Genomic DNA, 56,332 nt, shown 5'->3' with positions numbered 1-56,332 from the left:
GTTTCCCGAACGTGTTCGACGGCTTGTCCCCGACGCGGGTCAAGGAGGTCTCCCCGCCTGACCCCGCGCTCGCCGGCTCCGAGCTCGTCAAGAACTCCAAGAAGTCGGTCGTCAAGATCCTGGGCCAGGCGCCGAGCTGTTCGCGGCGCATCGAGGGCTCCGGGTTCGTCTACGCACCGAACCGCGTGATGACCAACGCCCACGTGGTCGCCGGCACCAAGACCGTCAACGTCCTCGTCGACGGCTCCTCGCGCCAGCTGCCCGCGACCGTCGTCGCCTACGACCCGGAGCGCGACCTCGCGGTGCTGTACGTCAAGAACCTCAACGCCCCGAGCATGCGGTTCGCCGCGACGAAGTCCGAGTCCAACGCCGACGCGATCGTGCTCGGTTATCCGCTCGACGGCCCGTACGACGCACAGTCGGCCCGCATCCGCGACCACCGCAACATCACCGGTCCGAACATCTACGAGAACGGCAAGGTCACCCGGGAGATCTACACCATCCGCGCGCTGGTCCGCTCCGGAAACTCGGGCGGCCCGCTGCTCTCCCCGGACGGCACGGTCCTGGGCGTCATCTTCGCCGCGGCTGCCGACGACCCGCAGACGGGCTTCGCGGTGACGGCGGACGAGGCGTCGGTCGTCGCGGAGGCGGGCAAGGCGCACACGGACGCGACGAGCACCGGCAAGTGCGCATAGCGGTTCCATACCGTCCCGTTCACAGCGTCTTTAGAGCGTGGCTGGCGCTGGCCCGTTGACTCTTACAGTGTCGGTGCCCGCTGACCTGTTGGCTCTTATGGTGTCGGTGCCCGCGCGCCCTGGCGGCGACGGTGCAGTAATACGCCGGTCGCGCCGCCGACCGTGATCATGAGCATGACAACCAGCCTGGCGACCGCGCCGGTCCCGTTCCGTCCGTCGTTCTCCGCCAGCAAGGTGGACGGCATCGGCATCGGCATCGGCGCCGCCGCCCCGCCCGGGTGCATCGGCGAAGACACGTCGGCCTGCGCGCTCCCGCTCACCGCCGGCTGCGGCAGCGCCTGGGTCAGCGGGTTCGTTGCCACCTCGCGCACGCTGTTGCGCAGCGCCGCGACGGGGTCCACCTCGCCGTACCCGAACCGGTCGTCCCGCCCCACGGGCCCCAGATCCTTCGCGGTCTCGATCAGCCGGTTGATCACGTTGGCCACGTTCATCCGCGGGTACCGCGCCCGCACCAGCGAGGCCACCCCCGCCACCAGCGGTGCGGCGAAGCTGGTGCCATGCACCTGCCAGTAACCGCCGCCGGGCCTCGCTCCGGTGAGGTTCACGGCCGGCGCCGTCAGCACCGTCTCGGGCCCGGTGAGCGATCCCGACCACAGCGTCCGCCCGCCGTTGCCGGCCGGGTTCGCCCCGCCGGTCCGCGCCGTCTCCAGCCCGGCGACGGCTACGACCCCGGGCTCCCGCGCCGGGTACCACACCTGGCGAATCGACGGATCGGTGGCGATGTTGCCGGTGCACGCGACGACGACGACGTCGTGCGCCGCCGCGTACCGCAGCGCAGCCGCGATCGCCTCATCGCGCAGCGCGCCGCCGAGTGACAGGTTGATCACGGTCGCCCCGTGGTCCACGGCCCACCGCACGGCCTGCGCCACGACATCCGGATCGTCGTACTTGTTCTCCTTGTTCAGGACCCGGATCGGCAGGATCTTGGCCCCCGGCGCGATCCCCTCGACCCCGGAGCTGTTCTTGCTGTTCCCCGCGATCAGCGCCGCCACGGTCGTCCCGTGCCCGACGGGATCGACCTTCCCGGCGTTGTTCGCCTCCGGGTCCACGAGATCGATCCCGGGCAGCACCTGCCCCGCAAGATCCGGATGCCCCGCGTCGACTCCGCTGTCGATGACCGCGACGATCACACCCTTGCCGACGGAAACCTTCCAGGCCTCGCGTACATCGAGCGCCGCCAACTGCCACTGCCGACCCCGGACCTGATCGGCCGCCGCGACACCGGGCGCCGCCTCAACCGCCACCGCACAGCCGAGCGCCGCCGACAGCCCTATGGCAAGGACACGGCCGGCGGCGCGGACTATGGCGGTAAGCGCGATGGACCCATTTTGGACGGCGATGCCCAGATCTGTCAGCCCGGTACGCTCACTCGCCGAAAGGCGGCAACAAGCAACCCACCGCCGCCCTCGCCGGTGGTAGGTCTCAGCGCCCGTGTGGGTCTCTGCCTGCGGGGAGGCTGGCCGATTGGGGCCTTGCTACGCCGCGGGGAGGTCGGCGACCTGGATCAGGATGCCGTTCTCCCTTCTCGTCACGAGGCGGCCGCGGCCCGGCGGGAGCGGCCCGAACTTGACGTCGCCCAGCACCACGCCGTCTTCGCGGTCGCCGGACATGATGAGGCCGGGCGACGCCAGCTCCTTGAGGCGCTGGATGACCGGCTCGTATAGGGCGCGGCCCGCACCGCCGCTGCGGCGGGTCAGGATCAGGTGCAGGCCGATGTCGCGGGCCTGGGCCAGGTAGGGCAGCAGAGGCGACAGCGGATTGCCGGCGCCGGTCGGGATCAGGTCGTAGTCGTCGACGAGGACGAAGCACTGCGGCCCGGTCCACCAGCCGCGGCTTCGCAGCTGCTCCTCGGTCACGTCGGGGCCCGGCAACCGCCGCTCCATGTAGTCGGCGACCGAGGTGATCAGGTCCTCGGTCTGCTGCGTGCCAGTGCCGTAGCCGATCAGGTGCTTTGTGCGCACCGCGCCGAGCAGGCTCCGGCGGTGATCGATCAGCACGATCCGCGCCTCCTCCGGCGTGAAACGCGTGCTGATCATGGTCGCGATCACCCGCAGCAGGGTCGACTTGCCCGACTCGGCCTCGCCGAACACCATGAAGTGCGGCTCGCTCGCGAAGTCGACCCGCACCGGACGCAGGTCGGACTCCGCGACGCCGATGGGCAGCGCGAAGCGGTTCGCCGGGTCCGCGTCGTCGGCGACGGCCGAGTACGGCACGACGGCGGGCAGCAGGCGCACCGGCTGCGCCGGCGCCCCGCTCCAGGACGACGCGATCGCCTGCACCAGCTCGCCCGGCTCGCCGTTGGTGAGCTGCGGCTGGACCACCAGCAGGTGCAGACCCTCCGTCGTGATGCCCCGCCCAGGCGCGTCGGCCGGTACGCCGGCGGCCGCCTTACGCGTGGCCAGTGACTCGGTCGCGTCGCCGAGCCGCAGCTCGATCCGCGCCCCGAACAGGTCGCGGAAGTTGGCGCGAAGGTCCATCCAACGGGACGCGGAGACGACCATGTGGATGCCGTACGACAGGCCGCGGGCCGCGATGTCGAACAGGACGGCCTCGAGCTCCTCGTAGTCCTTGCGCACGCTCTGCCAGCCGTCGACGACCAGGAACACGTCGCCCCAGCCGTCGTCGGGGCTGCCGGCACCACCGGCCGCCCGGCGCCGCCGGTAGGCGGCCATACTGTCGATCCCGCCCGCGGCGAAGTGCTGCTCGCGAGCGGCGAGCAGTGATGCGACCTCGCCGACGGTACGCCGGACGAGGGCGGCGTCGAGCCGGCCCGCGACCCCGCCGACGTGCGGCATCCCGCGCAGCCCGGCCAGCTGACCACCGCCGAAGTCCAGGCAGTACACCTGGACCTCCACCGGCGTGTGCGTCAGCGCCAAGGCGGTGATCAGTGTGCGCAGTGCCACGGACTTGCCGCTGCGCGGGCCGCCGACGACCGCCACGTGCCCCTGCGCGCCGTCGAGCCGGAACCACAGCGCGTCTCGGCGCTGTTCCAGCGGATTGTCGATGAGCGCGACCGGCACGTGGAGCGCGCCGTGCAGCTGAGGGCCGGTGACGGTCAGCCCCCGGTCCTGGTCGACCGTCATCGGCCCGAGCAGGTCGTCGAGCGGGGCCGAGCTCGCCAGCGGCGGTAGCCACACCTGGTGCGCCGGAACGCCTCGACCGGCGAGCCGTTCGACGACGATGTCCAGCAGGCTCTCACCCTCGGGCGCCTCCGCCGGCTCGGCCTCGGGCCTGGGTGCTGGCGGGACCGGCACGTGCCGCGTACCGTACCGCATCACTCGCGGCCGCCCGCCAACGCCGGACACGGCCGCGGCCCGCCCGGTGCGCCGCCAGAGCCCGCCGACGTAGGCACCCTTGAACCTGGTCAGCGGCTCGGTGCCGGACTTCAGGATGCCGTGGCCGCCGGGCTTCTTCGGCAGTTCGTACGCGTCGGGCACGCCCAGCACCGTCCGCGACTCGAGCGAGGTGAACGTGCGCAGGCCGATGCGGTACGACAGGTGTGTGTCCAGGCCGCGCAGCCGGCCCTCCTCCAGCCGCTGCGAGGCGAGCAGCAGGTGCATCCCCAGCGACCGGCCGACCCGCCCGATCTGCACGAACAGGTCGATGAAGTCGGGCTTGGCCTCCAGCAGCTCGCTGAACTCGTCGCAGACGATCAGCAGACTGGGCAGCGGCGCCAGCGGCGCGCCACCGGCCCGGGCGCGCTCGTAGTCGCGGACCGAGTCGTAGTCGCCGGAGCGGCGCAACACCTCCTGGCGGCGGATCACCTCGCCGGTGATCGCGTCGGTCATCCGGTCGACCAAGAGTAGTTCCGAGCGCAGGTTGGAGATGAAGGCGGCCACGTGCGGCAGCCGGTCCATCCGGGCGAACGTCGCGCCGCCCTTGTAGTCGATGAGCACGAAGTTGAGCGTCTCGGACGAGTGTGTGGCGGCCAGGCCGAGCACCAGTGTGCGCAGCAGCTCGGACTTGCCGGAGCCGGTCGCGCCGATGAGCAGGCCGTGCGGCCCCATTCCGTCCTCGGCGGACTCCTTCAGGTCGAGGTCGACCGGCTGGCCCTGCTGCCCGACGCCGATCGCGATCCGCAGCCGGTCGCGGTGCGGGCGGGGCACCCAGGTTTTGCCGATGTCGAGCGTCTCCGGGTCGCCGATACCGAGCAGCGTGGGAAAGTCCAGGTCGGCGCCGGGCTCGCGGGCGTCTCCCGCCTGTTGCTCGCTGCCGGCGGCGACCGCCAGCCGCAGCGGGGCCAGGCGCCGGGCGACGGCCTCGGCCTCGGCCGGGTCGAGCGCGTCGGCGATCCCGATCGGCGGCTGCGGCTCGGCGAGGTCGCTGTCGGCCGAGATGGTGGTGAGTTGGCCGCTCGACGCGTCGAGCACGATCGCGGAGCGGTCGAGCAGCCGCGGCGGTTCCCGGTCGAGGTCGATCAGGGTCACGCCGTCGACGCCGCCGTCGGTGCCCAGGTGGACGCTGCCGGACAGGTCGCCGCCGTCGAGGACCACGACCAGGTGTGGCGCCGACGAGTTGCCCCGGCCCTGGCCGGCGTCGAACCGGCTGCGGCTGCGCAGCAGGTCGTCGAGGCGTCCCTCAAGCTCCTTCGCGGTGTCGGCGAACAGCCGGACGGGCCCGATGGCGTCGGTTTGAGTGGGGTGAAGGGCGTGCGGCAGCCACTTCGTCCACTCCCACCACTCCCGCCGCTCGGGCGCCACGCACACCGCGATCAGCAGGTCATCGGGGGCGTGGAACACGGCCAGCTGGGCGAGCACGGCCCGGGCCAACGCCCGGGCCGGGTCGTGCACGCCGGTCAGGCCGGCGCTCGGCCCCCCGCGCGAGCCGTGCCCGTGGCCCGCCCGCAGGTGAATCCGCGCGAAGCTACGCATCGAGATCGCCACGGGAAGGTCGGGCACCACCGAGTACGCGTCGAGGAACCGGCGCAGCGCTGCCGCGGCCATCGGCTCAAGATCCTCCAGCGGCCGGGTCGTCGGCGGTATGAGCGGGGTGGCGAGCGTCTGCGGGCCGACCGCGACCCGCACGATGGCGAAGTCGCCGTCGGCCGGCCGCCGCTCCCATAGCCGGAAGCTGTCCACCGCGGACCACAGCGAGTGCGGGTCCGGATGACGGTAGTGCAGGCCGGTGCGCTGCTTGGCGGCCGTGTCGCGCACGTGGCGGCGCAACGTCGCCAGGTGCCGCAGATACTCGCGGCGGGCCGTCGTCATCTCCGCTTTCTTCGGCGCGTCGCCGCCGGCGGAGCTGAACAGCATGCCCAGCGTGGAGAAGCCGAAGATCGCACCGATGACATAGGAATACGTGCCGCCGTCGCGCCCCGCGAACAGCAGTGCGGTCGCGATGGTGCCGGTCAGCATCGGTACCACCTGGATCATCTGCTGCCAGCGCGATGCGGGCGCCCGCGGGACCTCCGGGGGTGCCTCCACGATCAGCTCCCCGCTCGGGATCTCCGGAGCGGGGCGTCGAGGTGATCTTTTGACGACTACCGATGTCACGCCGTGGACTTTAGGGCGCGGGTGCGACGGTTTGTGGACCCGGTCGATTTTCCGTGAACAGTTCGTCACCGAGTGAAGTCGTCGGCCGTTGGGGGACAACGCGACGCGGGACAGCGTGGTACGTCTATCTCCATGTCCACCGCCTCGGCCGGTCTGGCCCGCATCACGATCAACGCACCCCAGCGGCGCGTCGATGTCGCGGTGCCAGATGCGGTACCGCTGGCTGAACTCCTGCCCGAGCTCCTGCAGCACGCGGGGACGGGACTCGCCGACGACGGCGAGCGGCACGGCGGCTGGCTGCTGCGCCGCGCCGACGGCACAACGCTCTCGGCTGCCGCCGGGCTGGCCGGGCAGGGCGTCCACGACGGCGCGGTCCTGCACCTGGTGCCGGCCCGGACGGGTTGGCCCGAGCTCGAGTACGACGATGTGGTCGAGGCGATCGCCGCGGGCGCCCGGCGACACGGCATGCCGTGGAGTCCGGCCGCGACCCGGGCGACCTCACTGGCGGTCGCCGGCGCGGGCCTCGCGGTCGCACTGGTGTCGATGGTCCGGGCCGGCCTGCCGCTAGCCGCTGCGGCCGTCGCCGTCGGGCTCGTCCTCATCGGGATCACGGCCTCGCGGGCGTATGGTGACGCGCTGGTCGGCGCAGGGCTGGCCGCCTTCGCGCTGCCGTTCGCGGCGGCCGGTGGGTGGCTGGCCGCGCCCGAGCCGGCGACACCGGCGGGGCGCGTGATGCTCGGCGCCGTCGCGCTCCTGCTGGCCGCGCTGCTCGCCGCAGTCGGCGTCGCGCACCTGCTACGCGTCTTCGTGGCCGGGGTGACCGCCGGGCTGCTCGGCGCGCTGGGCGGGCTGCTCGCCACCGTCACCCGTCCGGCCGCCGCGGCCGCGGTCATGCTCGCCGTTCTGGTCGCGGGCGTCGCCGGCATGCCACTGCTGGCGATCCGGCTCGGGAGGCTGCCCATGCCCATCGTGACGCTGCCCGGCGATCTCGCGTCGAGCGGGCGTGGGCTCACCTCTGCGGCGGACCGGTCGCGGATCTTCGCGGCCGTGGCGCGCACCGACGAGATGCTTACCGGGATGCTGCTCGGCCTGGCGATCATCGGCGTTGCCGCGTCGCTGGTGCTGGCCCTGTCCGGCGACATCTCCGGCACGGTGCTGGTCGCGGTCGCCGGCGCGGCGTTGCTGCTGCGGGCGCGGACGTTCCTGACGATTCGGCAGCGTCTGCCGCTCATCGTCGCGGGTGTGGCGGGTTTCGTCCTGATCGCGCTGTTCGTCCGGGTCGACGTTCGTGTTGTTGCCGCATCCGTACCGCTGGTCGCGCTGATCGTGGCCGTCGCTGGCGCCCGGGCGGCGGTGGGGCCGGCGTCGCCGTACGTGGGGCGGGGCGCCGATCTGCTCGACACGCTATGCGTGGTGGCGGTCGTGCCGCTGGCCTGCGCGGTGCTGGGACTCTACGGGTTGTTCGCGTAGCCCGGCGCGAGGCCCTGGTCACCCGCGGCGCGTCGGCGCGAGGTCGAAACCCGCGCCGCGCCGGGAAATGGCCGGGAGCCGTGCACTGCCGCGAGGGGCGGGAAAGCCGGCGCCGGGCCGGGAAGTGGCCGGAAAACGGCCGAGCGCCCGGCCAAGGCAGGGCCGGGCGCTCGTGACGCTACTGAACGGCTACTCGACCGGACGGGCGGTCGGGGCGACGCCCGGGTCGTGGTACGTGCCGGCCTCGATCGCCTCCCGGTAGCGGCGGCGCGACTCGGCGATCTCCGCCTCCGCCTCTACCCGGCCCACCCACGTCGCGCCCTCGACGCTCTTGCCGGGCTCCAGGTCCTTGTAGACCTCGAAGAAGTGTTGGATCTCAAGGCGGTCGAACTCGCCCAGGTGGTGGATGTCCCGCAGGTGCTCCAGGCGGGGGTCATCGGCCGGGACGCACAGGACCTTGTCGTCGCCGCCCTTCTCGTCCGTCATGCGGAACATACCGATCGCGCGGGAGCGGATCAGGCAGCCGGGGAACGTCGGGGACTGCACGAGCACGAGCGCGTCGAGCGGATCCTCGTCCTGGCCGAGCGTGCCTTCGATGTAGCCGTAGTCGGCTGGGTATTGCGTGGAGGTGAACAGCGTCCGGTCGAGCCGAATCCTGCCCGTGGCGTGGTCAACCTCGTACTTGTTGCGCTGACCCTTGGGGATTTCGACCGTGACGTCGAAGTCCATGTGACGACTCCTCACCCTCGCACCGCTGCGCCGACCATTAGTCTCGCGTACAGCACCATGCGGCGAAACGGGGAGGGTCCGGTGTCGAGGGAAACACCACAGCGCGGGGGGTGGGCTGGTCTGATCGGCGCCGTCGTGGCGCTGGTCGTTGCGCTCGCCATGGCCGCGACTTCCGTGTTCGCGGGCCCGGAGATCGTGGACGCGCTCATGGGCGGGCCGAAGGCGCACTGGCGCGCGGGCACGGCTCCACCGGCGCCGCCGCCGGTGCTCGCGGTGATGGACACCCAGACGCCGATGCCGACCGAGTCGGGAGTGTCCGCGTCGCTGGCCCCGCTGCTGTCCGCGCGGGGGCTCGGGCCGCACATCACGGCGTCGGTGGTCGACGTGTCCACCGGACAGTCGATCTTCTCGTCGGAGCAGGACGCCGCCATGACCCCGGCGTCGACCACCAAGGTGGTGACGGCTGCGGCGGTGCTGGCGGTGCGTGGCCCGGCGTACCGAATCCAGACCAGAGTCGTCGCGGGAGCGCAGCCCGGCGAGGTCGTGATCGTCGCCGGTGGCGACCCGACGCTGGGGGTCTTCCCGACGTCGTACTATCCCGGCGCGGCCCGCATCGACGACCTCGCGGCGAAGGTCAAAAAGGCGCTCGGCGACACGGCACCGACGAAGGTGACCTACGACGTCTCCGTGTTCAGCGGCAACGGGATCGCGCCGGGCTGGGACTCCGACGCGACCACGGGTGGTTCCGGGGCCGTCATCACGCCGCTGATGACCGAGGGCGGGCGGACGAAGCCGGCGAAGTACTCCGACCGGTACGCCCAGCCGGACCTGCAGGCCGCTCAGGCGTTCGCCAAGGCGCTCGGGGTGCCCACGAACGCGGTCGCCGCCGGCACCGCTCCTCAGGGCGCGCGGGAGCTGGGCGAGGTCGAGTCGGCGCCGCTGGCCCGGATGGTTGAGTTCATGCTGCAGGAGAGCGACAACGTGCTCGCGGACGCGCTCGCACGGCAGGTGGCCATGGCCAAGAATCAGCCGGCCTCGTTCGAAGGGGCCGCCACCGCCATGAAGGGCGTGCTGCAGGAGCTCGGGCTGCCGGTCACGGGGTACGGCCTGGTCGACGGCAGCGGCTTCTCCCGCAACAACCGGCTGTCGCCCGCCCTGCTGACGGGCATCCTGGCGATGGCCGCGCGGGCCGACCGGGGCGACCTGCATGCGATCTTCAGCGGACTGCCGGTCGCGGCCTACTCGGGCACGCTCTCCACGCGGTACCTCAAGTCGCAGGAGGGCGGATCCGCCGCCGGGCTGGTGCGGGCGAAGACAGGCACGCTCACCGGCGTCAATTCGCTCACCGGAATCGTCGTGGACGTCGATGGGCGGACGCTGGCGTTCGCGTTCATGGCCGACCAGACCACCGATGGGAACCTAGCCGTGATCGCGCTGGACCGCGTTGCCGCAGCTCTCGCCGCATGTGGTTGCCGTTGAGCACGGACGTTCTCACGCAGTGTCGATCAGGGTGTACTCAGGGTTTCCACCCCCCGCGCTGCTGGCCCAGCGCGGGTACGGTTGGTTCATGGCGCAGTTCGTCGATTGGGATCTGGCCGCAGCAACCGCAGCGGCGTTGGGCAAGAGCGGCCCCGCCGTCTCCTACGAGGAGGCCGCCACCGCGGTCACCGACCTGCGTGAGCTTGCCGATGAGGCGGCCGGGCACGTCACGGAATTCACCGGCCTGAAGGCCATGATCCAGGGGCCCCCGGTGCGTGTCGTCGACCGCCGCGACTGGGCCACCACCAACATCGAGGGACTCCGGCAGGTGATCCAGCCGCTGGCCGAGCGGCTCGCCGGCGGCAAGGCGCCGGGCGCGATCGTCGGGGCCATCGGCTCGCGGCTCACCGGCGTACAAGCCGGGACCGTGCTGGCGTACCTGTCGGGGAAGGTCCTCGGTCAGTACGAGGTCTTTTCCACCGATCCGGGGCAGCTACTGCTCGTCGCGCCCAACATCGTCGAGGCCGAGCGCAAGCTCGCCGCCGATTCCCGTGACTTTCGCCTGTGGGTCTGCCTGCACGAGGTGACCCATCGGGTGCAGTTCACCGCCGTGCCCTGGATGCGGGGCTATTTCCTGGGTGAGGTCGGCGCGTTCGTCGACGCCTCCCAGCTCAATCAGGACCAGCTCGCCGAGCGTATTCGCCGCGGCATCGGCGCCCTCGCCGACGTGGTGCGCGACCCCGACAGCCGGGTCTCGGTGCTCGACCTGGTCCAGACGCCGGGGCAGAAGGCCGTGCTCGATCGGCTGACCGCGCTGATGACAGTGCTGGAGGGCCACGCCGAGTTCGTCATGGACGGCGTCGGCCCGGAGGTGATACCCAGCGTCGAGGAGATTCGCGCCAAGTTCAACCGGCGCCGCGAGGCCGGCAACCCGCTCGACCGGGTCCTGCGCAAGATTCTCGGCGTCGACGTCAAGCTGCGCCAGTATGCCGAGGGCCGCAAGTTCGTCCACGCCGTCGTCGAGCGGGTCGGCATGGACGGGTTCAACAGGATCTGGCAGTCGCCGCTGACCATTCCGCGGCTCGACGAGCTCACCGACCCCGACGCGTGGGTGGTGCGGGTGCTCGGCGCAAGCGCGCTGCACCGCTCGGTCAACGTGCCGGCGGCCCCGGTCACCGCCCAGGCCGCGGTGACGGAGGCACCCCCGGCCCCGGTGCCGACGGTGCCCGAGCCGGTCGACAGTTCCCCCGCTGAGGCGGGCGTCGCGGAGTCGACCGAGGTGGCCGGCCTGACCCCCGAGGAGACCGCGATGGTTGCGGCCCGGGATCCGGCACCGACCGCGACCGAGGAGCCCGAGGGCGACCCGGCCGAGGCTGCGGCTGGGTCGGCCGAGGGGGTGGCCGAGATTGTGCACAAGGCCGGTTCCGATGAGCCCGAGGCAGTGCACGACGCGGCGGTCGAGGCGCCCGAGCCGATCGGTGCCTTCGAACCCGCCGAGGCGGAGAGCGGTAAGGCTGGCGATGAGGCGGACGCCGGCAAGTCCGGCAGCGATGAGGCCGGTGACGCAGGGCCCGCCAAGCCGTTCAGCAGCGGCTGATCGGTGGCCGCGCTCGCACCGCCCGTCGCCGCCGTTCGCAATGCGGTGCGTCGAAGTCTCGGTGGGGACGGACCCGGACTCGCGACCGGGGCGTCTCGGGCCTCAGCGGGCGCAGCGGGTGCCGGGGCCTCGGAGCGCGCCGAGGCTTCGGCCGGGGCAAAGGTCCCGATCGGAGCAGGAGCCCCAGCGGATGATGGGGCTCTACCGGGCTCACGGGCCTCTGCGGGCGTCGGGGGTCCGGCGGGGTCGGAAGCCTCGGTGGAGTGTGGAGCCTCGGCAAGGTCGGGGGTTTCGGCCGGGGACACGGTGCTCGTCGCGTGTTCCGGCGGGGCGGACTCGCTCGCGCTGGCCGTTGCGACGCGTTTTGTCACGCGGCGCATGGGGGTGCGTTGCGGGCTGGTGACCGTGGACCATGGGCTGCAGGCCGGCTCGGACGAGCGGGCGGCGCGGCTGGCGGACTGGGCGCTTCAGCGCGGGTTCGCACCGGTCGATGTATGTGTGGTGCGCGTGGACGGGGCGGGCGGGCCGGAGGCGGCGGCGCGGGAGGCGCGGTATGCGGCGCTCGAGGCGGCTGCCCGTGAGCATCGGGCCGCGATGGTGCTGCTCGGCCACACCCGCGACGACCAGGCCGAGACGGTGCTGCTCGCGCTCGCGCGCGGGTCGGGACCGCGGGGGCTGGCCGGGATGCCGGAGCGGCGGGAGCGGCACGGTGTGCTGTTCGTGCGGCCGCTGCTCGACGTGAGCCGGGCCGAGACTCGGGCCGCGTGCGCGGTGGACGGGCTGGCAGTGTGGGAGGACCCGCACAATGTGGACGCCGCGTATGCCCGGTCACGCATCCGCCCGCTCGTCGAGGCGCTCGGCACCGGGGTCGTGGACAACCTGGCGCGGACCGCCGGCCTCGTGGGGGCGGACTCGAACTACCTGGACGAGTTGGCCGCCGACGCGCTGGAGAAGGCGCTCCACGGCGGCGGCATCGCGGCCGACGAGGGTCCGGCCGGGGCCGGTGCGCCGCGACTGTCGGCCGACGCGCTGGTCCGGTTGCCCGGGCCGATCCGGACCCGGGTGCTGCACGCCTGGGCGCTGCGGCTCGGGGCGCCGGGTAGCTCGCTGTCGCACCGCCACATCGCGGCGCTGGATGCGCTGGTCGTGAACTGGCGCGGGCAGGGGGCGGTCGCGCTGCCAGGCAGCCTTGCGGTCGTCCGGGTCGATGGTGTGCTGCGAGCCGAACGCTGACCGTCGGTCACTGAGCCGTCAAGCCGGCGGAGGCCGCGCGGAGGAGGCCAGGCGCGGTCGACGGGCGGCTGGCCACGCAGGCCCGCCCTGAACCGGTCCCGCTGGTCCTGGCAAGCCGGGCCGGACATAAGGCGACCTTGTGTACTTCTGTCGGGGTGTGTCGCGGTTCCGGGCGGCGCGTCGACGGGGCGGCGCTGGGTTACCGGCCGCCGCAGGGATGCGAGATTGGTCTCTCGCGGGGCCACCCGCCGTCGATCCGGCCCAGCCGATAGTGCAGGCTTGTCGCATGGCCGACGGCACCACCTGGCACTCGTCCGACATCGATCACGTGATCGTCAGCGAGGAGCAGATCCGCGACAAGACGGCGGATCTCGCGAAGCAGGTCGCGGCCGATCACGCCGACGCCGAGTCGATTTTGCTGGTCGGCGTGCTCAAGGGCGCGGTCATGTTCATGGCCGACTTCGCCCGTGCGCTGGGGCGGGTCGGCCCGCCGGTCGAGATGGAGTTCATGGCCGTCTCGTCGTACGGGCAGGGGACGACCTCGTCCGGCGTGGTGCGCATTCTCAAGGACCTGGACCGGGACATCGCCGGGCGGCACGTGATCGTGGTCGAGGACATCGTCGACTCCGGGTTGACACTGTCGTGGCTGCTGAAGTACCTGGAGAGCCGCTCGGCGGCGCAGGTCGACGTCGTCGCGCTGCTGCGCAAGCCGGACGCGCTGAAGGTTAACATTCCGGTGCGATATGTCGGATTCGACATTCCCAGCGAGTTCGTGGTCGGATACGGTCTTGACTACGCGGAGCGCTACCGCGACCTGCCGTTTGTAGGCGTGCTCAAGCCGTCGGTATACGGACGCGGCTGACCGCGCTTCCTGAGAGTCTGCTGAGAGCACCTCCTGCCCGGCCGACGCCGATCCGCGAGTGTCGGTGCCACGGTGTACCGTCAAATGGTCGCAAGCGTCAACTGAGCCCAACCCCGACGGCGCTTTCGGCACCGCGTCGGAATGTGGGTCCGGCGTGGTCGACGGCCTTACGGATGGAGGGGCCGGGCGCTGCGTGCGTCCGACGACAACATGGAACGTACCCGTTTGTTCCGCCGGCCGGTGGTCTGGATCCTTCTGGTGATCATCGGTGCCATCGTGCTCAGTTCCTTCTTCACCTCCGGCCCGAGTTACACGAAGGCGGACACCTCCGTCGTGCTCGAGCAGCTTCGCAGCGGTAACGCGAAGAAGGCCGTGATCCAGGACAAGGAGCAGACGCTAAACCTTGACCTGAAGAACAAGGTCCCGGTCAAGGGCACGCAGACGAACAAGATCCAGGGCCAGTTCACCTCGCGGAGCGCGGAGGAGCTGCAGAAGGAGCTTGGCACGCTGAAGTCCCAGGGCAAGCTCGACGAGTACAACGTCAACGTCACCCAGGACAACATCTTCGTCAGCCTGCTGATCAACCTGCTGCCGATCGCGGTGCTCGTGGTCCTCCTGCTGCTGTTCATGTCGCAGATGCAGGGCGGCGGGTCGCGCGTGCTCAACTTCGGTAAATCGAAGGCGAAACTGATCTCCAAGGACACCCCGAAGACGACGTTCGCCGATGTCGCGGGCTCCGACGAGGCCGTCGAGGAGCTGCACGAGATCAAGGACTTCCTGCAGGCCCCGGCGAAGTACCAGGCGCTCGGCGCGAAGATCCCGAAGGGCGTACTGCTGTACGGCCCGCCCGGCACCGGTAAGACGCTGCTGGCCCGCGCCGTCGCCGGCGAGGCCGGGGTGCCGTTCTACTCGATCTCCGGTTCGGACTTCGTCGAGATGTTCGTCGGTGTCGGTGCCTCCCGTGTCCGCGACCTGTTCGAGCAGGCCAAGGCCAACGCGCCGGCGATCGTGTTCGTCGACGAGATCGACGCCGTCGGCCGTCACCGCGGCGCCGGCATGGGCGGCGGCCACGACGAGCGTGAGCAGACGCTCAACCAGCTGCTCGTCGAGATGGACGGCTTCGACACCAAGGGCGGCGTCATCCTGATCGCCGCGACCAACCGGCCCGACATCCTCGACCCGGCCCTGCTGCGCCCCGGCCGCTTCGACCGCCAGATCGCCGTCGACCGGCCCGACATGGAGGGCCGCAAGGCCATCCTGCGGGTGCACGCCAAGGGCAAGCCGTTCACGCCCGACGTCGACCTCGACTCGGTGGCCCGGCGCACGCCCGGTTTCACCGGCGCCGACCTGGCCAACGTCATCAACGAGTCCGCGCTGCTGGCCGCCCGCCACGACAAGCGGGCGATCACCAACGACTACCTCGAAGAGGCCATCGACAGGGTCATCGCCGGCCCGGAGCGGCGCACACGCGTGATGAGCGAGCACGAGAAGAAGGTCACCGCGTATCACGAGGGCGGTCACGCGCTCGTGGCCTGGGCGCTGCCCCACTCAGCGCCCGTACACAAGGTGACCATCCTGTCCCGCGGCCGTTCCCTCGGTCACACGCTGGTCCTCCCGACCGAGGACAAGTACACGCAGACCCGATCCGAGATGATCGACACGCTCGCCTACGCGCTGGGCGGCCGGGCCGCCGAGGAACTCGTCTTCCACGAGCCGACCACCGGCGCCGGTAACGACATCGAGAAGGCCACCGCGCTGGCCAGGTCGATGATCACGGAGTACGGCATGAGCGCCAAGCTGGGCGCCGTCAAGTACGGCACCGGTGACGGCGAACCGTTCCTCGGCCGCACCATGGGCCACGAGCGCGACTACTCCGAGAAGGTCGCCGCCGAGATCGACAACGAGATGCGCGCGCTGATCGAGATCGCGCACGACGAGGCCTGGGAGATCCTGGTCGAGTACCGCGACGTTCTTGACAACATTGTCGAGGAGCTCATGGAGAAGGAGACCATCTCGCAGACGGACATGGCCCGCATCTGCGCCCGGGTGGTCAAGCGCCCGCCGATGGCTCCGTACAGCGGCAATGGTCGCCGCCGGCGCGCGGTGCCCGAGCCCGGCGCGAACGGCTCCGAGGTGGTCCAGCCGGTGAGCCTCGGCTCTGACGATCACATCCGGATCGTCAGCGGCGGCGAGACCCCGGACGGCAACCGCTGAGCGAGATCAGCAGCACCGAGCCCGACGACGGCACCGGGCTCGTTGCTGACCGGGAGCTCGACCACGTTGCCGCACGCCTCGTCAGCGGAAAGCTGGGTGGTGTCGAGGTCGAGCGCAATGTCGACCTCAAGCGCATCGAGAGTGCCGTCCGGGAGATCCTCATCGCCATCGGTGAGGATCCGGACCGCGATGGGCTGCGCAACACTCCGGCCCGGGTCGCCCGCGCCTACGCGGAGCTGTTCGCCGGCCTGCGGATCGACCCGTCCCAGGTACTGCTCACCTCGTTCGAGGCCGACCACGAGGAGCTCGTGCTCGTGCGGGACATCGAGGTCACGTCGATGTGCGAGCACCACCTGCTGCCGTTCCACGGGGTGGCGCACATCGGGTACATCCCGGGCACCGACGGCCGGATCACCGGTCTGTCGAAGCTGGCGCGGCTGGTCGAGGTCTTCGCGCGGCGGCCGCAGGTGCAGGAGCGGCTCACGGCGCAGATCGCCGATCTGCTGATGTCGCAGCTCGAGCCGCGGGGCGTCATCGTGGTCATCGAGTGCGAGCACCTGTGCATGTCGATGCGCGGGATTCAGAAGGGCGGATCGAAGACGATCACGTCCGCGGTCCGCGGGCTGCTCCGCGACGATGCCAAGTCACGGGCCGAGGCGATGTCGCTGATCCTGCACGGCTGAGCTTTTCCGATTTTGTACCCCCTGTGCTGATTCTTCGGGACAGGGGGTACTTTGCGGTTCGGGCATGTCCGCGGGGTTCAGAGCAGCAGCACGCCGCCGAGGACCAGGACCGGAATGAACGCCAGCAGACTGATGACAAGGCCGAGCAGCGGCGTGCGTGATGTGGTCTTGCGGGTCATCGCGCCGATCGTGAGCCAGCCCAGGCCGAACGCGATGGCGGGCAGGATCAGGGCACAGGGAAAGGCCAGAATCCCGATCCCGTTGGCCTCCCAGCCCGCGAGAAGCATCGGGATCTGCACGATCGCGGCCAGGAACGCGAAGCCGAAGTAGATCGAGGCGTTCACCCACACCCGCCGGTTCGAGGCCGCCTGTCGCCCGGGCGCCGCCAGGGCCGCCTCAGACTGCTTCAGACCGGCCGCGGCGATCCGCAGGGCCGTTGACACCCTTCCCGGCACCGACTGGGGTACGGGCGGAATCAGCGGGCTCACGACGCCCGTCCCGACAACGCCGGTCGCGCCGGACACCGGAATGCCACTGACCCGGTTGGGGACGCCGCTGACCGGTACCCGCGGGATGTTGCCGGTGTGGTGCATGCTGGGCGGCCCGCTGGCCGGCACCCGCGGGATCGAGCCCGTGTTGTGCACGCCAGGCGGCGCGCTGCGCGGCATGACGACCGGGTAGCCGCCGGTTTGGGGCAGGCTCGGCGGTACCGGAGGCTGGGCCGGAGCCACCCCCGGCCGCGACGCCCCGGCGACGGCCGGTGTCCCGGGCATGGCGGGGGCCGGAGGGGCGCTCATGGGGGGCCGGGGCGGGGCGCTCACCGGCGGCGTGGCCGTGCGCTGCCCCTGCTGCCAGCCGCTCGGCGCGTCCCCGAACGGGGCCGGGGGCGGCGGCGGGGCCATCGGCGCTCCGCGGAGCGGGTCGGCGGGCCGCGGGCCGGCGGTCAGCGCCGCGCGGGCGGCCTGCGTCTCCTGCCACGACGGTGCGAGCTCGACGGAGCGGCCGCCGGCCTCGCCGACCACCTCGTTCAGGTAGGCCTCGTGACGGGCGAGCTTCGTGCGGATCGCCGCGAGGTCGTGCTGGGCGGCCTTGAGCGCGGCCTTGTGCTCCGCGACCACCGCGATCACCTCCCGCCGGACGACGTCCAGCCGTTGACCGGCGGCGACGTAGTCCAGCCAGGCCTTGCGACTCGGCTCGCCGACGGGCGCGGGCGGGGTCGTCCACGGGCCGCCGAGCTGCGCGCACACGCGGCGGACGAGCTCGGCCGGTGGGTCAGGGTCGAGGTACACCGGGGCGTTGAGGCGGCTCGGGCCCGTGCCGGTGCCGGAGAACGTGGCGCCGGGCGGGTCGCCCACCCAGGCGTGTGGGTTGCGGATCGCGATCTGGGTGGCATGAGGCAGGGGTGCCTGCGTGGTCTCTTGGGTAAGCGGCGGCGGCGGCCAGCCGGCGGCGATCAGGTGCAGCCGCCCCGCGGGCCCGGCGTGTGCCAGCCCGGCGATCCGTGCGAGGTCGCGCCCCTCGGTGAGCTCAGGCAGCGAGGCGATCACGATCAGCAGCGTCGGCGCCGGCCCGTCCGTGCGCGTCGCGAGCCACCGCTCGCCCTCGTCCAGGACCGCGCGCAGCCCCTCCGCGTCCGTCGCGGGCGGCGGCATGATCGCGTCGATGCCGGTGAACCAGCCGAATGTCGCCCCCTCGACCACGGCGTCGATCGTGCGGATCCGAACCGACCCGGGCGGCGATGAGGCCAGCAGCCGCAGGACCAGGCTACGCAGCAGTCCCGCGACCCGGCTGTCCCGAGCGTCGGCGTCGATCGCGATGTGCCCGGCCCGCAGTAGCGGCACGATCACCGGGAACCGCGCGTCGTCAAGCGGGTGCGCCTGCCCGACACGCACGAACGTCGGCGGCAGTGGCCCACCCAACGGCGTGGCCGGCGCCAGCGCATCCAGCTGGGCCCCCAGCCATCCCGGGGCCAGCATCGCCGCGTTGGCCCGCAGTCCTGCGGCAAGGTCATGCTGTTCGGCGTACTGCTCGGCCGGGGCGGCGTTGGCAGAGTACCCGTCGAGGATCGGCCCGGCCGCGGCGATCAGCGCAGCGGTGTGCCGATGCTGCGCAGCCGCTCGCTCGATCCGTGCCCGAAGGCGTGCCACCATGCCCCTTCCATCCAAGCCAGATGCGGGAACGGTAACGCAGACTGGGAACCGAGTCAGCAGGTGCATTGGTGCCAGCGTGTTGTCGCAGGTAGCCGCCCCGCCCTAGGACCTACTCCCCGCTGTGCGGCGCGGGAATGTGCCCGGGCGACGCGCGGCGGCTAGCCTCTGGAGCGTGGACCCATCGAAGCCCAACGACCCGAGCGTGGACCAGAGCCAGCCGATTCCACGCTCCCGCCCAGGCAACGACGAGATCCTCGAGGGCGAGATCATCGACCGCGGCGTCCCGATCGGCCGCCCCCGGACCGCCCCACCCCCTTCAGCTCCTCCGCCTCCCCCAAGAAAGCGCCCCAGCGCCCGCCGAACCGTACTGCTGGTCCTAGCGGCCGTCGCAGCACTCGTCTGCCTGGGAGGCTCGCTGACCGCGTACGTCCTGTACGACAAGGCCACCGAACCTGACCGCGGCAGCCCTACAGCGACGCTGCGGCAGTATCTCGACGCGCGATTCAACAAACGCGATGTGACGCGCGCAAACGTCTTCGCCTGTTCCATACCGGATCTGTCGGCAGTCGATAAGGCTCTTGAGGATGTGGAGCAGTTGGAGACGAAGTTCAGCATCGCGATCACGATGTTCACGTCCAACATGGCGGTCACCACGCAGGCAGGTGACTCGGCGACCGTGCGTGTGAGAATCAATCTGGAGATCCCGGAGGACGGTAGCCGTAGGTCGATCAAAGCCCAGGAATGGCAGTTCGGCACGGTCAGGAGCAGCAGTTGGCGGGTGTGCTCCGCCACGAAGCTGAGCTGATCTACTCCGCCCACAGTAGGTGAATCGGGACCTCCAGGGTCTTGGGCGGCTGGCCGCTCCACGCCCACCGGTACCAGTCCACCTCCCGGCAAACGCGCACGCAGATGTCGCCCTCGACGCCGCTGTACGCGTCCGTGACCGCCCGCAGGTCCCGCTGGTCTTTCCCCGTCTTGTCCCCCGGCCCCGGCACCCGGACGACCCGCAGCCCGGTGACCGCCCGTACGTCCAACGCCCGCCGTGGCGCTCGGGACGGCGGCGCGTCGAGCGACACCAGCCGCAGGTCGGCGGGGCTGTCAGAGGGGGTGACGGCGCTCGATACCCGTTCGACCCACACCCGCTCCAGCGGTACGAGGGGAGCGAAGACCTCGGTCTGTTCGGCCTCGGCCCGGTACCACTCATGCTCGGGTAGTGCCGGCACGTACGTCCGGCTCGCCTGCACCACAACGTCATCGATGCGCAGGTCGCCGCGCCACCCCAAGCCTGGCAGTCCGACGATCGCCCGGCGCCCCCGCAGGTCGCGCAGGCTCGAGGCGGGTACGAACTCGATCCCGGCCGGTGTGCGCTCGGTACTGCCAGCAAGCAGATCCCAGTCGGGAAAGTCCTCGCCACCGGGCAGGTCGCTCATGGCTTGACCCCCAAGGGTGCGCCCATCCGCTGCATGAACGGCACAGGGTCGATCGCGCCATTGTTACTCGGGTCGCTGTTGATGTGAATCTCGAAGTGCAGGTGTGGCCCGGACGAGTGCCCGGTCGTTCCGGCGACCCCTATCTCCTGGCCGGGTGCCACGTGCTGGCCCACGACGACGCTTGGCTGCTTCACCATGTGGCAGTATCTCGTAAGAAGGTCGTTCGCATGCCGGATCTCCACGTACCAGCCGCACCCGAGCACCGACGGCGACCCGTCCCGCCAGCAGCCCCAGTCGGTGCCGTTGGCCAGGTGGGCCTGGCAGCGCACCTTCACGACCAGGCCCCCGGCGGCGGCGCGGATCGGCGTGCCCCGCGGCACGATCAGGTCGACGCCCTGGTGGGTCGGGCGCGACGCGGTACGGTACCCGGAGCCGACCTCGCCGTTCACCGGCGCCGTCCAGCCCGACGCGGCGATCTGGTCGCCGCTGACGCACTTCAGCGTCGTGGAGTCGCCCGCCGCGCGTGCCGCTCCGCCGGTCAGCGAGTTGACCACGGTGCTCGCCAGCTGTTCATGCTTGGCGTACGCGTCGGGGAACGCGCTGCGCTGCACGCGCTGCGCGGCCCGGGTCAGGCTCATCCGCATCCACCCAGGCACCGTCAGTAGCTTTTCGTAGAATTTCCGCGAGGCGTACTGCGGATCCATGATCTGCGCCGGCGTGCCCCACCCGGTGCTCGGCCGCTGCTGGAACAGCCCGAGCGAGTCGTGATCGTTGCGCGCTCCGAGATTCGGCAGGTTGTGCAGACTGGACTCCTGCATCGCGGTGGCCACGGCGATCACCCACCCGCGCGGCGGCACGTTCATGTCCTGCCCAACACGCACAATGATCGCGGCGTTGCGGACCTGTTCCTCGGAGAGCCCATGGTGGCCCGGCATTTTGGCGGCGGCGTCGACGAGTTCCCCGTTGCCGCACCCGGCGTCGTAGTTCTGCGTGTTACGCGCCGCGTCGAGGAAGAAAGCCACGACGCCGCCGCCACAACACAACAGCAGCAGGAGCGTGCAGAGGGCAGCGAGGAGCGCCGGTCGGATCCGCTTTTTCCCGGTTTGTACCTCAAGATCGTCGTCTTCCCCGAGGACGCTCACGCGACCTCCCAGTCCAGCGAGGTGACCTGCCACCGCCCGTCGAAGACCTGCAACTCCAGCACGATCGTGCCGCCCTCGGCCGGAAACTTGGCCACTGTCGCCTGCCCGCCGCCTTGCAACTGGACCGCCCCGGTGATCGTCGCCGTCGGCACGTCGGCGGGGTCGGTATCGGCAAGCTCGACCATGAGCTCCGCCGAAGCGTCCGGCTTCAGCTCCGCCCGCCACTGCTCCCCGGTAATCCCGGGCTTGCGCAGCCACGCCTTGGCAAACCGATCGGCCACAGTCGAAACGTCCGCGGCCCCCTTGCTCAGCGAGGGCGCCGCCACCGGCTCGTTGACCCCGTCGTCCCCGAGCGAGCTGAACGGGTCCGCCGAAGTGGGCACCGGCGCCACCGTCGGCCCGAGCGCGTCGTTCGCCGAGCGCCCACCCCTGTCGTCGAGCACCGTCCGCCCGACCCCCACGACCACGAGCACGACGACAACCAACACCAACGCGATGCCGTACCGCGTACCAAGCAGCCGCAGGACCGTACGCATGGCCGCCTACCCTGGAAGAGTCGCCGACTCCGGCCGCCGAGCCCGCGGCCGCTCAGCGGCGGACCGATCCGAGCCGGGCCGGTAAATCGAGTAGGAGGGCGCATTCTCAGCGGGAACGTCGGGCTCCTCCCACCCAGGCTCCCGCCGCCGCCGAGCCTGCTGCGGCGCCTCCCCACGCGACGACCGTCCAGCCTCCGGCCGCTCGGCAGGTGTCCCGTCCCCACTGCCAATCGACACCGAGTCCTCACTCCGCGACTCGGGCCGTTGCTGCGTCTGCACGCTCTCCCCGCTTCGCCGCTGAGCCCCCGGCTCCTTGGTCCCGCCGGCCTCGACCACCTTGAGCGCCGCTGCCTGCCGCACGTCACGCATGAAGAGCCGATGCCAGCCCCCGGCCGAGGTGATGGCTCGCGTCGAGTCCTTCCCGCCAAGCTGCGTGATCCGTCGGTAAGGCCGCAGCAACAGCCACCCCACGACCCCGGTAAGCCAGATGAGCAAGACTTGCAACCAGGGAGCAAGCGAGCCCGTCTTCAAAATCAACGTAACGGCGAACAAATAAATAGCCGACCCAGTGCCAAAGATGATGATGTTGAAAATCGCCGCAATGACCGCGTTACCGAGGCGGCGGAGTCCGGCGTTGGCCGGCCGTAGCAGTCCGATGGTGCCCAGGATCGGCGACGCAATGACTGCCCAGCGGAATAGCAGGAATCCGAGGATGACGAGTACCGAGGCCGTGATGTCGAACATTGTGAAGAATAGCGCAGAGAGAATGGCAAGGAATCCTGAACCGATGCGGTCCATTCCGTGGGCACCCTGGAGGTGCTCATAGGCCTCCGGGTCCTCCGTCCGAATTTGTTCCGCGATTTTCATCCACTGCTGCTGCTTTTCTTCGGTTATGACCTTTCGCATCGTCGACACGATCGGCGGCCCGGGGCGGTGTTCGCGAATGCGCTGCTGCTCTTCTTCGGCTGCGCGCTTCTCGTCGGCCCGGATGCTCTGGATGTCATCCCACGAGAATGATTTCGCGTCGTAAAGGGCAGGTCCGTATTTCTGGGCGGTTTCACTCTCAGCGGAGCCTAGTGTGCCGCGGAGCCAGTTGCGATAAAGGAGGCCCTCAACGACGGTATCGCTTGCGCGTGCAGCGGGCGGCCGGTTGTCCTGACAGGCGGCCGGATCGGGGTTGCGGCACTTGTCCGGCGGTATGGAGTCGTCCTGGGATCCAACTGCATTGTGAATGACGCCGAGGCTGGTGATGAGGCTCTTGTCTGCCAGTCCGGCTGACCATGTGGGCCAGTGTGCAATCGCGGTGATGAGGACCATCACGAAGACCGCCCAGCCAGCTGTAGTGACCGCGTTGGACAGATCGGACTGGCGAGAGCGCCAGAGGAGGTAGAGGCCGACGACCGCTAACGTCACCGCACCGAAAGCGGTGAACACTTTTGAATAGATCGCCTTGGTTGCAGTATCCACCAAGGGGTCGGCCCAGCCCCACATGTAGGATGGGTCCCATGCGCGTTCGCGGAGCGCATTCGAGGCTCCAAGGAAACCGGTCGCGATCAGAAATTCGCCGTTAGCAATAGTGTTTTCAAACTCGGCGCTCGGGTTAGTCACCACTGAAGCGCATTTAAGATCGTACGTTGTGAAGTCGTAACCGGCATACCCATATTCGCTATACCTGAACCACAGGCGTGAGCCGCGATCCGGGTCCGGCTGCTGGGCGAACCAACCAGCCATGCCGGAGTCGGGGGCGCTCGGGGTTGGTGCGTTCAGGCAGCTCAGCTTGCCCTGGACGTTAACCTGCAGTCGATTCGCGCAGTTTTGGAAGTTGCTCGGGACCCGCCATTCCTCGACTGTGCAGAGGGGGTCGCCCGGGGCGCGGGTGGGGGAGGCCGTTGCTGGGGGGGTGGGGGCTCCGAACACTGTGGCCAAGGCCGTTATGAGGACCACGGCCACGTACATGGGCAGGCGTCTCACCGATCATCCTCCGGGTCCTCGTCGTGGACGTCCACGACCTCGCCGCCGACGGTGCCGGCGGTTGGAACACCCCCCGGTGTTGTGTCCAGGTAACGCAGCAGTTCGGGGACGTACGACACGTCCACCCGAACCTTCTGCACGCGGCCGTCCACGTCGCGCATCACGAACTCGCGGAAGCCCAGTCGCGACGACGAACTCGTGTCGACTTGGGACAGAGCGGCGAGCGTCTGCTCGTAACCCACGTCCGTCGGTACCCGCAGGAGGCGGAGGGCCTCCGCGGCGATCTCGGAGTCCTCGGCGATGCGGCCGACGAAGACGGTGGAGACGAGGTTCTGCACATCCAGGCCGAGGATGTCGTTGGGGTTCTGCGAGGCGACCAGGGCGGCGAGGTTCCACTTGCGCGAGTCGCGGGCCAGGCGGACCAGGAAGGAACGGCCGGAGCGCCAGCCCTCCATGAAGTGGGCCTCGTCCAGGCCGACGAGCTTGCGTGCGGTCATGTCGCCGCCGTAGCAGCGGCGCACGGCCAGGCGGTGGGCGGTGTGGAGCATGGGCAGGGCCAGGGACTCCTCGGCCGACCAGTACTCGCGCTCGATCTTGAGGTCGGGGAGGCGGAGGCCGGCCATGGTGATGACGGTGAGGGCGGCGTCGGCGCCGAGGAGGCCGGGGGGCGGGGAGCCGAAGAAGAGCATGGCGAGCGGCATCTCGGCGGTGTCGAGCAGGAGGTTGCCCAGTTCGGCGGCGTCCTGGTCGCCGGTGTCGCGCAGGGCGCGGATCACGTCCTCGAGGGTCGAGGATTCCTCGGCCGGGACCTGGCGGACGGCGTGGCGCAGCATTGTGGCGGTCGAGGCCTCCCGGGCCACCTGCGGCGGTACGAGCATCATGCAGATGTCTTGGACGAGCATGCGGCGCTCGGCGCGCGCGTTGGAGATCGCGATCTCGAACTCGCGGTCGCCGGACGGGCCGGTCGCGTAGTGGGAGCGTTGCGGGGTGGGGATCAGGGAGTAGGGGGCGAGGGTGCCCTGTTCGGAGCCGGTCAGGTTGAGCACGCGGGCGTAGGGAGCCAGCTCGGGCATGCTGCACAGCCGCGCGAGCGGGCCCGACGGGTCGAGGAGCGTCACCTGTACCCCGCGCCGCGCGGCCAGATAGCCGAGCGCGCCCATGAGGGTCGACTTGCCACCGCCCGGCTCGGCCACGAACACCGCCAGGCCCGAGCGCTCGCGCACCTCCATCGGGAAGTGTAGGTCGAGGAAGACCGGGCGGCGGGAGGTGCCGGCGGTGCGGCCGATGAGGTCGCCGCGGCGATCGCCGACGGTGGAGGCGGCCTGCGGCAGGGCGGCCGCGAAGAGCTTGACCGGCATCCGGCGCAGGTAGCCGGTGTTGGCCAGCGGCTCGCCCGGGATGAACTCGCGGGCCATCCAGTCCTGGTTCTTCGGGTGCTGCAGCGCGACGCGCATCTCGCGCGAGTACATCTGCGTGACCCGCCGCGCCCGCTCGAGGCATTCCTCGCGGGTGCGCCCGCCGACCGCGATGCGGTGCCAGCCGTGCGCGCGGGACGAGTCGACGGGCAGGCCGGTGCTGATCTCGTCGCCGATGGTGAGCGCGCGCCTGGCGAGGCGCTCGAGCTCGGGGGGCGCGTCGATGCCGTGCTCGGAGTAGTCGGCCTGCTGGGAGCGGATCAGGCGCAGGCGGTGCTCGAGGTTGCGGAACGAGTCGCCGGGGCCCAGGATGTCGATCCGCGACGAGAGCTCCATCGGCCACGGCAGCCGCTCGTGGAAGTGCAGCCACGGCTCGTGCCGCTCGGGGATCTCCAGCGGCTCCATCCGGCCGACGGTGAGCACGGCGACGTGCCGCTCCTCGCCGCTGACTCGGTTGACCAGCTTCACCGTCGACCCGTACGGCGTGCGATAGCGCTCCACCGTCTCGGTCAGGGCCAGCAGGTCGCCGGAGTTCCACGAGCCGTCGAGGGTGGTGATGTGCCCCGGCGGCGACATGCACAGCGCGACCGAGCGGTACAGCAGCCACTCCAGCTCGAACGCGGTGACCCGCCGGCCGCGCATACCGAAGGCGCCCAGCACCTCGTCGAACTGCTCGACGGTCCGGGCCATCCGGCGCCGTTCCGCGTCGGCGACCCCGCGCTTGAACAGCGCGCCGATGCGCTCGGCGAAGGTGTCGCCCAGCGTGCGGCGGGCGAAGGCGATCCCGAGATACGTCTGGCCCTCGGCGTGGTTGATCGACAGCAGGTGCTTCTGCGCGGCGACCAGGTGGTCGGCCCACGTCGGGCCGCCGGCGGTGGGCAACGGGCGCGGCGTGTTGCCGTCGACCACGCGTGCCCACTCGTCGGCCGGGAACGGCCTGGTCGTGCGGCGCAGGTGCAGCCGGAACCCGGCCAGGCCGGCGTACTGCTCGGAGATCGCCGACAGCAGCGCCTCCCGCTCGGTGTCGGGCCGGAACGCCCAGCGAACCTCGGGCAGCCAATACCACGCGGTGACCGTGTTGGGGGTGAACGTCAGGTGCCCGGCGATCTCGGTGACCGCCAGGTCGATCGCCGCACCGCGGTCCTTGTGCCGCGGCTTGGGCGTGCGGTCGAGCGGCGTCTTCCGGCCGCGCTGGGGCGGCGGCTGCATGCGGGGCGGGCGGGGCGGCTGCTGTGCCGGCACCACGCGGTCGGGCGGGGTGCGCCGATCCGGGGGCGACGAGGTGGTGGTGAGCGCCGCCGAGGGTTTTCTGGTTGTACCGCCGGTGCGCCCGCCTGGCTGCCCCACCCGCTCGGGTGCGCGGGCCGGCGACCGCTCGCCCTGCTGGCCGAGGCGCTCGGGCGCCCGGGACTGGGACCGGTCGACCGGCGGCTCCGTCGCCCGCGAACCCAGCGCGGGCCGGGTCGTCAGGCGCTCGCCGTTGGTGCGCACCGGCTCCGCGCCGCTGGCGGGGCTGCGCGGGACGGCCCGCTTCGGCGCGCGGAGGTCCTCGGGGGCCCGCGGTGCGCCCGAGGACGGCGCGGCGGAGATCGGGATGCCGGAGACCGGGATGCCGGAGACCGGCTGGACGCGCTCGACCCGGCCGGGGCCTGGCTCGAGCGCCCGGAGCCGGTCGCGCGGCTGGCCGCCCGGAGGGTCGTCGAAGAGGCCGAGGAAGGGCGAGTCGACGTCGGGCGCCGGCTGCGCGCTCACCGGTCGCTCCGTGCCGCCGCGGCCATGCGCACCGGGTTGGCCGCTGGCGCCCTGGAACATCGCGACGCGGCCGCCCTCGGCCGCCGCGCGTAGTCCGCCATCGTAATCGATTGATTGCGCAGCGTCGTCGTCAATGTCCGAGCGGTCCTGATGTCCCCCGGTTCTACGGGGTGGCGGAGTGGTCATACGAGATCACCGGTGAGTTCCGGGCGGATGCGCACCTTCGAGGCGACCAGGCGGGCGTCGCGCAGCTCGGAGCTGGGCTCGCGGGTGTGGCGCCAGTCGGTCAGGGCGGTGCGGACCACCATGCGGGCGGGTCGATCGGGGTCGACGTAACGGAAGATCAGCGACGTCGCCACGATCGCGAGTGCGATCTCGTAGGCGGGGAAGTAGTCGACGTGCAGCGTGATCAGGTAGCGGATGAACATGAACAGCGGCACCAGCAGTGCGAACACCCCGTACTGCGCATACGGCAGCTGGATCGGCAGCGTGTAACCGGGCGGCCCGAGGTAGACCAGGCGGGCCCGGTAGATGTCGTCGTCGGTGCGCAGGCGCATGGAGTCAGGCCTACTTGGCGAAGATCAGGCTGACCAGCGAGTCGCCGAAGAAGAACAGCGACGCGGCGCCGGCGACGAAGGCCAGGCCGATGATCGCGATCGCCGAACTGGTGAGCACGCGCGAAACCTCGCCCTTGCTCGCCCGGCCGATGAAGATCACCCCGAGCGCCGCGAGCAGGATCGGCACGATCTTGGTGGTGAAGAAGGTCAGGATGCCGTCGGTGTTGATCGTCTTCGGCTCGGGCGTCGGCGTCGGCGCGAGGGCGATCGCATCCACGGCGTGTGCGGCGGAGCCCCACATCGCCTGGCCGATCTCCATCAACATCATCAGACCTCCCCGGAGGCGCGACGGGCGATGTGCACGCCGCGCGTTAAGCCTCGCCGAAAAGACGACCCCGCGGTATCACCACGGCTGCTGTGTCGCTCTCCAGCGGAACCTTATCCGGGTGTTTGCCCTGCTAAATGCCCTTTGTCGGGTTTAACGGTCCGAATAACGTTCACTTGCAGAGAGTACGTTGCGGCCCTCTTTCCAACAAGCTGACCGCTCCGTGGCCAGTGGGCATAGTGTGCCTCCTGTGGCGTCCCGGCGCGGCCCCCGCTGGGTTGTCGCAGGTCGCCACCGAGCGCCCCTGTTGAGTTGAGTACCTTCATTCAAGTGATGCTCTTGCGACGTCCCTCGCCCGTGGTGATGGGTGTGCTCAACGTGACCCCGGACAGCTTCTCCGACGGTGGTCGCTACGCGGACCTGGACGACGCCGTGGAGCACGCGCGGCAGATGTGCGACGAGGGCGCCGACGTCATCGACGTGGGCGGCGAGAGCACCCGGCCCGGCGCCGACCGGGTCGACGCGCCGACCGAACTGGCCCGGGTGCTGCCGGTGATCCGGGCGTTGGTCGGCGAGGGCGTCACGATGAGCATCGACACGACCCGCGCCGCCGTCGCCGCGGCCGCTCTCGAGGCCGGCGTCGAGGTGGTCAACGACGTCTCCGGCGGGCTGGCCGACCCGGACATGGCGCGGGTGGTCGCCGACGCCGGCTGCCCGTGGGTGCTCATGCACTGGCGCGGGCACTCCCGCCGAATGGCCGACCTGGCTGTCTACGACGACGTGGTCAAGGAGGTTTCCGCGGAACTGCTGGAGCGGGTCGACGCTGCGGTCGGCGCTGGCGTGTCCCCCGACCGGCTGATCCTCGACCCCGGCCTCGGCTTCGCCAAGAAGCCGGAGCACACCTGGCGGCTCGCCGCCCACCTGGCCGACCTCGTCGGGCTCGGCCATCCGGTCCTGGTCGGATCGAGCCGGAAGTCGCACCTGGGCCGGCTGCTCGTCGACGCCGAGGGCCGCGACCGCCCGACCGGGGAACGCGAGGCCGCGACCATCGCCACCACGGTGTTGTCGGTCGCCGCGGGCGCTTGGGGCGTGCGCGTGCACGAGGTCCGTGGCAACGTGGATGCGATCAGGGTCTGGCAGGCGACGAAGGCGGCACGATGACATCTCCCACAGACCGCATCGCGCTGAGCGGGCTCAAGGTGCGGGGCCACCACGGGGTGTTCGACTTCGAACGCCGCCAGGGCCAGGACTTCGTCGTCGACGTAGTCCTGGAGTTCGACCTGCGCCCGGCCGCGGCCTCCGACGACGTCGCCGACACCGTGCACTACGGCGAGCTGGCCGAGCGGCTGGCGGCGGTGATATCAGGCGAGCCGGTGAACCTGATCGAGACGCTCGCCGAGCGCCTGGCCGACGTCTGCCTGGCCGACGCCCGGGTCGGCGCGGCGACCGTGACCGTGCACAAGCCCCAGGCGCCCATCCCGCTGGAGTTCGCCGACGTCGCCGTCGTGATCCGCCGGGAGCGGCCGTGACCGGTCCGGAGCGGAGCGTAGGGGCCGGTCATCGGCAAGTTCAGCCTGTCGGTCATGCAACTGACGAGCGAAGCGAGGAGGGCGCGTGACCGGTCCGGAGCGGAGCGTAGGGGCCGGTCATCGGCAAGTTCAGCCTGTCGGTCATGCAACCGACGAGCGAAGCGAGGAGGGCGCGTGACCCGGGCGGTGCTGGCGCTGGGCAGCAACCTGGGCGACCGGGAGGCGCACCTGCGCGCCGCGGTCGCCGGGTTGGGGGACTCGGTCGTCGTGGTCTCCGGGGTGTACGAGACCCCGCCGTGGGGCGACTCCGACCAGCCGCACTACCTCAACGCGGTACTGCTCGCGACCGACCCGGGGGCGGGCCCGAAGGACTGGCTCGCCACCGCTCACCGGCTCGAGGAGGCGGCCGGTCGCGTGCGTGACCCTGAACGCCGGTTCGGCCCGCGTACCCTTGACGTTGACGTGATTGCCGTGTGGAACGACGACGGGGAACCGGTGACCTCCGACGATCCCGAGTTGACGCTGCCGCATCCGCGCGCCCATCTGCGGGCCTTCGTGCTCCGGCCGTGGATCGACATCCAGCCGTATGCCCAGCTACCGGGGCGGGGCTGGGTCAATGACCTGCTCCGCGACGACGCGGTCGCGGGCGATCTCGCCGACCTGCGCCCAAGAGTTGACGTCCACCTCGATTCGTGATCTGGAGCGGAAGCCGATGGCCACGCCGTCACCCGAAGAGTCCAACGGAAGCGGACCCGGCGGTCCCAAGGGCCGGATGGAGCCGACCCGTCCGGCCACGCTGGTCATCGCGGCGCTCGCCACGACCGCGCTGGCCTGGATCGCCATCAGCAACTTCTGGAACAGCCTGCCCACCCTGCCCTGGCTGCCGCCGCTGACGCTCATCGGCCTGGCGCTATTCGAGGGCATCGAGGCTTACTCCACGCGCAACCGGATCCTGCGCAAGGAGGGCGCCGGGCCGCTGCAGCCGCTCGTGATCGCCCGCTACGCGGTGCTCGGCAAGGCGTCAGCGCTGGTCGCCGCGCTGTTCGGGGGCATGTATGTCGGATTGTCGTCCTGGCTGCTCACGCAGCGTGGCGTGCTGGCGAAGGTCTCCGAGAACCTGCCGCAGGCCCTGCTCGGCGTGGCCGCATCGATCGTGCTGATCGCCGCCGCGCTCTGGCTGGAGCGCTCCTGCCGGGTGCCACCCAAGGGCCGCGACAAAGATCTTCCCAGGCAGGGCCGCAAGGACGGGGCGGACCGGACCCCGGACGACCAGATCGCCTGACAGCGCTCGCCGCCCAAGTTCCGGCCATTCGGCACAGGGACATACAAAGACCGCGGTTTGGTACGTCAAGGGCTGTCGCTGGTCACAATCCGCGGTTACTGTGCGACCCATACCGGTCGGTTGGCAGGAGGCGCGCGCCATGGCGTACGACGACTCGCGATTCCGCGGCGAGCCCGACTTCCGCGGCGGGGGCGTGCCCGAGGACGCACCCACGCTGGGCGTCTCCAACCAGTCGGTCTACACACCCGGCAGCTACCCGGTCTCGCCCGCCTACGGCGCGTCCAGCGAGAGCCCGCTCGGGCTGGGCGCCGGCCGGCGTCGGACCCCCACCGCGCAGCAGCTCGGCGACGTGTTCGACGACCCCGAGCACGGCCAGCCCGGCCGCGACCGGATGGCCGTGCACGCGCTGTGGGAGATGGTCCTGCTGCTCGCCGCGGCCGCCCTGCTGTACCTGCTGCACGACGCCAGTCCGGCCGCGCTGCGCGGCGCCGAGCTGCAGTCGCTGCTGCTCTCCGGGGCCGAGCTCGGCCTGGTCGCGATGGCCGTGGGCCTCACGCTGCGGGCCGGCGCGCCCAACCTCGCCGTAGGACCGATCGCCTTCGCCGCGGCACTGTTCTTCGCCGGCAACTCCGACCGCGGCCTGCCCATGACGGCCGGCATCACGGGGCTGATCTCCGTCGGCGTCGGTGTCGTGATCGCCGTGCTGGTCGTCGCGTTCCACGTGCCCGGCTGGGCGGCCAGCTTCGGTGTCGCCCTCGCGCTGGTGTCCTGGATCGCCGACCAGCGGGACGAGAAGATCGTCACCGGCGCCTACGACCCGCGCCATCACGCGCTGTGGTGGGCGCTCGCCGTGCTCGTCATCGCGGTCGGCGGGGCCGCACTCGGGCTGATTCGGTCCGTGCGCCGCGCGGTGGGCCGGTTCCGGCCCGTGCGCGACCCGGCCGACCGGCGCGGCGGCGGCGCGGCCGCCATCACGGGCCTCTCGATCGCCGGATCGGCGCTGCTGTCCGCGATCGCCGGGGTGCTCATCGCGCTCGACGAGCGCACCGTCGCCGCCGCGGACGGCTCGGCGGCGATCGGCGGACTCACGCTCACCGGCTTGGCGCTCGGCGCGGCGCTCGCGGGCGGCACGTCCGCCTATGGCCGCCGCGGCGGGGTGTTCGGCACGATCCTGGCCGTCGCGGTGATCACGCTGCTGCTGCGCTACGCGACCGCCGAGGGCTGGAGCCTGCCGCCGTTCGCCCTGGGCGCCGGCGCGATCGCACTCGGCCTCGTGGTGACCCGCCTCGTGGAGACCTTCGGCCGGCCGCGCACCACGCCGGACGACGCCGGCGAGGACAGCTGGGCGTCGCCATCGAGCACGACCCAGGCCGAGCCGGGCAACGACTGGTCGCCGCCGTCCAGCCGCACGGGGAGCTGGCCGTCGTCGCCGGGCGGCGGCGCTGACGGGGAGTGGGGCGCCGAGCGCTGGGGCACCCGATAACCTTGTCCCATGACCGACGCCACGCTGGCCCAGCTCGATGCGCTGCCGACGGACGAGCTGCGGGACCGCGCGTTCGCCCTCGCTCGGCAGCGTCGTGACATCAAGTTCTTCTGGGACCTCTTCACGCACGTGACCCACAGCGACGACAACACGCAGGACGGCTGGATCGGCTCGCTCGACGCGAGCATCGACGACGCGGTCGCCCTGTGGCGCGAGGTCACCGGCCACCACTACGGAGACGCCGAGCCGCTGGTCCGGGCCGCGTTCATCGACTACATCATGCAGCACGGCAAGTAGCACGTAGGTATTGACATCGGTTTAGGTTTCGCGGCCGGCGGGCCTAATCCGGGTATGGCAATCACGCGATCCCGTTACCGCACCGCGACGAGCGCCGGTACGTTCGTTGCCTTTCTGCTGGTGCTGATCTTCGGCAGCCCGGCGTACGTCGACTGGGCCCGGTCGGCCGACCGGGGGATCTTCCTGGAGACGCTCGCCTGGCCGGCGTGGAGCTTCGACTCCGACGCCTCGGTGCGCGACCTGCTCGGCGCCGATCTCAAGGCCATCCTGCTGGTCGCCTTCACGGCGCTGTTCATCTCGCTGCTCGCCGGCGCGCAACTCGCCAGCGCGCGCGGCACCCTCTCGGCGATCCTCACCGGCTGGGCCGCATACATGTTCGCCGCGGCGCTCGCCGCCTTCGTCACGTCGTTCCTGCTGCCGCACGGCTCGCTCGGCCAGGCCACCGTCAACGCGGCCGCCGGCGCGGGCTACGCCCTGATCGTCGGCTGGATCATCGGCCTGGCGACGATGGCCGGGCGGCGGCCATAGCGCCGGGTGGTACCGGATCGTGCACCGCCGTACCGGATCGGCTGGGTCAGGCAGGCGAGTCCACCCCGGCGGACGCCAGGGCGACCTGGACGTCGGCAGCGGTGAGCGCGCCGAGCGGCGAGTCGCCGTCGCGCACGACCACGGCGCCGTGGCCCGCGGCGAGCATCGCCCCGAACGCCTCCCGCAGCGTCGCGCCGGCCGCCACCACCGGCGCGCCGTCGCCCGCCTCGGCGACCGGCCGGAGCCCGTCGGACGGGATCGGCGTCACCGACAGCCGCATGATGCTGCGGTCCTCGCCGACGAACCGCTCCACGAAGTCGTTGCCCGGCCGGGCGAGCAGCTCCGCCGGCGTGGCGTACTGCTGCAGCTGCGCGTGGTCGGACAGCACCGCGATGCGGTCGCCGAGCTTGATCGCCTCCTGCAGGTCGTGCGTGACCAGGATCGTGGTCGTGTGCACCGCCTCCCGCAGGCGAAGGAACTCGTCCTGCAGCCGGCCCCGGTTGATCGGATCGACGGCCGAGAACGGCTCGTCCATGAGCAGCACCCGCGGGTCGGCGGCGAGCGCGCGGGCGAACCCGACCCGTTGGCGCTGCCCGCCGGACAGCTCGTGCGGGTAACGGCCCGCGTACCGCCCCGGCTCCAGGCCGACCAGCTCCAGCAGCTCGTCGGTGCGCTCGGCGATGCGCGGGCGGTCCCAGCCGAGCATCCGCGGCACCGTGCCCACGTTGGCGCGCACGGTCTGGTGGGGGAAGAGCCCGACGTTCTGGATGACGTACCCGATGGTCCGGCGCAGCCGCACGGGGTCGGCGGTGGTCACGTCGGTGTCGTCGATGAGGATCCGGCCGGCGCTGGGCTCGATCAGCCGGTTGACCATCCGCAACACGGTCGACTTGCCACAGCCGGAGGGGCCGATGAGGACGGTGACCTCGCCGCTACCGATCTCGAGGCTCAGCTCGCCGACCGCCACCGTGCCATCCGGATACACCTTCCGCAGCCGATCGAGCGCGATCGGCGCGGCATCGTGCTTCGCGGTAACGTCCACGCATGTCCTTCCTGGCTCGTGGTGAGGCGGGCAATCCCTGGTTCTCCTGGTCGTATGTCCAGGACAACTACGACACGCTCCGGGATGCGCTCCTCGACCACGTCGTGATCACGGTGTGGTCGGTGGCCATCGCGGTGGTCATCGCGATTCCGCTGGCGGTGCTGGCGTACTGGGTGCGCCCGCTCGCCACGCCGATTCTGACATCAGCCGGCGTGCTTTACACGATTCCGTCGCTGGCCCTGCTGGCCTTCCTGGCCCCGTTCATGGGCACGGGCCGGTCCCCGGTGATCGTGGCGCTGACGTCGTACGCCCTGATCGTGCTCATCCGCAACGCCCTCACCAGCCTGCTGCAGGTGCCCGAGGACGTGCGCGAAGCGGCCACCGGGATGGGGTACACCAGGCTGGCCCGGCTCTGGCGGGTCGAACTGCCGCTCGCCCTGCCCGGCATCCTCACCGGGCTGCGGCTGGCGACGGTCTCGACAGTGGCGTTGGTCACTGTCGGCGCGATCGTGGGATCCCAGGGCGGACTCGGCGGGCTGATCCTGGCCGGGTTCCGCAACAACTTCTACAAGGCCCAGATCGTCACCGCGGCGATCGCGTGCGTCGCCCTGGCGCTGATCTTCGACCTGGTGCTGATCGTGGTCAGCCGCTTTGTAACGCCCTGGACGAGGAGGCGGGCAGCGTGAGCGGTTCGGAGCGCAGCGAAGCGGAGGTTTCGGCGTGAGCGGTTCGGAGCGAAGCGGAGAGGCCGCTCACCGAGTATGCGGTGTTGGCTCGCGCCGCTGCCGGAGCGAAGCGGAGGTGTCGGCGTGAGCGGTTCGGAGCGAAGCGGAGAGGCCGCTCACCGGGTATGCGGTGTTGGCTCGCGCCGCTGCCGGAGCGAAGCGGAGGTCTCGGCGTGAGCGTGATCAACGATGCGATCGTGTGGTTCAACGACCCGCTGAACTGGACCAATCCCGGCGGGATCCTGGATCGGCTGCAGGAGCACATCGAGATCTCCGTCGCGGCGGTCCTGCTCGGCTGCGCGGTCGCCTGGCCGCTGGGCATCACGCTCGGACGCCGCGGCGCCGCCGCCGGGGTCATCGTTCTGCTGTCCAACCTTACCCAGGCCGTGCCGGTCGTGGCGCTGCTGACGATCCTCACCCTCACCCCGCTGGGCCTGGGCATGCCCGCCGTCGTCATCGCGCTCGCCGTGTTCGCGGTGCCGTCGCTGCTGGCCAACGCGTACACCGGGATGCGCGAGATCGATCCCGAGGTCCGTGACGCGGCCCTCGGTATGGGCATGACCTCCGCGCAGCGGCTGCTACGGGTCGAGCTGCCGCTGGCGGTGCCGTTTCTGGCCACCGGCCTGCGGATCGCGACCACCACCGTGGTGGCCACCGCGACCCTGGCCACCGCGGTCAACGGCGGCGGCCTCGGGATGATTATCGCGGTCGGCTTCGGGTTAGGGCCCGGCCACGGCGGGCAGATTCTCGCCGGAGCGATCCTCGTCGCGGGCTTGGCCCTGCTCATCGACGGGGTGATGGCGCTCATAGAGCGCAGGATCACACCACGGGTGCTGCGGCGGGCCGCGGGCCGGTTTTGAGTGCTGCCATGAGGGTCCGGTGACCGGTCGTTACGAAAACGTGCCTGGCTGCGGTTGCCGAATTTCCATCGCCGGAGTTGCCTATCTGAAGCGGGCGGGCTTCATTGCCGAAAGCGCCGTCCGTCGGACACGCGGCCGGTCACAGTGATCGCGCCGGGACACGGAAGGCGGGCCATTTTGCGAACAGCCATGCGCGTCACGCTCGGGATCGTCCTCAGTCTTGCCGCACCGGGCCTCGCCGCCTGCGGCAAGGAGGGCTCCTCGGGCACCGAGGCGCCGGCCAGCGTCAGCGGGGCAGGTTGCGCCCCGGTCGCCGGGGTGAAGTTCGTCGTCCTCGACGACGACAAGAAGCTCCAGCAGGCGGACAACGTCATCCCGGCGATCAACACGAAGGTCGCCGATCCGGCCCTCGTCGCCGCGCTGGACAAGGTCTCTGACGCACTGACCCCCGAGAAGCTCATCGCGCTCAACAAGGCGGTCGACGACGACCGCAAGACCTCCAAGGTCGCGGCGGAGGACTTCGCCAAGGCCGAGAACCTCACCACCGGCATCGAGAAGGGCAAGGGCGGCGCGGTCAAGATCGGCGCCGCGGACTTCTCGGAGAGCGCCACGCTGGGCGCCCTCTACGAGATCGTCCTCGACGCCGCCGGCTACGACGCATCGGTGCAGACGATCGGCAAGCGAGAGGTGTACTACGGCCAGCTCACCAAGGGCGACATCCAGGTCGTGCCGGAGTATGCCGCGACCCTGACCGAGTTCATCAACCAGTCGGTCAACGGCAAGGACGCGGCGCCGCTCGCCTCGAGCGACGTCGACAAGACCGTGGCCGCGCTGAAGGACCTCGGCGGCAAGCAGGGCCTGTCGTTCGGCAAGGCGTCCACGGCGACCGACGGCAACGCGTTCGCGGTGACGGCGGACTTCGCCACCAAGTACGGCGTGAAGACGCTCAGCGACTTCGCCGCGAAGTGCTCGGGCCAGGCCACGATCCTCGGCGGCCCGGCGGAGTGCCCGCAGCGGCCGTTCTGCCAGCAGGGTCTGCAGAAGACGTATGGCATCCAGTTCGGCAAGGTGCTGAGCCTGGACGCCGGCGGCCCGCAGAGCAAGGACGCGCTCAAGAAGGGCAGCGCGTCGATCGTGCTCGTGTTCTCGTCGGACGGTTCGCTCGGCTAGCCCTCCGCTTCCGCTCCTCGTATTTCGTCCCCTCGTACCGCTTCGCCAAGGCGGTACGAGGGGACATTTCGTTTGTGCTGAAGAGGGGGTAAGTTCTCTGCTCATGCCGGCCGCCGAGTCCACCGGATCCCCCGGGGGAATGCGGAGCACCAAGCTGCTCCAGCTGCTCTTCTGGGGTGGGGTCGGCCTCTCGCCGCTGGCCGCCCTGCTGCTGCTCGTGGGCAGCGGGTTCGTCCTGCAGGTCGCGGCCGTGCTGGCCGTCCTCGTCGTGGTGCTCATCGGTCTGTCGATCGCGCTGCGTCCCGGCGGTGACACGGTGCGCGGCGAGGTCGAGGAGCTGGTGTACGAGGAGATCGACACTCTTCGCGAGGACATCCGCGGCGACATCACGCACGCGGCCCGCGCCACCCACGGCCAGCTCATGGAGCGCATCGGCGTGCTGCACGAGACCGTGGACGCGCTGCGCAACCAGGTCGACATGATGCGCGGGCAGCTCGATCGCGCCGCGGCACAGGCGCCGCACCCGCCCCACCCCGTCGGCTCGGCGTCGGTGCCACAGGGCGTTCTGCGGCGCACCGAGACCGTGCAGGTCACCACGAAGACGATGGTGGTCGACCCCGCCGACTCCCGCTCCGGCACCGTCTACGGTGGCCCGCCCGCGCCGCGGGCGGAGATTCCGCAGCAGCGCCGCCCGGACCGCTCCGAGCGGGTGTCCGAGCGCCCCTCGGGCCGCCCCGACCCACGTCAGGACCGGCCCGACCAGCGGGCCGACCCCCGCCTGGAGCACCGGGAGGAGCCGCGGCCGCACCCCGACCGGGGCTTCGACCGCCCGGAGCGGGCCGGCCGGTCCGAGCGCTCCGAGCGCGGCGAGCGGATCGAGCGCGACCCCCGCCGCGACGAGCGCGGTCGTGACGAGCGCGGTCGCGAGGACTCGCGCGAACAGCCCTGGCCCGAGGAGTCTCGCGAGCCATCGTGGACCGGGCATCAGGTGCACGAGCGCCACGAGCGCATGGCCCGGGCCGACAGCGGTGACTGGCCGCAGACCCAGCCCAGCGGCGAGGTCGAGCGGCGCGGCGGCGGGCGGCGCCGGGCGCCGGACTCGGACGACGAGGGCAGCGTCACCGGCGTGCGCACGACCGACCGCTGGGCGTCCGTGCACAGCGACGAGCGTGGCGGCCGCGAGCTGCGCATGGGGGAGCGGCGGGCCGCCGTCCACGCCGACGAGACCGGCACCCACGTGCGCATCGAGGACCGCTGGGCAAGCGTGCGGCACGAGGAGTACTACCCGGAGGAGCGGAGCACCGGCGGGCACCGGGCCGCGATCGAGGACGACCGCGACGACGACGGGCACGACTCGCGGTACGACGCCCGCTACGACTCCGGCACCGAGAGCCCGCGCCGCTCCGAGGCCCGCCGGGAGCGCGAGCGCGACTGGGCCACGCACGAGCCGGAGCGCGACGGCCGCCGGCGTGCCGAGGCGCGCTGGTCGGACAGCACCTACGAGGAGGGCCGCCGCGACGAGAGCGGCACGACGCGCTGGTCGGAGGCGCGCCGCGACCGCCCCGCCCTGGGCAGCTCGCCGGCGGCGCTGTCCGCCTCGCCCGCCGAGCCCGCGTCGCGCTGGACCTCGGGCGTGGGCGGTCCCTCCGAAGCCGGTCGCGACGAGGAGCGCGTCTCGCGGCGCGCGCGGGCGGACGACGACGAGTACGGCTGGAACGGCGTCCGCGACGAGCACCGCGGCCGGGCCGCCCGGCAGATCGTCGACTTCGAGGGCAACGACGACCGCTGGCAGTAAGCGGGCCCGCCGGTTGTCGACGACTCCTAACCGATGCTTATTTGTCGATGTCGCCAACGACGAAGAACATCGAGCCCAGGATCGCGATCAGGTCCGGCACGAGCGTGCCCGGCAGCAGCGTCGACAGCGCCTGGACGTTGGCATAGGACGCGGTTCGCAGCTTGAGCCGCCACGGCGTCTTCTCGCCGCGGGAGACCAGGTAGTAGCCGTTCACGCCGAGCGGGTTCTCGGTCCAGGCGTACGTGTGGCCCTCCGGCGCCTTGACCACCTTCGGCAGCCGGACGTTGACCGGCCCGGTAAGCCGGTCGACCCGGTCCAGGCACTCCTGGGCGAGGTCGAGGGAGACGTACACCTGGTCGAGCATCACCTCGAAGCGCGCATGGCAGTCGCCCTCGGTGCGCGTCACCACCGGCACCGAAAGCTCGCCGTAGGCCAGGTACGGCTCGTCCCGGCGCAGGTCGATGTCCAGCCCGGAGGCGCGGGCGACCGGGCCCGACGCGCCGTAGGCGGCGGCCTCGGCCGCGGTGAGCACCCCGACCCCGACCGTGCGGGCCAGGAAGATCTCGTTGCGCCGGATCAGGTCGTCGAGGTCCGGCATCCGCCGGCGGACCTGGTCGATCGCGGCCCGCGCCCGCCCGGTCCAGCCGGCCGGGACCTCCTCCTTGAGCCCGCCCACGCGGTTGTACATGTAGTGCATGCGCCCGCCCGAGGCCTCCTCGAGCACCGCCTGGATGGTCTCGCGCTCGCGGAAGGCGTAGAACATCGGCGTGATCGCGCCGATCTCCAGCGGATACGAGCCGAGGAACATCAGGTGGTTGAGCACCCGGTTGAGCTCGGCAAGCGCGGTGCGCAGCCACACGGCGCGCTCGGGGACCTCGATGCCCATCAGGCGCTCGACCGCGAGCACGACCCCCAGCTCGTTGCAGAACGCCGAGAGCCAGTCGTGGCGGTTGGCGAGCATGATGATCTGCCGGTAGTCGCGGACCTCGAAGAGCTTCTCCGCGCCCCGGTGCATGTAGCCGATGATCGGCTCGGCGCTGACCACGCGCTCGCCGTCCAGCACCAGTCGCAGGCGCAGCACGCCGTGCGTGGACGGGTGCTGGGGCCCGATGTTGAGCACCATGTCGGCGGTGTCGAGGCCCGCACCGGTGCCGACCGTCAGCTCGGAGGTCATGCGCTAAGCCTAGAACGCCGGCCTAGATGTCCTGCAGGATGCGCAGCGCGCGCGACACGCTGTGCATGGTGCTGGTGTCCGCCACCGCCACGCGCTCCGTGAACCAGCGCTTCAGCGGCGAGGAGAGCCGGTCGGGCATCACCACGAGGTCGTCGAGCTCGACCGCGAGCGGCGAGTCGCGCAGCTCCTCGGCATCGGTGACCTCGGCGACAATGACTACGGGAACGTCGGTGCTGTTGAACACGTCCGAGCTGATGATCAGGCCGAGCCGCTCACGGGCACCCTTGATGAGCCACACTTCACCGCGACGCACGCCGTCCACGGTATAGCTCGGCGTTCACGAGCGCGATCTCCTCTTCGTCGGCGAGTGCGGCGGCGTCGATGTCGATCTTCGCGCGGCGCACCGCCTCGGCGTGGGCGGAGAAGATCTCGCGCAGGGCGCGTTCCTGGGCGGCGCGGTCGATCCACGCGCTCAGCGACACGCCGTCGCGCTCGGCCCAGCGGCGCGCGTCGGCGATGGTCTGGTCGGAGAACGAGAGGGTCACCTTCGTCGTCATAGCCGATATGGTACCCCTGGTATGACCATCGGTCATACCCAGTGCATGACCCAGTGGTGGCCGCCCAGGCCCTCCGGGTCGGTGAGCTCCGCCGCTGCCGAGGAGCGCGACAGCGCGCGCACGTAGCCGGCCGGGTCGGAGGAGGCGAGGCTCAGCGGCGGGCGGGTGCCGTCGACGCCGAGCAGCCGGAGGGCGTCGCGCTGGGGCAGCGTGGGGGAGCCGAGCGAGTCCAGGGCCACCGATACGGTGAGGTCGCAGGAGCCGTCGGGCACGGGTGGCACCTCGCGGCCGGCGCGGAAGCCGGTCAGCGTGCCGAAGCGCGGGCGGGCGCCCGCGAAGTGGCCGTAGTCGACGGCGAGGGCCAGGCCGCGCTCGACCGCGGCGGCCGCGTCCGCCCAGGCCTCGTCGCGGGGCGCGCCGATCTCCGCCCGGGCGCCCGGCGGAGCGTTGTCGAGCGGCCACCAGCGCTCCAGCCAGGCCGCGTCCGCGTCACGCAGCGGCTCGTCGCCGAGCGCCTCCGTGCCGTCGGCGGAGATCTCGACGTACCGCGGCCGAAAATGCGCGTCGAGCTCGACGATGTCGACCGGGATGTTGTCCAGCCACTCGGTGGCGACCAGGAGCCCGGCGACGCCGGAGGGCAGGGCCGAAGTCCACCCGATCGTGGAGGGCAGTTCATCCGGCCGGGGCGCCTTCTCGACCCCGACGGCGCGGACCCGCTCGCGCACCTGGGCCGGCAGCGCGGCCAGCACGCCGGTGAGCAGCTCGCCCCGGCCGGCGCCGACGTCGACCAGGTCGAGGCGCGCCGGGTTGTTCAGGGCGCCGTCGAGCCGGCGCAGCAGGGTGGCGATCGCGCCGGCGAACAGGGGCGACGCGTGGGCGCTCGTGCGGAAATGGTCCGCGGGGCGGGAGCGGACGAAGAAGCCCTCGGGGCCGTAGAGCGCCGCCTCCATCGCCTGCCGCCAGCGCGTCACAGGAACACTCTGCCCTCACCCCGATAGGTCGGCACCACGTCCACGATCTTCTCCCCCCGCACGAGGTGCACCTCGTTGACGTGCTCACACAGCTCGCCGGCCTTGGAGTGGCGGAAGTACACCCGGTCGCCCACCCGCAGGCCGGCGGCGCCCGGGCCGACGAGCGGCGTCTGGACCTCGCCGGCGCCCTCGGTCCCGATGAGCCGCAGGCCCTCCGGCAGCCAGGGCAGGGGCTGGCGGGTCGGCGAGGTCTCGCCGGAGGCGATCCAGCCGCCGCCGAGGGCGGTCGCGGTGGCGGCGTCGGGCCGGCGCACCACGGCGAGGGCGAAGAACGCGGCGGGCTCGGGGCGCCACTTGCGGTACCCGTCGAAGAGCCACGGTCCGAGGAGCCCGGAGCCGGCGGCGACCTCGGTCACGGCCGGGTCGGCGGCGGTCGCGGCGACGCTGCCGGTGCCGCCGCCGTTGACGAACTCGAGATCGGCGTGGCGGCGCACCTCGGCGACGACCGCGGCCCGGCGGGCCAGCAGCTCCCGCATCGAGCGCGCCTGGATCGCGCGGATGAGCGCGCCGCGCACCGGCCGCCCGGGCGGGGCGTCGCCGAGGCCGGCGATCTGCGCCTCGTACGACATCAGGCCGACCAGCAAGAAGCCGGGCCGGTTGGCGATGGCGGCGGCGAGCGCGCCGGCCTGGCCGGGGCTGTGCACGGGCGAACGCCGCACGCCGATGTGGACGCCGGGCGCCGGGCGCCAGGACGCGTCGAGGTCGATGCAGACGCGCACCGGCGCGGCGCGTTGCGCGGCCGGCACCAGGGCGTCGACGAGGTCGAGCTGGTCGGTGCCGTCGACCATGACGGTGATCGTGCGGGCCAGCTTCTCGTCGGTGGCGAGCTGGCGCAGCGCGGCCCGGTCGGCGGTGGGGTAGGCGACCAGGATGTCGTCGGCGGTGCCGTGCCCGGCCAGCCAGATCGCCTCCGGAAGGGTGAACGCCATGATGCCGCGCCAGCCGGGGCTCGCCAGGGTCCGGTCGATGAGCGCGCGAACCCGCACCGACTTGCTCGGCACGCGCAGCGGCTTGCCGGCCGCCCGATCGACGAGGGCCGCGCCGTTGGCGTCGAAGGCATCGAGGTCCACGATCGCGAACGGCGGATCGAGATCGGTGGTGGCCCGGTCGTAGCGGGCCCGCTGAGCGGCACGAGAGCTGGGCACGCCTCACCGTACCGAGATGGCCGAGAATATGAAAGAACCTCGCGTAATCGGCGGTGCTCCGGAAGTGTCAGAGGTGACCTGTAGCGTGAGACCGGAGAATAGGGGGTACCGCCATCGCCAGCAGCGATCTCTCCGGTTTTGGAGGGCTTCAGGCCGTACTGCGCATCCAGGCCTTCCGCCGGCTCTGGGTGGTGCTGGGTCTGTCGTCCCTCGGCGACTGGCTCGGCCTGCTCGCCGCCTCGACGTTCGCCGCCTCGCAGGTGTCCAACGACGCGGCGAAGGGCGTGGCGTTCGGCACGGTCATCGCCGTGCGCCTGCTGCCCGCGCTGATCCTCGGCCCGGTGGCCGGCGTCTTCGCGGACCGGTTCGACCGGCGCTACACGATGGTCGTCTGCGATCTGCTGCGCTTCATATTCTTCGCCTCCATCCCGGCCGCCGCGCTGATCATCAGCGACGGGGCGCTGGTCGTGGCCTGGACCGCGGCCGCCACGTTCGTCATCGAGACCGTCGCGATGATCTGGGGGCCGGCGAAGGAGGCGGCGGTGCCCAACCTGCTGCCCCGCGCCCGGCTGGAGTCGGCCAACCAGCTCACGCTGGCCACGACGTATGGCATCACCCCGGTCGCCGCCGCGCTGGTGCTCATCGGCCTGCAGTGGCTGGTGCTGGTGGTGTTCGGCCACGACGAGCCGGCGTGGGCCGCGCCGAGCACCGTGGCACTGTGGTTCAACGCGCTGACGTTCCTGGCCACCGCGCTCACCGTGTTCTTCGGCATCCGGGAGATCAGCGGCCGGCGCTCCGCCGGCGTCGAGCGCAAGCCCGGCATGATCCGCGAGTTCACCCAGGGCTGGGCGTTCGTCAGCAAGACCCCGCTGGTCCGCGGCCTGGTGCTGGGCATCTTCGGTGCCTTCGCCGGCGGCGGCGTGGTCGTCGGCACCGCGAGCTTCTACGCGGTGTCGCTCAGCGCCGGCAACGCCGCGTTCTTCCTGCTCTTCGCCGTGCTGTTCCTCGGCCTCGGCATCGGCATCGCGGCCGGTCCGCGCCTGATCGGCGCGCTGTCGCGGCGCCGCTGGTTCGGGCTGTCGATCATCCTGGCCGCCGGCTCCGTGCTCATCCTGGCCCTGGCCACCCACCTCGTGATCGCCGTGGCCGGCGGGATGCTGGTCGGCGTCGGCGCCGGCATGGCGTTCCTGTCCGGCACCACGCTGCTCGGCGGCGAGGTCGCCGACGACATGCGTGGCCGCGCCTTCGCCTTCGTCCAGATGGGCACCCGCGTGGTGCTCATGCTGACCATCTCGCTGTCCAGCGTCATCGTCGGCGCCGGCGGCACCCGCAAGATCGACCTGGGCTTCTACGACTTCGAGGTCTCCAGCACCCGGCCGCTGCTCGCGATCGCCGGCATCCTGGGGCTCCTCGCTGGCAGCTTCGCGCTGCGCCAGATGGACGACAAGAAGGGCGTGCCCATCCTCGCCGACCTCATCGGCTCGGTCCGGGGCCGCCCGCTCAGCCCCGCCGAGCCGAAGGCGAAGCAGGGCCTCTTCATCGTCTTCGAGGGCGGCGAGGGGGCCGGCAAGTCGACCCAGGTCGCCCAGCTGGCCGAGGTCCTGCGCCGGATCGGCCGCGACGTCGTGGTCACGCACGAGCCCGGCGCCACCCCGATCGGCTCGAGCATCCGCAGCCTGGTGCTGGACCACCCGGACGACGGCGGCGACGTGGTGACGCCGCGGGCCGAGGCGTTGCTCTACGCGGCCGACCGGGCGCACCACGTCGCCTCCGTCGTGCGGCCGGCGCTGGCTCGCGGCGCGGTGGTCATCAGCGATCGGTATGTCGACTCGTCACTCGCCTACCAGGGTGCGGGCCGCACGCTGCCGGTCGACGAGGTCTCCTGGCTGTCGAAGTGGGCGACCGGCGGCCTGAAGCCCGACCTGGTCGTGCTGCTCGACCTGGACCCGGTGGCCGGCCTCTCCCGGGCGGGCAAGCGCGGCAACACGGACCGCCTGGAGGGCGAGTCGCTCGCGTTCCACGAGCGGGTGCGGTATGCGTTCCTCGACCTGGCGTCGGCGGATCCGAGCCGCTACCTCGTGCTCGACGCCACCAACTCGATCGACGCGCTGGCGGCCGGCATCCTGCAGCGGGTGCGCCACCTGATCCCGGAGGACGAGTCGTCGATCGATTCGGCACTGCACGACGCCGCCGAGGTCGCCACCGCCCTCACCGGCGACGACGTCCCGATCGGCAAGGCATCCGGCGAGACCGACCGATCCGATCAATCCGGTCGGACTGATCAGTCCGACCGGTCCGGGCAGACCGACTTACCTGACATGTCCGGGTCCTCCGGCAAGGGCTCGCGGGTGTGACCCCGCCGATCTTCGACGAGCTGATCGGGCAGCCCGACGCCGTCGCCACGCTGTCGCGCGCCGTGGAGGCCGCCGACGCGATCGTGCGCGGCGAGGTGCCCGACGCGTCGGCGCAGCAGGCGATGACCCACGCGTGGCTGTTCACCGGGCCACCGGGGTCCGGCCGCTCGGTCGCCGCTCGCACGTTCGCGGCGGCGCTGCAGTGCCCGGACGGCGGCTGTGGCAATTGCCAGGCCTGCCACACGGCGCTCGCCGGCACCCACGCCGACGTACGGTTCGTGGTGCCGGAAGGGCTGTCCATCGCCGTCGGCGAGATGCGCGCGCTCGTGCTGCGCGCGGCCAGCTCGCCGACCCAGGGCCGCTGGCAGGTGCTGCTGGTCGAGGACGCCGACCGGCTCACCGAGGCGGCCGGTAACGCGCTGCTCAAGGCCGTCGAGGAGCCCCCGCCACGCACGGTGTTCCTGCTGTGCACGCCGAGCACCCACCCCGACGACATCTCGGTGACGATTCGCTCCCGGTGCCGGGTGGTGCCATTGCGCCAGCCACCGGCCGACGCCATCGCCGCCGTATTGCACCGCCGCGACGGCATCGACGAGGCGACCGCCGCCTGGGCCGCCGCCGCCTCGCAGGGCCACGTCGGGCGCGCCGGCCGGCTGGCCCGCGATCCGCAGGCGCGGACCCGGCGCGACGCCGTGCTGGCCGTACCACGCCGCCTGACCGGCATCGGCGCCGCCTTCGACGCCGCGAGCGCGCTCATCGAGGCCGCCGAGGCCGAGGCGGCCGCCTCCGTCGCCGAGATCGATGCCAAGGAGCGCTCCGCCCTGGAGACCGCCCTCGGCGCCGGTGGCACCGGCAAGGGCGCGGCCGGCGCCGTCCGCGGCTCGGCCGGCCAGCTCAAGGACCTCGAGCGCCGGCAGAAGTCCCGCGCGACCCGCGCCCAGCGCGACTCGCTCGACCGCGCCCTGGTCGACCTGGCCGGCTTCTACCGCGACGTGCTGGTCCACTCGTTCGACGCCGGCGTCGGCCCGATCCACGGCGACGTCGACGAGCTCGCCGGCACCGCCGCCGGGAAGTGGGCTCCGGAGAGCACCCTGCGCCGGCTGGAGTCCGTCCTGGAGTGCCGGGTGGCCATCGAGGCCAACGTCAAGCCCCGCATCGCCATCGAGGCCATGATGCTGGCCCTGTGGCGCGGGTAGTTATCCACAGGGGCTGATTCGGTCTTCCGCCGTGACCGGCGGGTGCCGTACGGTCACCCAGGGAGGTTGCATGGGGCGTGAGATCGACGAGGCGTGGATCGAGGAGGCGGTCGAGCGCTACCGCCGGATCGAGACCCTGCACGCCGAGTTCGACAAAGCGGTGAAGACCGTCGAGGTGACCGTCCACTCGGCCGACGGGCTGGTCGAGGTGCTGGTCACCGCCGATGGCACGATCCGCGACGTTCGGATCGACGGCCCGCTGCACAACCGGACGGGCGAGGCCTTGTCGCGCTCCGTCCGCGAGGCGGTCACCGCCGCCGCGGAAGCCGCGGCCTGGGCCCGCAAGAAGCTGCACGCCGAGACGTTCGGCGACTATCGCTCGCTGCAATGACGATCCGCGCGGCCGTTCTCGACACACGGCTCAGCGCGCCACGACGGGGGTGTGAGGTGCCACTGCGCGATCCGGCCGGTCGGCTCGGCCCGGCATGGGCCGCTCACCCTGACTCCGGTCGTCGCCCTGCCTCCGGCAGTTGCGCCGCTTTCGGTTCTCGCCCCGGCGTCGGTCTTGGCTGTGGCTTGGGCCTTCGCCTCGGCTCCGGCGTGGGGGTGGGTTCGGTGTGGTGTATGGCGGGCTGCGGTCGGTGTGGCGGGGTTCGGGTCGAGGCGGCTTTCGGCGCGGGCGTGGGCTCGGCGTGTGGCGGGCTGGGGTTGGCGTGGCGGGGTTCGGGTCGAGGTGGTTTCCGGCGCGGGCGTGGGCTCGGCGTGTGGCGGGCCGGGGTCGGCGTGGTGGGGCCCGGGTCGAGGCGGATCGAGCGCGAGCGTGGGTTCGGTGTGGCGTGTGGCGGGCTGGGGTTGGCGTGGCGGAGTCCGGGTCGAGGCGGCGGGGCGTAAATGCGGCTGGATGACCTTGCGCACCGGCTGGATTCGGCCGGGGATGAGCTCGCCGGCGCGAGCACGACGCTCAGCCTCGTGGATCCCGGGGCTCGCGCGCTCGGCGCCGACGCGGCCGGGGGGCTGGCGCGGGCCGGTCGCGACCTGCACCGGCTGCTTGCGACCGCGTTGACCGCCCGGGGCGCCGAGGCCGCGGCGCACGGGGCGCGGCTTGCCGAGACGGCGCACGCGCTGCGCCAGGTCGCGGCCGGGTATCGCGGCACCGACGAAGACTCGCGGGTGACGCCATGACCGATCCAGAGCGAAGCGGCGCCTTGTCTGGCTCGATCTTTGCGAAGCCCCATCGAGCCGGACTGGGCGTTGGCGCCGGCCATCAGGTAACGCGGCCCCTGCGTCGTGTCCGGGGCGGGCGTAGCGAGGAGCGGGCATGACCGATGTGCTCGATCGGCTGGCCGACGTCGGGGACGAGCTGTTTCGGCGGGTCGGTGACGCGTTGGCCGGCGGGGGTCTGCCTGCGGACGGGTCGCTCCGGGAGCTGCTGCGGCGCGTCGGGGCGCTGCCGGACGAGGTGCTGGAGCACGCGCTGCGGCTCGACGTCGATGGGCTGCGCGCTGCGGCGCTGGAGCTGCGCGGGGTGGCCGGGCGGTTCGGGGAGCTGCCGGGGCGGTTGGAGGCCGACATCGGGCGGAGCGCCTGGGAGGGCGGGAGCGCCGAGGCGTTCGGGATCGTGTGGGACGCCCTGGCCGCGCACATCGGCGAGGAGGGCGAGCCCGCCACGATCACCGGGCGGCTCGTCGCCACCGCCGCCTACCTCGACGCGCTCGCGGCCTGGGCGGCCGGATTCCGATACGAGCTCGCCGAGGCCATCGCGCGGGTCGCCACCTCGGCCGAGGCGGTCACAGTGCTGACCGCGCGGGGAGAGCCGAGCGGCGACGGGACCGAGATCGCCGCGGCGGCGGGCCGTATCGCGCGGCGGGTGCTGCAGACGGCCGCTGACGCGCTCGACGCCGCCGAGGAGCTGCGGGGCCGGTGGACGGGGCGGCTGGCCGAGCTCGAGTACCAGCCGCCGAGAGTGCCGAGCGGGCCGGCCGTCATCTCCGGAGTCACCCGCGTCAACCTGTGACGCCGCGCGGGTGCTTCGGGCCGGCCGATCCGGCGCATTCGCGTCGACCTGTGAGGCCGGGCGGGTGGCTCGGGCTCGGCCGATCCGGCGCGCCTGCGCCAGGCTCTGGTGCCGTGCGAGTGCTTTCGACCGCCGGCCGCTTCGGCGCATTCGCGTCGACCTGTGAGGCCGGGCGGGTGGCTCGGGCCCGGCCGATCCGGCGCGCCTGCGCCAGGCTGTGGTGCCGTGCGAGTGCTTTCGACCGCCGGCCGCTTCGGGCGCATCCGCGTCAAGCTGTGACGCTGGGCGGGTGCTTCGGGCCCGGTCGATCCGGCGCATCCGCGTCAAGTGTGGTGCTGCGCGAGTGCTTTCGACCGCCGGGCGATTCGCGGTGCCGCGCCGGGCTGGGATGCCGCGCGGGTGCCTTCGACCGCCGGCGGCTTCAGCGGATCTGGATCGGGTCGTCGATGAGATGGAGCTCCATCGCGCGGGCCGGCTCGAACCACGGGGTGTCGGGGGCGGCCGACGGGCGGGCGTGCCAGCGGCGGGCCGTGTGGCGCACACCGATCGGGTAGATGGTCAGGCCGCCGTCGGCGGTGAAGTGCAGCCGCAGGAAGCCTTTGTAGCCGGTGATGCCCTGCGCCGCGAACAGCTCGTTCACGTTCACGTCGAACCTGGACGCGACGACAAGGTAGGCGGCGAAGAGCTCGCCGGCGGCGATCGCGGACAACGGGAGGTACAGGATGATGGCAAGGAGGAGAGGCAGCGGCCAGGCCAGTCCGACGAACGGCAGGCTCAGCCAGGCCCACGTGCCGAGCGCGGCCAGGCCGACGAACCCGATGCCGTGCGACAGGCCCAGCAGCCAGTGGCGCGGCCTTCGCTGGCCGGCGGTGTGGGGCATGGCCAGCAGGCAGGTGCCGAGCACGTCCAGGACGACCATCAGCACGGCCGGCACGGTCACCAGGCGCTGCTCGACGCCGGAGACGACCCGGTCGGCGGCGTTGACGAACGCGAGCATGGTCAGCGTCTGCAGCAGGCCGAGCAGGCCCAGGAACATCGGGTTGCGCCACGGCAGGCGCCAGAACACGCCCAGGGACAGGCCGCGCGACTGGGGCTTGGTTGGGAAGGTGCGGCGCAGGTCGTACGTGCGCGAGGGCGAGGCGTTGCGTACCAGCGAGCGCACCGGGGGCACCGAGATCTGCTCCGGCAGCTCGTGGGTCGGGTAGAGGTAGGCGCCGCCACCGCCGCTGGTGATGAGCTCGCGCTCCGGACGGGAGTACCGCGCATAGTGATGCAGGTCACCCGAGATCATCAGCCGCACGTCGGCGCCGGTGGGCGCGATGATCGTGCGGATGAAGTAGTCGAGGCTGTCGTACGCCTTGTGGTCGTCGGTCGACTCCACCCAGCTCGGCGCCGGCGGGCAGATGATGACCCGGTCGTCCGGACCCATCCTGGCAGCGACGGATCGGAAGTACCGCAGCTGCGGATCGTCGATGTAGGCGCCACCCTGCACGTCCAGCCCGAGCAGCCACCACCGGTTGGGCAGCTCGATCGCGAAGTACGAGCGCGACTGGCGGGTCCGCCAGCCCCCGACCGTGCCCTCGTCGCCGCGGACGAACAGCCGCAGGAATGCCGTCAGGCCGTCGTACCAGTCGTGGTTGCCCGGCACCGCATACAGCCTCGGCTGCGGCCCCTTGAGCGGTGGCTCCGGCATCGCGGCGCGGAACGGCCCCTTGAAGCGGTCCTCGTACTGCTGCCCGCTCGCCGTCGGATAGACCTGGTCCCCGCCAAGTATGAGCACCTCGCCCCGCGGCAGCTCGTGGCCGTCGACGGTCAGTGAGGGCTGTGCGAGCAGGTACGCGACGGAGTAGGTGGCGTTGAACCCGTCGCCGGTGTCGGCGGCGTAGTCGACCCAGAGCTCGCCGTCGTCGGGCCAGTCGGCGTCGTTCACCTCACCGGCGTAGCCGGCGCTCTCGCGCAGGATCCGGGCGGGAAGGGCGTCCTGCAGCTCACGCTTGTCGAGGTACGCGCCGAACAGGTCGGCCAGCAGTACCCGCACGGCGGTCCCGCTCAGCAGCACCGGGCTCAGCCACGGCACCGCGCGGCGCGGCGTGAACCCCATCTGGTCCGGGTCGAGCGCGGTCGGCCGCCCGTCGGCCGCCATGGGCGTGCCCTCGTCCTCCTGCGGCAACGGCAGCAGCGGTTCGCCGGGTTCGGCGGTGAGCTCACCTGGGGCGGGCGGCATATCGTCGGGCATCACGGGCCGGACGTTACCCGTGTGCGACGCGACGGGGAATCCCCTCGCGCACCCCCCGGGATCGTGCCGTACACTGGTTCACCGTTGCCGCCTTAGCTCAGTCGGCAGAGCGATTCACTCGTAATGAATAGGTCGACGGTTCGATTCCGTCAGGCGGCTCCAAGGCCCTGACCAGGGCGAGAAAGCGGCCCGGGAGATCACTCCCGGGCCGCCTTCGTGATTGCGAACTGTGACATTAGCGTCGCGGCAAGATCATCCGGCCCTCGGTGTCGCGGCCTGCCGTGCCAGCATCAGGAACGCCTCGTTGGTGAACATCGCCTCGGCCAACTTCTTGACCGCCTCCCGTTGGAGGTCCTCGGCCGGCCCGACGTAGCCACGCGTGGTCCGGATGTCGGCGTGCCCCAGGAGGTCCTGCACCACCGAGATGTCCGCCCCCATGGCGATCAGCAGCGTCGCCGCGGTGTGGCGCGCGATGTGGAGGTGCTTCAGCGGCAGGCCGGCGCGCCGACCAAGATCCTTCCACTCGTCGTGATCTCGCCTGGGGTCAATCGGCCTGCCGTCGGGGCGGGTGAACGCATGGGCCTCGGGCGACCACTCCAGGCTGAGGTCCTCGAACTCGCGCTGCTGAACAGCACGCCATTCCACCAGCGCGTCGGCGAGGACGGGTGGCAGCGCCAGCGGTCGGGCTGAGCCCTCCGTCTTCAGATCGGACTCGAGCAACCCTCCATCACGCCGCTTCGGACAGTGCATCGCGTGCTTGACGCACCCCGGCGGGCACGGCTGCGGGCACGGCCGTTTGTGCATGCGGCAAGTCGCCCGCTGCCGCCGGCGCGGGCACCACCGCGGATTGATCTTGCACACGGTGACGTCGTCGCATCCGTGGACCCACTGCGGACCGCACACCTTCGTCCGGCAGCGCGGCGCCGCGCACGCAACTGGGTCGTCGCACCCGTGCTGCCAGGTCCCACGTCCCCACTGCTTCTGGAGGTCGATGCGGGGCTTCGGATTGCCGTCGGCGTCCATGGCCACGAGGTCCATGTGCGTCCAGCGCACGCCGAGTGCCTCGCCCTGCCGTGGCCCCAGCAGCAGCCGCAAGTACCACAGCGCCTTCAGCCGGTCCTTCGACGCTTCGCGCAGCAGCGCCTGGCCGTGCTCGAGCGAGTACCCCTGCGGCTTGGTCTTCCGCGCGGTGGGCTTCTCGACCAGGTCGCAGACGTTGCGGGTCGCCCGGCCGTACCGCATGGCGACGTCGAGGGCCTTGCTGAGGACGTTGTGCAGCTTCACGATGCTCGCCGGCTTCATCCCGTTGCCCGTGCGCCCTCCGCGCTTGCGCATGGCGTTGTACAGCTCGTCGAGATGTTCCGGCTCCAGCACATTGCGGGTGCCGGCCAGGCGGCGCTTGCCGATGTACGGCTTCGCCCAGTTGTTGAGCAGCGACCGATACGCCTTCCAGGTGCTCTGCGGCCGCCTGGGGCGCACGATGTATTCGAGGTAGTGGTCGAGCCACTGGGAGACCGTCTCGATCTTCTTCAGCGGGGCGCCGCCGGCCGCCTTCGCGCGGGCAAGCACCTCGTCCATGGCGACCGCGACTTCCTCGGCGGTGTCGCGCTGGATGTGAACGCGTTTTGGTGACCCGTCAGGCTTCGTGCCGACCCGCGGCCATGCGTGCCACTTGCCGTCCTTGCCCTCGGAGATCTTGTAGCGCCCCTTGGGGTTCCGGCCACGGCTGGCCATCAGGCGCCGTCGCCGCCGCGCAGGCGCATGGTGGCCTGCTCGCCGCGGCGACCGCGGAAGTCGATCACCTTGCCCTCGCCGGCGACCGCGTAGCCGAGGTCGTGTGCTGCGTGGGTGTAGGTCCCCCAGTACATGACGTCGAGCTTGGCGGAGATCTGCTCGGCCATGGCGGCGAGCTGGGCGTGCGCGGCGGCGTTCTGGGCGATGATGGCGACCAGGCGGGCGTCGAGCTCGGTGGTCGTGTCGTTTGCCCGTGCGGCGATTGCGTCGCCGAGGCGCTGGAGTTCGGCGTAGAGCGTCTCAGCTTCGTGCTTGCGCTGCTGATGGAGGTTCTCGAGGTCGTGCCGGCGGGCATCGCGCATCAGGTACCGGATCGCGAAGGCCAGGGTGCCCAGCGAGAGCGTGGTGGCGAATGCGGCCAGCGTGAGGACGAGGGTGTCATCAGCTTCGGTGTGTGTGCTGACGGCGAGGCTGATGATGAGTGGCCAGCTCAGGGCCGCGACGGTTGCGGCGAGGGTTGTGAATACGAGGCTTGTGCGACTTGCGCGGATCGGTTCGGTTGCGGGCAGGCGGTTTTTCGCCTTCGACATGTGCGGTTTCCCTTTCACACATGGAAATCGGGCGTAGCGACATGCACGAATCCCTTGTCCTGCCCCGACATTGGGAGTCGTCGCGCCACGGTAGTCCAGTCAGATGCAGTCAATCACTCAACCGATCGGCTAGATCACGCTGAGTGCATCTGGCGATTCGGTCAGCTCCCGGTGGACCTGCGGCCGGCGGACCGCGACGCCAGGTTCCGAATCGTTTCCCTGATCAGGTATTTCTCCTGCTCAGACACGTTCGGATCCTGAAGATTGCGCAGTATCACCTCGAAGTCGGGATCCGGCTGTACGGGCTCCGGCACCTGGGCGCGGCCCGTCTTGCCGGGCCAAAGGATGGCAAAAGCTGCGAGCACGGGCACGTCGAGGACGTCGCAGAACGCCTCGACGGCATCCGCAGACGGAGACTCTTTCCAGTCGCCATCGAGCCAGCGAAAGAGGGTCGATCGGCTCACGGCGACCCGGCCCTCTCCGCCGGCCGCCCGCTTCTTCGTCTCCTCGGCGATGTCCGTGACCGACCAGCCCCGGTTCTGCCGCGCGCCGTCGACAAGGCGCCGCACGAACCGCGAGAAGGCAGCCCGGCGAACGTCCGGGGAAGTGGACGGCATGGCGTCACAGTAGGTCCTGTTTTCAGGACTGCCGTCCTGCGCACAGGATGAATCCCACACGCGCGACGGCGGCCCATGCGCACCAACTGGTTTGACTGCGCGTGACAGCGTGTGCATAGACACAAATCTAGGTGACTCCTGCAATGAGCGACACTAACCGAAAGTATGAGTCGTCTCATGCACGGGACTGTGTCATAGTCGTCCCATGCGTGAGACTCCAGTCCTCGACAGTCCCGTTCGTGAGACAAAGGTCGAGCCGCTCAAGCCGATGTACGTGTCGGTGAAGGACGCCGGCATCTACCTTGGCCGCCTCGTCCCGCGCGAGATCTACCGCCTGCTCGACGCTGGCGAACTGGAGTCCGTCCACCACGGCCGGCGTCGCCTCGTCGACACCGAGTCGCTCGAGGCATACGGCCGCAGGCTCAAGCGACACACGGCGGAGACCGAGAACGCGCAACACGAGGCGGAGACCGAGAACGCCCAGGCCGCGAGCTCATGAGCGACGTCGGCGACCTGCAGGCATACCTCGACCGCCTTGGCGCCTGAGCGGTCCGCAGACCCAAACACGCAGGCCTCGCCGAGCGCTGTCACGCCCGCGAGGCCTTGACCGGAGGGATAGCTCCGATGCACGACAAGGTACCTGACTTCCCCGACTATTTCACCGCCGGCCGCAAGCAGCGCCAGGTCAGCCACGACGCGCTGCTCGCCCCGCTCGGCGGCATCCAGCTCGACGCCACCGAGCGGCACCTGATCGCGCTCCTCGCCGAGATGCCGTCGGGCACCGTCGGCGCCGCGGTGCAGCTGCTTAAGCGGTGCCGCGCCGGCGCCGGCCACTACACGGCGGCGCTGGAGCTACGCGCCGACCAGGTCGACGTCGGCTGGCTCCTGCTCGACGCCAGCAACGAACACGACTGGCACCCGATCACGGCCGTGCTGGAGTGCGACGACGACCACGCCGAGCCCTTCGACCCCGGCACCGGTCCGGTGCCCGGGTACATCGCCGGCCGCTGCGGGCACCGCGTCGTCGAGTCGGAGTGGCGGGCCGGCTTCCGGGTGTGCGAGCGCTGCCCGGACCCGGGCAAGACCGACTGCACGATCCTCAAGTCCGCCGCCTACCCGGACGGTGAGGCCCACTGCCCCGCGGGCTGGACCGTGATGGTGCGCATCCCGGCAGGTGAGGCGGCATGAGCCCGACGCTCGACGAGCAGGCCACGACCACCGACCCGCAGGTCACCGCTGACCACCACGCCGTGCTGCTCTTCCAGACCATCGCCCGCGCGATCGACATCGACGGCGTGCGCCGGCCCTGGGGTGTCACGCTCCCGTACGGCACGACCAATCACGCCAGGCTGCAGTACGGCTCCGGCTGCACCGCCGACGTCGACGACTGGGGCCTGCTGCTCGGCGCCACGCCGGTGCTGGACCCGACGATCCTGGTCGGCCCGGGCCACTGGCGGAAGTACGAGGTCACCGGCGTTCTCGACGGGATGCACTTCGAGGTGTGGTGCACCGTGCCCGTCGACGAGTCCGAGCAGGTGTCGGCATGAGGGCGCCCGCGACCCGGCAGCGGCTGCTGCGCCAGATCCTCGTCGCCGTCCTCGACGCGCCCGCACCCAAGGCGATCCGCATCGACGATGAGCGCGGGAGCCTCGATGTCAGATTCGACTGCGATTCGGCGGCCGATGCCCACGCACTGGCGAAGGCACTCCGCCTGCGTGATCAGCGTGAACACGGGCAGCCGCACCCGCTCAATACCACGCCGGAATGCTGGTCGGGCTACCTGCGTGGCACGCTGCTCGGCTGGCACGTGCAGATCGGCTTCGACGCGCCGTTCACCGGCGAGTACATCGACCGCTGGAGGGCCAAGAGCGGCTTCACGACGTGGCCGGCCACCGCCGCAGTGCTGGACCAGCCTGACCCGTGCCCGGCCGACCAGGTCGTGACGCGATGACGCGCCGGCAGATCCGAGCCCTGTGCTACCTGGCCGCAGTCGGGGCCGCGCTGCTCGTCGGCTCGCTCACGCTCAAGGGTTGCCTGACGTCCTTCTGGCACGCGCACAGCGAGGCCGTCGTGTTCGGCGGCGTGCTGTGCGCCGTCTACCTGGTGCTGCTGCTCGTGTTCGCCCGGACGGCCCGCAAGCGGCTGCTCCGCGTCCGCGCTCAGCGCGACCGGGCTCGCCGGGCGCTCGAGCAGCGGTGGGCCGACGCCGACATGCGGGCCGCCGACGCCCGGGCGTACCGGCCGTGCCCGACCTCCGGCGTGCCGGTGGAGCAGATCCGCGCGGAGTTCGACAACATCATGTACCGCGAGTTCATCGTGGGTGGTGACCGGTGATGCTGCACTGGATCGCCGCACACAAGCTGCTCGTGTTCCTGCTGTCGACGCCGGCCGGGCTGCTCGCCGCCGCGCTGATCGCCGCGGCCGCGCTGCGCCGCTGGCCGGCCCGGGCCGAGGACGCGCCCACCGTCGAGCTCCCGGCCGCGCCGCGCCAGCCCACGCACGCCGCCGGCCACGTCGACCAGGTCGACGACACCACCGCGCGTACCGGACCGCGGCACGCCGGGATCGGCGCCCAGCGGTGGCGGCCGATGCACACCCGGCGGGCCGTCGCCCGCCGCGGCCGCCACCACACCGGCGACCGCACCTGGCTCGGCTGGCTGGAGACCCAGGCCGCCGATGTCACCGTCGACGACCTCGCCGAGGCGATGGAGGCCCACCGTGGGTGAGCTGCAGAACGCCATCGGCGACCAGGCCCGCGCCGCGCACGAGTCGCTGGCCAAGATCGGCGAAGTCGTCGGCGACGTCATCGCCAGGGCGCCGATCCCGGCCAGCGTGATCCAGGTGGAAGATCGGTCCGGAGATCCTTGGGGCCGAACTCGCGAGGGCCTCTGGACCGTCTTCCCGAACGATGGAAGCCGGGAGGTCTGGGAGCAGGACGCTGGTTCCTACGCCCGCTACTCCGACGTGCGACTGCTCGAGGACCACGGCCCGCTCAAGGTGACCGCCGTGCGCGAGCCCGAGCAGGTCGACGTGCTCGACCTGGTGCGCCAGTACGGCCACGGGGGCCACGAGTCCGGCGTCGCGGCCGCCCAGCGCGACGAGGAGGCCGACGACCACCACGACGGCAAGGCCCGGCGGCTGTACGACCGGATCGAGGCCGAGGTGCAGCGCTTGCGCGCCG

Annotated in this window: 52 protein-coding genes, 1 tRNA gene and 1 pseudogene (2 of these 54 only partly in view); 33 read left to right on the top strand and 21 right to left on the bottom strand. The window is 71.4% G+C overall.

Annotation, left to right across the window (positions count from 1 at the left end):
• Positions 1–695, top strand: the 3' portion of a protein-coding gene (locus tag ABT297_RS04510) for a MarP family serine protease (RefSeq protein WP_350544603.1). It extends 499 nt beyond the left edge of the window; only the last 695 of its 1,194 coding nucleotides appear in the window; its start codon lies beyond the left edge, outside the window; the stop codon is at positions 693–695.
• A 95-nt stretch (positions 696–790) separates the two neighbouring features.
• On the opposite strand, the gene mycP is transcribed toward ABT297_RS04510, so the two are convergent.
• The gene (mycP, locus tag ABT297_RS04505; RefSeq protein WP_502885490.1) at positions 791–1,999 is read right to left on the bottom strand and encodes a type VII secretion-associated serine protease mycosin; all 1,209 of its coding nucleotides are present in this window, start codon (positions 1,997–1,999) and stop codon (positions 791–793) included.
• A gap of 231 nt (positions 2,000–2,230) precedes the next feature.
• Positions 2,231–6,247, bottom strand: coding sequence for a type VII secretion protein EccCa (eccCa, locus tag ABT297_RS04500; RefSeq protein WP_350544601.1), 4,017 nt, complete (start codon positions 6,245–6,247; stop codon positions 2,231–2,233).
• A gap of 132 nt (positions 6,248–6,379) precedes the next feature.
• Here eccCa and eccD point away from each other — a divergent pair, with 132 nt between their 5' ends.
• A complete protein-coding gene (gene eccD, locus ABT297_RS04495) occupies positions 6,380–7,717 on the top strand; it encodes a type VII secretion integral membrane protein EccD (protein ID WP_350544599.1) in 1,338 nt (445 codons plus the stop codon).
• 189 nt (positions 7,718–7,906) lie between these two features.
• Here eccD and ABT297_RS04490 read toward each other — a convergent pair whose 3' ends face one another.
• Positions 7,907–8,446, bottom strand: a complete 540-nt coding sequence (locus tag ABT297_RS04490) for an inorganic diphosphatase (RefSeq protein ID WP_350544597.1) — start codon at positions 8,444–8,446, stop codon at positions 7,907–7,909.
• 57 nt (positions 8,447–8,503) lie between these two features.
• Between ABT297_RS04490 and dacB the strand changes: the two genes are divergently transcribed.
• The 6 genes and pseudogenes from dacB (at position 8,504) to folE (ending at position 16,514) form a co-directional block, all read left to right on the top strand.
• Entirely contained in the window at positions 8,504–9,925 is a 1,422-nt protein-coding gene (gene dacB / locus ABT297_RS04485; protein ID WP_502885489.1) for a D-alanyl-D-alanine carboxypeptidase/D-alanyl-D-alanine endopeptidase, read from the top strand.
• Between the two features lie 88 nt (positions 9,926–10,013).
• Positions 10,014–11,054, top strand: a pseudogene (locus ABT297_RS04480) (zinc-dependent metalloprotease); the annotation flags it as partial.
• 726 nt (positions 11,055–11,780) lie between these two features.
• Positions 11,781–12,755: a tRNA lysidine(34) synthetase TilS gene (tilS, locus tag ABT297_RS04475; RefSeq protein WP_350544592.1), complete on the top strand. Its 975-nt coding sequence runs from the start codon at positions 11,781–11,783 to the stop codon at positions 12,753–12,755.
• 286 nt (positions 12,756–13,041) lie between these two features.
• Positions 13,042–13,617, top strand: coding sequence for a hypoxanthine phosphoribosyltransferase (hpt, locus tag ABT297_RS04470; RefSeq protein ID WP_350544589.1), 576 nt, complete (start codon positions 13,042–13,044; stop codon positions 13,615–13,617).
• A 141-nt stretch (positions 13,618–13,758) separates the two neighbouring features.
• The gene (gene ftsH / locus ABT297_RS04465) at positions 13,759–15,831 is read left to right on the top strand and encodes an ATP-dependent zinc metalloprotease FtsH (protein ID WP_502885488.1); all 2,073 of its coding nucleotides are present in this window, start codon (positions 13,759–13,761) and stop codon (positions 15,829–15,831) included.
• A 5-nt stretch (positions 15,832–15,836) separates the two neighbouring features.
• Positions 15,837–16,514 carry a GTP cyclohydrolase I FolE gene (gene folE, locus ABT297_RS04460; protein WP_350544675.1) on the top strand — a complete coding sequence of 226 codons (678 nt, stop codon included), beginning with the start codon at positions 15,837–15,839 and terminating at the stop codon, positions 16,512–16,514.
• 77 nt (positions 16,515–16,591) lie between these two features.
• Here folE and ABT297_RS04455 read toward each other — a convergent pair whose 3' ends face one another.
• The gene (locus ABT297_RS04455; protein WP_350544583.1) at positions 16,592–18,664 is read right to left on the bottom strand and encodes a hypothetical protein; all 2,073 of its coding nucleotides are present in this window, start codon (positions 18,662–18,664) and stop codon (positions 16,592–16,594) included.
• Positions 18,665–18,836: 172 nt separating this feature from the next.
• Between ABT297_RS04455 and ABT297_RS04450 the strand changes: the two genes are divergently transcribed.
• Positions 18,837–19,469 (top strand): hypothetical protein, encoded by a 633-nt coding sequence (locus ABT297_RS04450; protein WP_350544580.1) that lies wholly within the window; start codon positions 18,837–18,839, stop codon positions 19,467–19,469.
• Position 19,470: 1 nt separating this feature from the next.
• Here the strand turns inward: ABT297_RS04450 and ABT297_RS04445 are convergent, their stop codons facing one another.
• The 7 genes from ABT297_RS04445 to ABT297_RS04415 form a co-directional block, all read right to left on the bottom strand.
• A complete protein-coding gene (locus ABT297_RS04445) occupies positions 19,471–20,094 on the bottom strand; it encodes a hypothetical protein (protein WP_350544578.1) in 624 nt (207 codons plus the stop codon).
• The gene (locus tag ABT297_RS04440) at positions 20,091–21,182 is read right to left on the bottom strand and encodes a M23 family metallopeptidase (protein WP_502885491.1); all 1,092 of its coding nucleotides are present in this window, start codon (positions 21,180–21,182) and stop codon (positions 20,091–20,093) included. The genes ABT297_RS04445 and ABT297_RS04440 overlap by 4 nt, the downstream gene beginning before the upstream one ends.
• 50 nt (positions 21,183–21,232) lie before the next feature.
• Complete coding sequence (locus ABT297_RS04435; RefSeq protein ID WP_350544573.1) at positions 21,233–21,772, bottom strand: hypothetical protein; 540 nt, start codon at positions 21,770–21,772, stop codon at positions 21,233–21,235.
• A gap of 6 nt (positions 21,773–21,778) precedes the next feature.
• Complete coding sequence (locus ABT297_RS04430; protein WP_350544673.1) at positions 21,779–23,728, bottom strand: MFS transporter; 1,950 nt, start codon at positions 23,726–23,728, stop codon at positions 21,779–21,781.
• 11 nt (positions 23,729–23,739) lie between these two features.
• Complete coding sequence (locus ABT297_RS04425; RefSeq protein ID WP_502885487.1) at positions 23,740–26,910, bottom strand: ATP-binding protein; 3,171 nt, start codon at positions 26,908–26,910, stop codon at positions 23,740–23,742.
• Between the two features lie 182 nt (positions 26,911–27,092).
• Positions 27,093–27,467, bottom strand: coding sequence for a hypothetical protein (locus tag ABT297_RS04420; protein ID WP_350544567.1), 375 nt, complete (start codon positions 27,465–27,467; stop codon positions 27,093–27,095).
• Positions 27,468–27,477: 10 nt separating this feature from the next.
• Complete coding sequence (locus ABT297_RS04415) at positions 27,478–27,795, bottom strand: hypothetical protein (RefSeq protein ID WP_350544565.1); 318 nt, start codon at positions 27,793–27,795, stop codon at positions 27,478–27,480.
• Between the two features lie 330 nt (positions 27,796–28,125).
• On the opposite strand from ABT297_RS04415, the gene folP reads away from it, so the two are divergent.
• The 7 genes from folP (at position 28,126) to ABT297_RS04380 (ending at position 32,911) form a co-directional block, all read left to right on the top strand.
• Complete coding sequence (gene folP / locus ABT297_RS04410) at positions 28,126–28,953, top strand: dihydropteroate synthase (RefSeq protein ID WP_350544670.1); 828 nt, start codon at positions 28,126–28,128, stop codon at positions 28,951–28,953.
• Positions 28,950–29,321, top strand: coding sequence for a dihydroneopterin aldolase (folB, locus tag ABT297_RS04405; protein WP_350544563.1), 372 nt, complete (start codon positions 28,950–28,952; stop codon positions 29,319–29,321). Before folP ends, folB begins: the two co-directional genes overlap by 4 nt.
• A 174-nt stretch (positions 29,322–29,495) precedes the next feature.
• Positions 29,496–30,017, top strand: coding sequence for a 2-amino-4-hydroxy-6-hydroxymethyldihydropteridine diphosphokinase (gene folK / locus ABT297_RS04400; protein WP_350544561.1), 522 nt, complete (start codon positions 29,496–29,498; stop codon positions 30,015–30,017).
• 16 nt (positions 30,018–30,033) lie between these two features.
• Positions 30,034–30,603 carry a DUF3180 domain-containing protein gene (locus tag ABT297_RS04395; RefSeq protein ID WP_502885486.1) on the top strand — a complete coding sequence of 190 codons (570 nt, stop codon included), beginning with the start codon at positions 30,034–30,036 and terminating at the stop codon, positions 30,601–30,603.
• Positions 30,604–30,742: 139 nt separating this feature from the next.
• Positions 30,743–32,086, top strand: coding sequence for an ABC transporter permease (locus tag ABT297_RS04390; RefSeq protein WP_350544558.1), 1,344 nt, complete (start codon positions 30,743–30,745; stop codon positions 32,084–32,086).
• Positions 32,087–32,095: 9 nt separating this feature from the next.
• The gene (locus ABT297_RS04385; RefSeq protein ID WP_350544556.1) at positions 32,096–32,383 is read left to right on the top strand and encodes a hypothetical protein; all 288 of its coding nucleotides are present in this window, start codon (positions 32,096–32,098) and stop codon (positions 32,381–32,383) included.
• A gap of 54 nt (positions 32,384–32,437) precedes the next feature.
• Complete coding sequence (locus ABT297_RS04380; protein ID WP_350544554.1) at positions 32,438–32,911, top strand: hypothetical protein; 474 nt, start codon at positions 32,438–32,440, stop codon at positions 32,909–32,911.
• Positions 32,912–32,957: 46 nt separating this feature from the next.
• On the opposite strand, the gene ABT297_RS04375 is transcribed toward ABT297_RS04380, so the two are convergent.
• Complete coding sequence (locus ABT297_RS04375) at positions 32,958–33,953, bottom strand: ABC transporter ATP-binding protein (RefSeq protein ID WP_350544551.1); 996 nt, start codon at positions 33,951–33,953, stop codon at positions 32,958–32,960.
• 2 nt (positions 33,954–33,955) lie between these two features.
• Between ABT297_RS04375 and ABT297_RS04370 the strand changes: the two genes are divergently transcribed.
• The 4 genes from ABT297_RS04370 (at position 33,956) to ABT297_RS04355 (ending at position 38,503) form a co-directional block, all read left to right on the top strand.
• Entirely contained in the window at positions 33,956–34,639 is a 684-nt protein-coding gene (locus ABT297_RS04370) for an ABC transporter permease (RefSeq protein WP_350544548.1), read from the top strand.
• A 164-nt stretch (positions 34,640–34,803) separates the two neighbouring features.
• Positions 34,804–35,538 carry an ABC transporter permease gene (locus ABT297_RS04365; RefSeq protein WP_502885485.1) on the top strand — a complete coding sequence of 245 codons (735 nt, stop codon included), beginning with the start codon at positions 34,804–34,806 and terminating at the stop codon, positions 35,536–35,538.
• A gap of 189 nt (positions 35,539–35,727) precedes the next feature.
• Complete coding sequence (locus ABT297_RS04360; RefSeq protein WP_350544542.1) at positions 35,728–36,708, top strand: glycine betaine ABC transporter substrate-binding protein; 981 nt, start codon at positions 35,728–35,730, stop codon at positions 36,706–36,708.
• Positions 36,709–36,847: 139 nt separating this feature from the next.
• Complete coding sequence (locus tag ABT297_RS04355; RefSeq protein ID WP_350544540.1) at positions 36,848–38,503, top strand: hypothetical protein; 1,656 nt, start codon at positions 36,848–36,850, stop codon at positions 38,501–38,503.
• A gap of 37 nt (positions 38,504–38,540) precedes the next feature.
• On the opposite strand, the gene ABT297_RS04350 is transcribed toward ABT297_RS04355, so the two are convergent.
• The 5 genes from ABT297_RS04350 to ABT297_RS04330 are packed head-to-tail and all read right to left on the bottom strand — an operon-like array spanning position 38,541 to position 42,410.
• On the bottom strand, positions 38,541–39,677 hold the full coding sequence (locus ABT297_RS04350) for an NADH-quinone oxidoreductase subunit D (protein WP_350544538.1): 1,137 nt from the start codon (positions 39,675–39,677) through the stop codon (positions 38,541–38,543).
• A 22-nt stretch (positions 39,678–39,699) separates the two neighbouring features.
• Entirely contained in the window at positions 39,700–39,990 is a 291-nt protein-coding gene (locus ABT297_RS04345) for a type II toxin-antitoxin system PemK/MazF family toxin (protein ID WP_350544536.1), read from the bottom strand.
• Positions 39,977–40,234 (bottom strand): DUF6364 family protein, encoded by a 258-nt coding sequence (locus tag ABT297_RS04340; RefSeq protein ID WP_350544533.1) that lies wholly within the window; start codon positions 40,232–40,234, stop codon positions 39,977–39,979. The genes ABT297_RS04345 and ABT297_RS04340 overlap by 14 nt, the downstream gene beginning before the upstream one ends.
• Before the next feature lie 32 nt (positions 40,235–40,266).
• A complete protein-coding gene (locus ABT297_RS04335) occupies positions 40,267–41,184 on the bottom strand; it encodes an SAM-dependent methyltransferase (RefSeq protein WP_350544665.1) in 918 nt (305 codons plus the stop codon).
• A gap of 17 nt (positions 41,185–41,201) precedes the next feature.
• Positions 41,202–42,410, bottom strand: a complete 1,209-nt coding sequence (locus ABT297_RS04330; protein ID WP_350544530.1) for an amino acid deaminase/aldolase — start codon at positions 42,408–42,410, stop codon at positions 41,202–41,204.
• A 191-nt stretch (positions 42,411–42,601) separates the two neighbouring features.
• Between ABT297_RS04330 and tmk the strand changes: the two genes are divergently transcribed.
• The 5 genes from tmk to ABT297_RS04305 all read left to right on the top strand — a co-directional run bounded on the left by tmk (position 42,602) and on the right by ABT297_RS04305 (position 47,974).
• Positions 42,602–44,764: a dTMP kinase gene (gene tmk / locus ABT297_RS04325; RefSeq protein WP_350544527.1), complete on the top strand. Its 2,163-nt coding sequence runs from the start codon at positions 42,602–42,604 to the stop codon at positions 44,762–44,764.
• The gene (locus tag ABT297_RS04320; RefSeq protein WP_350544524.1) at positions 44,761–45,960 is read left to right on the top strand and encodes a DNA polymerase III subunit delta'; all 1,200 of its coding nucleotides are present in this window, start codon (positions 44,761–44,763) and stop codon (positions 45,958–45,960) included. The genes tmk and ABT297_RS04320 overlap by 4 nt, the downstream gene beginning before the upstream one ends.
• Positions 45,961–46,030: 70 nt before the next feature.
• A complete protein-coding gene (locus ABT297_RS04315; protein WP_350544521.1) occupies positions 46,031–46,351 on the top strand; it encodes a YbaB/EbfC family nucleoid-associated protein in 321 nt (106 codons plus the stop codon).
• A 500-nt stretch (positions 46,352–46,851) separates the two neighbouring features.
• Positions 46,852–47,142 (top strand): hypothetical protein, encoded by a 291-nt coding sequence (locus ABT297_RS04310; protein WP_350544518.1) that lies wholly within the window; start codon positions 46,852–46,854, stop codon positions 47,140–47,142.
• 136 nt (positions 47,143–47,278) lie between these two features.
• Positions 47,279–47,974, top strand: a complete 696-nt coding sequence (locus ABT297_RS04305; RefSeq protein ID WP_350544516.1) for a hypothetical protein — start codon at positions 47,279–47,281, stop codon at positions 47,972–47,974.
• A gap of 421 nt (positions 47,975–48,395) precedes the next feature.
• Here the strand turns inward: ABT297_RS04305 and ABT297_RS04300 are convergent, their stop codons facing one another.
• Positions 48,396–50,210, bottom strand: a complete 1,815-nt coding sequence (locus tag ABT297_RS04300) for a metallophosphoesterase family protein (RefSeq protein ID WP_350544663.1) — start codon at positions 50,208–50,210, stop codon at positions 48,396–48,398.
• An 86-nt stretch (positions 50,211–50,296) separates the two neighbouring features.
• Here ABT297_RS04300 and ABT297_RS04295 point away from each other — a divergent pair.
• A tRNA-Thr gene (locus ABT297_RS04295) sits at positions 50,297–50,372 on the top strand.
• 90 nt (positions 50,373–50,462) lie between these two features.
• Here the strand turns inward: ABT297_RS04295 and ABT297_RS04290 are convergent.
• The 3 genes from ABT297_RS04290 to ABT297_RS04280 form a co-directional block, all read right to left on the bottom strand.
• Entirely contained in the window at positions 50,463–51,944 is a 1,482-nt protein-coding gene (locus ABT297_RS04290) for a tyrosine-type recombinase/integrase (protein ID WP_350544514.1), read from the bottom strand.
• On the bottom strand, positions 51,944–52,534 hold the full coding sequence (locus ABT297_RS04285; RefSeq protein WP_350544512.1) for a hypothetical protein: 591 nt from the start codon (positions 52,532–52,534) through the stop codon (positions 51,944–51,946). The genes ABT297_RS04290 and ABT297_RS04285 overlap by 1 nt, the downstream gene beginning before the upstream one ends.
• Before the next feature lie 161 nt (positions 52,535–52,695).
• Positions 52,696–53,151: a helix-turn-helix domain-containing protein gene (locus tag ABT297_RS04280; protein ID WP_350544510.1), complete on the bottom strand. Its 456-nt coding sequence runs from the start codon at positions 53,149–53,151 to the stop codon at positions 52,696–52,698.
• 205 nt (positions 53,152–53,356) lie between these two features.
• Here ABT297_RS04280 and ABT297_RS04275 point away from each other — a divergent pair, with 205 nt between their 5' ends.
• From ABT297_RS04275 to ABT297_RS04245, 7 genes are all read left to right on the top strand, one after another.
• Complete coding sequence (locus ABT297_RS04275) at positions 53,357–53,650, top strand: helix-turn-helix domain-containing protein (protein WP_350544508.1); 294 nt, start codon at positions 53,357–53,359, stop codon at positions 53,648–53,650.
• 125 nt (positions 53,651–53,775) lie between these two features.
• Positions 53,776–54,339, top strand: a complete 564-nt coding sequence (locus tag ABT297_RS04270) for a hypothetical protein (protein ID WP_350544505.1) — start codon at positions 53,776–53,778, stop codon at positions 54,337–54,339.
• Positions 54,336–54,698, top strand: a complete 363-nt coding sequence (locus tag ABT297_RS04265; protein ID WP_350544502.1) for a hypothetical protein — start codon at positions 54,336–54,338, stop codon at positions 54,696–54,698. Before ABT297_RS04270 ends, ABT297_RS04265 begins: the two co-directional genes overlap by 4 nt.
• On the top strand, positions 54,695–55,102 hold the full coding sequence (locus ABT297_RS04260; RefSeq protein WP_350544499.1) for a hypothetical protein: 408 nt from the start codon (positions 54,695–54,697) through the stop codon (positions 55,100–55,102). Before ABT297_RS04265 ends, ABT297_RS04260 begins: the two co-directional genes overlap by 4 nt.
• Positions 55,099–55,485, top strand: coding sequence for a hypothetical protein (locus ABT297_RS04255; RefSeq protein WP_350544496.1), 387 nt, complete (start codon positions 55,099–55,101; stop codon positions 55,483–55,485). Before ABT297_RS04260 ends, ABT297_RS04255 begins: the two co-directional genes overlap by 4 nt.
• Complete coding sequence (locus tag ABT297_RS04250) at positions 55,485–55,877, top strand: hypothetical protein (protein ID WP_350544493.1); 393 nt, start codon at positions 55,485–55,487, stop codon at positions 55,875–55,877. The genes ABT297_RS04255 and ABT297_RS04250 overlap by 1 nt, the downstream gene beginning before the upstream one ends.
• Positions 55,870–56,332: the 5' end (the start) of a hypothetical protein gene (locus ABT297_RS04245; protein ID WP_350544491.1), read on the top strand. The gene runs 644 nt beyond the window's last position; only the first 463 of its 1,107 coding nucleotides appear in the window; it begins with the start codon at positions 55,870–55,872; its stop codon lies off the right edge, out of view. Before ABT297_RS04250 ends, ABT297_RS04245 begins: the two co-directional genes overlap by 8 nt.

Origin of the sequence: Dactylosporangium sp. NPDC000555 (assembly GCF_040300025.1) — a bacterium.
Taxonomy (GTDB): Bacteria; Actinomycetota; Actinomycetes; order Mycobacteriales; family Micromonosporaceae; genus Dactylosporangium.
Note: the sequence above shows the minus strand (reverse complement) of the source record. Positions and strands in the feature narration are given on the sequence as shown.

What these genes read in the sequence shown, in the direction of transcription:
- ABT297_RS04335 (WP_350544665.1), bottom strand. Translation starts at nt 41,184, where the DNA reads ATGGAGGCGGCGCTCTACGGCCCCGAGGGCTTCTTCGTCCGCTCCCGC.
- ABT297_RS04445 (WP_350544578.1), bottom strand. Translation starts at nt 20,094, where the DNA reads ATGAGCGACCTGCCCGGTGGCGAGGACTTTCCCGACTGGGATCTGCTT.
- ABT297_RS04290 (WP_350544514.1), bottom strand. Translation starts at nt 51,944, where the DNA reads ATGGCCAGCCGTGGCCGGAACCCCAAGGGGCGCTACAAGATCTCCGAG.
- ABT297_RS04250 (WP_350544493.1), top strand. Translation starts at nt 55,485, where the DNA reads ATGCTGCACTGGATCGCCGCACACAAGCTGCTCGTGTTCCTGCTGTCG.
- ABT297_RS04350 (WP_350544538.1), bottom strand. Translation starts at nt 39,677, where the DNA reads ATGACCTCCGAGCTGACGGTCGGCACCGGTGCGGGCCTCGACACCGCC.
- eccD (WP_350544599.1), top strand. Translation starts at nt 6,380, where the DNA reads ATGTCCACCGCCTCGGCCGGTCTGGCCCGCATCACGATCAACGCACCC.
- ABT297_RS04415 (WP_350544565.1), bottom strand. Translation starts at nt 27,795, where the DNA reads ATGATGTTGATGGAGATCGGCCAGGCGATGTGGGGCTCCGCCGCACAC.
- ABT297_RS04355 (WP_350544540.1), top strand. Translation starts at nt 36,848, where the DNA reads ATGCGGAGCACCAAGCTGCTCCAGCTGCTCTTCTGGGGTGGGGTCGGC.
- ABT297_RS04275 (WP_350544508.1), top strand. Translation starts at nt 53,357, where the DNA reads ATGCGTGAGACTCCAGTCCTCGACAGTCCCGTTCGTGAGACAAAGGTC.
- folP (WP_350544670.1), top strand. Translation starts at nt 28,126, where the DNA reads ATGCTCTTGCGACGTCCCTCGCCCGTGGTGATGGGTGTGCTCAACGTG.
- ABT297_RS04490 (WP_350544597.1), bottom strand. Translation starts at nt 8,446, where the DNA reads ATGGACTTCGACGTCACGGTCGAAATCCCCAAGGGTCAGCGCAACAAG.
- ABT297_RS04280 (WP_350544510.1), bottom strand. Translation starts at nt 53,151, where the DNA reads ATGCCGTCCACTTCCCCGGACGTTCGCCGGGCTGCCTTCTCGCGGTTC.
- ABT297_RS04385 (WP_350544556.1), top strand. Translation starts at nt 32,096, where the DNA reads ATGACCGACGCCACGCTGGCCCAGCTCGATGCGCTGCCGACGGACGAG.
- ABT297_RS04360 (WP_350544542.1), top strand. Translation starts at nt 35,728, where the DNA reads ATGCGCGTCACGCTCGGGATCGTCCTCAGTCTTGCCGCACCGGGCCTC.
- ABT297_RS04255 (WP_350544496.1), top strand. Translation starts at nt 55,099, where the DNA reads ATGACGCGCCGGCAGATCCGAGCCCTGTGCTACCTGGCCGCAGTCGGG.
- ABT297_RS04430 (WP_350544673.1), bottom strand. Translation starts at nt 23,728, where the DNA reads ATGTACGTGGCCGTGGTCCTCATAACGGCCTTGGCCACAGTGTTCGGA.
- ABT297_RS04265 (WP_350544502.1), top strand. Translation starts at nt 54,336, where the DNA reads ATGAGCCCGACGCTCGACGAGCAGGCCACGACCACCGACCCGCAGGTC.
- hpt (WP_350544589.1), top strand. Translation starts at nt 13,042, where the DNA reads ATGGCCGACGGCACCACCTGGCACTCGTCCGACATCGATCACGTGATC.
- ABT297_RS04340 (WP_350544533.1), bottom strand. Translation starts at nt 40,234, where the DNA reads ATGACGACGAAGGTGACCCTCTCGTTCTCCGACCAGACCATCGCCGAC.
- ABT297_RS04395 (WP_502885486.1), top strand. Translation starts at nt 30,034, where the DNA reads ATGGCCACGCCGTCACCCGAAGAGTCCAACGGAAGCGGACCCGGCGGT.
- folB (WP_350544563.1), top strand. Translation starts at nt 28,950, where the DNA reads ATGACATCTCCCACAGACCGCATCGCGCTGAGCGGGCTCAAGGTGCGG.
- ABT297_RS04420 (WP_350544567.1), bottom strand. Translation starts at nt 27,467, where the DNA reads ATGCGCCTGCGCACCGACGACGACATCTACCGGGCCCGCCTGGTCTAC.
- ABT297_RS04310 (WP_350544518.1), top strand. Translation starts at nt 46,852, where the DNA reads ATGCGGCTGGATGACCTTGCGCACCGGCTGGATTCGGCCGGGGATGAG.
- ABT297_RS04270 (WP_350544505.1), top strand. Translation starts at nt 53,776, where the DNA reads ATGCACGACAAGGTACCTGACTTCCCCGACTATTTCACCGCCGGCCGC.
- ABT297_RS04260 (WP_350544499.1), top strand. Translation starts at nt 54,695, where the DNA reads ATGAGGGCGCCCGCGACCCGGCAGCGGCTGCTGCGCCAGATCCTCGTC.
- ABT297_RS04285 (WP_350544512.1), bottom strand. Translation starts at nt 52,534, where the DNA reads ATGTCGAAGGCGAAAAACCGCCTGCCCGCAACCGAACCGATCCGCGCA.
- ABT297_RS04365 (WP_502885485.1), top strand. Translation starts at nt 34,804, where the DNA reads ATGCGGTGTTGGCTCGCGCCGCTGCCGGAGCGAAGCGGAGGTCTCGGC.
- ABT297_RS04300 (WP_350544663.1), bottom strand. Translation starts at nt 50,210, where the DNA reads ATGCCCGACGATATGCCGCCCGCCCCAGGTGAGCTCACCGCCGAACCC.
- ABT297_RS04435 (WP_350544573.1), bottom strand. Translation starts at nt 21,772, where the DNA reads ATGCGTACGGTCCTGCGGCTGCTTGGTACGCGGTACGGCATCGCGTTG.
- ABT297_RS04305 (WP_350544516.1), top strand. Translation starts at nt 47,279, where the DNA reads ATGACCGATGTGCTCGATCGGCTGGCCGACGTCGGGGACGAGCTGTTT.
- ABT297_RS04390 (WP_350544558.1), top strand. Translation starts at nt 30,743, where the DNA reads ATGGCGTACGACGACTCGCGATTCCGCGGCGAGCCCGACTTCCGCGGC.
- ABT297_RS04370 (WP_350544548.1), top strand. Translation starts at nt 33,956, where the DNA reads ATGTCCTTCCTGGCTCGTGGTGAGGCGGGCAATCCCTGGTTCTCCTGG.
- dacB (WP_502885489.1), top strand. Translation starts at nt 8,504, where the DNA reads ATGCGGCGAAACGGGGAGGGTCCGGTGTCGAGGGAAACACCACAGCGC.
- ABT297_RS04315 (WP_350544521.1), top strand. Translation starts at nt 46,031, where the DNA reads ATGGGGCGTGAGATCGACGAGGCGTGGATCGAGGAGGCGGTCGAGCGC.
- ABT297_RS04380 (WP_350544554.1), top strand. Translation starts at nt 32,438, where the DNA reads ATGGCAATCACGCGATCCCGTTACCGCACCGCGACGAGCGCCGGTACG.
- ABT297_RS04455 (WP_350544583.1), bottom strand. Translation starts at nt 18,664, where the DNA reads ATGGTGGCACGCCTTCGGGCACGGATCGAGCGAGCGGCTGCGCAGCAT.
- ftsH (WP_502885488.1), top strand. Translation starts at nt 13,759, where the DNA reads ATGTGGGTCCGGCGTGGTCGACGGCCTTACGGATGGAGGGGCCGGGCG.